This window comes from Streptomyces cyanogenus (genome assembly GCF_017526105.1).
Classification (GTDB): domain Bacteria; phylum Actinomycetota; class Actinomycetes; order Streptomycetales; family Streptomycetaceae; genus Streptomyces; species Streptomyces cyanogenus.
Genome location: NZ_CP071839.1, coordinates 749731 through 805454, shown reverse-complemented (window position 1 = coordinate 805454; position 55724 = coordinate 749731). Strand labels below are relative to the sequence as shown.

The 55724-nt window shown below is 73.0% G+C and carries 52 protein-coding genes and 1 pseudogene (2 of these 53 only partly in view); 35 read left to right on the top strand and 18 right to left on the bottom strand.

The genetic code is table 11. The annotated features are described in order from the left end of the window. Positions 1 to 459 carry the beginning of a phenylacetate--CoA ligase PaaK gene (gene paaK / locus S1361_RS03560; protein WP_208030388.1) on the bottom strand. Its footprint begins 852 nt before the window's first position, so the window shows 459 of its 1311 coding nt (coding positions 1-459); its start codon is at positions 457 to 459; the stop codon falls past the left edge of the window. A gap of 165 nt (positions 460 to 624) precedes the next feature. Between paaK and S1361_RS03555 the strand changes: the two genes are divergently transcribed. Further along, the gene (locus S1361_RS03555; protein ID WP_208030387.1) at positions 625 to 1461 is read left to right on the top strand and encodes an alpha/beta fold hydrolase; all 837 of its coding nucleotides are present in this window, start codon (positions 625 to 627) and stop codon (positions 1459 to 1461) included. A 6-nt stretch (positions 1462 to 1467) separates the two neighbouring features. On the opposite strand, the gene S1361_RS03550 is transcribed toward S1361_RS03555, so the two are convergent. Together S1361_RS03550 and S1361_RS03545 are read right to left on the bottom strand one after the other, a co-directional pair. Next, on the bottom strand, positions 1468 to 3207 hold the full coding sequence (locus S1361_RS03550) for an alkaline phosphatase family protein (RefSeq protein WP_243769058.1): 1740 nt from the start codon (positions 3205 to 3207) through the stop codon (positions 1468 to 1470). Between the two features lie 103 nt (positions 3208 to 3310). Continuing rightward, positions 3311 to 4930, bottom strand: coding sequence for an acyl-CoA synthetase (locus S1361_RS03545; RefSeq protein WP_208030386.1), 1620 nt, complete (start codon positions 4928 to 4930; stop codon positions 3311 to 3313). A 189-nt stretch (positions 4931 to 5119) separates the two neighbouring features. Between S1361_RS03545 and S1361_RS03540 the strand changes: the two genes are divergently transcribed. The 9 genes from S1361_RS03540 to S1361_RS03500 all read left to right on the top strand — a co-directional run bounded on the left by S1361_RS03540 (position 5120) and on the right by S1361_RS03500 (position 14266). Continuing rightward, on the top strand, positions 5120 to 5920 hold the full coding sequence (locus tag S1361_RS03540) for a crotonase/enoyl-CoA hydratase family protein (RefSeq protein ID WP_208030385.1): 801 nt from the start codon (positions 5120 to 5122) through the stop codon (positions 5918 to 5920). Between the two features lie 142 nt (positions 5921 to 6062). Next, positions 6063 to 7013 (top strand): Zn-ribbon domain-containing OB-fold protein, encoded by a 951-nt coding sequence (locus tag S1361_RS03535; RefSeq protein ID WP_208030384.1) that lies wholly within the window; start codon positions 6063 to 6065, stop codon positions 7011 to 7013. Then, positions 7010 to 8080 (top strand): thiolase domain-containing protein, encoded by a 1071-nt coding sequence (locus S1361_RS03530; RefSeq protein ID WP_208030383.1) that lies wholly within the window; start codon positions 7010 to 7012, stop codon positions 8078 to 8080. Before S1361_RS03535 ends, S1361_RS03530 begins: the two co-directional genes overlap by 4 nt. After that, positions 8077 to 9243: a thiolase domain-containing protein gene (locus S1361_RS03525; protein WP_208030382.1), complete on the top strand. Its 1167-nt coding sequence runs from the start codon at positions 8077 to 8079 to the stop codon at positions 9241 to 9243. Before S1361_RS03530 ends, S1361_RS03525 begins: the two co-directional genes overlap by 4 nt. A 118-nt stretch (positions 9244 to 9361) precedes the next feature. Further along, entirely contained in the window at positions 9362 to 9604 is a 243-nt protein-coding gene (locus tag S1361_RS03520) for a DUF397 domain-containing protein (RefSeq protein ID WP_208030381.1), read from the top strand. A 151-nt stretch (positions 9605 to 9755) separates the two neighbouring features. After that, a complete protein-coding gene (locus S1361_RS03515; RefSeq protein ID WP_208030380.1) occupies positions 9756 to 10658 on the top strand; it encodes a universal stress protein in 903 nt (300 codons plus the stop codon). A gap of 197 nt (positions 10659 to 10855) precedes the next feature. After that, a complete protein-coding gene (locus tag S1361_RS03510) occupies positions 10856 to 12106 on the top strand; it encodes an extracellular catalytic domain type 1 short-chain-length polyhydroxyalkanoate depolymerase (protein ID WP_208030379.1) in 1251 nt (416 codons plus the stop codon). Between the two features lie 142 nt (positions 12107 to 12248). Then, positions 12249 to 13718 (top strand): 3-hydroxybutyrate oligomer hydrolase family protein, encoded by a 1470-nt coding sequence (locus S1361_RS03505; RefSeq protein WP_208030378.1) that lies wholly within the window; start codon positions 12249 to 12251, stop codon positions 13716 to 13718. Positions 13719 to 13768: 50 nt separating this feature from the next. Next, positions 13769 to 14266, top strand: coding sequence for a glycosyltransferase family protein (locus S1361_RS03500; RefSeq protein ID WP_030339601.1), 498 nt, complete (start codon positions 13769 to 13771; stop codon positions 14264 to 14266). Positions 14267 to 14291: 25 nt separating this feature from the next. On the opposite strand, the gene S1361_RS03495 is transcribed toward S1361_RS03500, so the two are convergent. Continuing rightward, positions 14292 to 16262 carry an N-acetylmuramoyl-L-alanine amidase gene (locus tag S1361_RS03495; protein WP_208030377.1) on the bottom strand — a complete coding sequence of 657 codons (1971 nt, stop codon included), beginning with the start codon at positions 16260 to 16262 and terminating at the stop codon, positions 14292 to 14294. Between the two features lie 264 nt (positions 16263 to 16526). Continuing rightward, positions 16527 to 17672, bottom strand: a complete 1146-nt coding sequence (locus S1361_RS03490; RefSeq protein ID WP_208030376.1) for an aminoglycoside phosphotransferase family protein — start codon at positions 17670 to 17672, stop codon at positions 16527 to 16529. Between the two features lie 288 nt (positions 17673 to 17960). Between S1361_RS03490 and S1361_RS03485 the strand changes: the two genes are divergently transcribed. Continuing rightward, positions 17961 to 19457: a DNA-binding protein NsdB gene (locus tag S1361_RS03485; protein WP_208030375.1), complete on the top strand. Its 1497-nt coding sequence runs from the start codon at positions 17961 to 17963 to the stop codon at positions 19455 to 19457. Between the two features lie 38 nt (positions 19458 to 19495). Here the strand turns inward: S1361_RS03485 and S1361_RS03480 are convergent, their stop codons facing one another. Further along, positions 19496 to 20926, bottom strand: coding sequence for a PP2C family protein-serine/threonine phosphatase (locus tag S1361_RS03480; RefSeq protein ID WP_208030374.1), 1431 nt, complete (start codon positions 20924 to 20926; stop codon positions 19496 to 19498). Between the two features lie 345 nt (positions 20927 to 21271). Between S1361_RS03480 and S1361_RS03475 the strand changes: the two genes are divergently transcribed. Beyond that, complete coding sequence (locus S1361_RS03475; protein ID WP_208030373.1) at positions 21272 to 21685, top strand: SsgA family sporulation/cell division regulator; 414 nt, start codon at positions 21272 to 21274, stop codon at positions 21683 to 21685. A 91-nt stretch (positions 21686 to 21776) separates the two neighbouring features. Here the strand turns inward: S1361_RS03475 and S1361_RS03470 are convergent, their stop codons facing one another. Together S1361_RS03470 and S1361_RS03465 are read right to left on the bottom strand one after the other, a co-directional pair. Further along, complete coding sequence (locus S1361_RS03470) at positions 21777 to 22796, bottom strand: Gfo/Idh/MocA family protein (protein WP_208030372.1); 1020 nt, start codon at positions 22794 to 22796, stop codon at positions 21777 to 21779. A gap of 121 nt (positions 22797 to 22917) precedes the next feature. Further along, complete coding sequence (locus S1361_RS03465) at positions 22918 to 24012, bottom strand: baeRF3 domain-containing protein (RefSeq protein ID WP_208030371.1); 1095 nt, start codon at positions 24010 to 24012, stop codon at positions 22918 to 22920. Between the two features lie 157 nt (positions 24013 to 24169). Between S1361_RS03465 and S1361_RS03460 the strand changes: the two genes are divergently transcribed. Beyond that, positions 24170 to 24949, top strand: a complete 780-nt coding sequence (locus tag S1361_RS03460) for an alpha/beta fold hydrolase (protein ID WP_208030370.1) — start codon at positions 24170 to 24172, stop codon at positions 24947 to 24949. A 25-nt stretch (positions 24950 to 24974) separates the two neighbouring features. Further along, positions 24975 to 25414 (top strand): annotated as a pseudogene (locus tag S1361_RS03455) (asparagine synthase-related protein); the annotation flags it as partial. Here S1361_RS03455 and S1361_RS03450 read toward each other — a convergent pair. Beyond that, positions 25407 to 25931 (bottom strand): DUF4232 domain-containing protein, encoded by a 525-nt coding sequence (locus tag S1361_RS03450; protein WP_208030369.1) that lies wholly within the window; start codon positions 25929 to 25931, stop codon positions 25407 to 25409. The pseudogene S1361_RS03455 and the gene S1361_RS03450 sit on opposite strands and share 8 nt — an antisense overlap. Positions 25932 to 26079: 148 nt before the next feature. Continuing rightward, on the bottom strand, positions 26080 to 27684 hold the full coding sequence (locus S1361_RS03445; RefSeq protein WP_208030368.1) for an alpha/beta hydrolase: 1605 nt from the start codon (positions 27682 to 27684) through the stop codon (positions 26080 to 26082). Positions 27685 to 27969: 285 nt separating this feature from the next. On the opposite strand from S1361_RS03445, the gene S1361_RS03440 reads away from it, so the two are divergent. From S1361_RS03440 to S1361_RS03430, 3 genes are all read left to right on the top strand, one after another. Beyond that, positions 27970 to 28656: a chaplin family protein gene (locus S1361_RS03440; protein WP_208030367.1), complete on the top strand. Its 687-nt coding sequence runs from the start codon at positions 27970 to 27972 to the stop codon at positions 28654 to 28656. Positions 28657 to 29153: 497 nt separating this feature from the next. After that, positions 29154 to 30008, top strand: a complete 855-nt coding sequence (locus tag S1361_RS03435; RefSeq protein WP_208030366.1) for a GNAT family N-acetyltransferase — start codon at positions 29154 to 29156, stop codon at positions 30006 to 30008. A gap of 241 nt (positions 30009 to 30249) precedes the next feature. Beyond that, complete coding sequence (locus tag S1361_RS03430; RefSeq protein WP_208030365.1) at positions 30250 to 31026, top strand: GNAT family N-acetyltransferase; 777 nt, start codon at positions 30250 to 30252, stop codon at positions 31024 to 31026. Position 31027: 1 nt separating this feature from the next. Here S1361_RS03430 and S1361_RS03425 read toward each other — a convergent pair whose 3' ends face one another. Further along, on the bottom strand, positions 31028 to 31291 hold the full coding sequence (locus S1361_RS03425) for a GlsB/YeaQ/YmgE family stress response membrane protein (protein WP_208030364.1): 264 nt from the start codon (positions 31289 to 31291) through the stop codon (positions 31028 to 31030). Between the two features lie 228 nt (positions 31292 to 31519). On the opposite strand from S1361_RS03425, the gene S1361_RS03420 reads away from it, so the two are divergent. Next, positions 31520 to 32962 carry a motility-associated ABC transporter substrate-binding family protein gene (locus tag S1361_RS03420; protein ID WP_208030363.1) on the top strand — a complete coding sequence of 481 codons (1443 nt, stop codon included), beginning with the start codon at positions 31520 to 31522 and terminating at the stop codon, positions 32960 to 32962. Positions 32963 to 33005: 43 nt separating this feature from the next. On the opposite strand, the gene S1361_RS03415 is transcribed toward S1361_RS03420, so the two are convergent. Both S1361_RS03415 and S1361_RS03410 read right to left on the bottom strand, forming a co-directional pair. Continuing rightward, positions 33006 to 35723, bottom strand: a complete 2718-nt coding sequence (locus S1361_RS03415; RefSeq protein ID WP_208030362.1) for a glycoside hydrolase family 2 protein — start codon at positions 35721 to 35723, stop codon at positions 33006 to 33008. A 106-nt stretch (positions 35724 to 35829) separates the two neighbouring features. Beyond that, positions 35830 to 37014 (bottom strand): ROK family protein, encoded by a 1185-nt coding sequence (locus S1361_RS03410; RefSeq protein ID WP_208030361.1) that lies wholly within the window; start codon positions 37012 to 37014, stop codon positions 35830 to 35832. 117 nt (positions 37015 to 37131) lie between these two features. On the opposite strand from S1361_RS03410, the gene S1361_RS03405 reads away from it, so the two are divergent. Both S1361_RS03405 and S1361_RS03400 read left to right on the top strand, forming a co-directional pair. Beyond that, positions 37132 to 38577, top strand: coding sequence for an APC family permease (locus tag S1361_RS03405; protein WP_208030360.1), 1446 nt, complete (start codon positions 37132 to 37134; stop codon positions 38575 to 38577). 63 nt (positions 38578 to 38640) lie between these two features. Then, positions 38641 to 39153, top strand: a complete 513-nt coding sequence (locus tag S1361_RS03400) for a GNAT family N-acetyltransferase (RefSeq protein WP_208030359.1) — start codon at positions 38641 to 38643, stop codon at positions 39151 to 39153. 159 nt (positions 39154 to 39312) lie between these two features. On the opposite strand, the gene S1361_RS03395 is transcribed toward S1361_RS03400, so the two are convergent. After that, positions 39313 to 39765 carry an SPW repeat protein gene (locus tag S1361_RS03395; protein ID WP_208030358.1) on the bottom strand — a complete coding sequence of 151 codons (453 nt, stop codon included), beginning with the start codon at positions 39763 to 39765 and terminating at the stop codon, positions 39313 to 39315. A gap of 205 nt (positions 39766 to 39970) precedes the next feature. Here S1361_RS03395 and S1361_RS03390 point away from each other — a divergent pair, with 205 nt between their 5' ends. After that, complete coding sequence (locus S1361_RS03390; protein ID WP_208030357.1) at positions 39971 to 40147, top strand: hypothetical protein; 177 nt, start codon at positions 39971 to 39973, stop codon at positions 40145 to 40147. Between the two features lie 222 nt (positions 40148 to 40369). After that, a complete protein-coding gene (locus tag S1361_RS03385; RefSeq protein ID WP_208030356.1) occupies positions 40370 to 40996 on the top strand; it encodes an SMI1/KNR4 family protein in 627 nt (208 codons plus the stop codon). A gap of 326 nt (positions 40997 to 41322) precedes the next feature. On the opposite strand, the gene S1361_RS03380 is transcribed toward S1361_RS03385, so the two are convergent. Beyond that, the gene (locus S1361_RS03380) at positions 41323 to 42396 is read right to left on the bottom strand and encodes an acyl-CoA dehydrogenase family protein (RefSeq protein ID WP_208030355.1); all 1074 of its coding nucleotides are present in this window, start codon (positions 42394 to 42396) and stop codon (positions 41323 to 41325) included. A gap of 129 nt (positions 42397 to 42525) precedes the next feature. On the opposite strand from S1361_RS03380, the gene S1361_RS03375 reads away from it, so the two are divergent. From S1361_RS03375 to S1361_RS03335, 9 genes are all read left to right on the top strand, one after another. Beyond that, the gene (locus S1361_RS03375) at positions 42526 to 42876 is read left to right on the top strand and encodes a YciI family protein (RefSeq protein ID WP_208030354.1); all 351 of its coding nucleotides are present in this window, start codon (positions 42526 to 42528) and stop codon (positions 42874 to 42876) included. Between the two features lie 16 nt (positions 42877 to 42892). Further along, the gene (locus S1361_RS03370; protein WP_208030353.1) at positions 42893 to 44131 is read left to right on the top strand and encodes an RNA polymerase sigma factor; all 1239 of its coding nucleotides are present in this window, start codon (positions 42893 to 42895) and stop codon (positions 44129 to 44131) included. Between the two features lie 89 nt (positions 44132 to 44220). Then, on the top strand, positions 44221 to 45543 hold the full coding sequence (locus S1361_RS03365) for an aldehyde dehydrogenase family protein (RefSeq protein ID WP_208030352.1): 1323 nt from the start codon (positions 44221 to 44223) through the stop codon (positions 45541 to 45543). Positions 45544 to 45766: 223 nt separating this feature from the next. Further along, the gene (locus S1361_RS03360; RefSeq protein WP_208030351.1) at positions 45767 to 46477 is read left to right on the top strand and encodes a chitinase; all 711 of its coding nucleotides are present in this window, start codon (positions 45767 to 45769) and stop codon (positions 46475 to 46477) included. 34 nt (positions 46478 to 46511) lie between these two features. Further along, the gene (locus S1361_RS03355; protein WP_208030350.1) at positions 46512 to 47417 is read left to right on the top strand and encodes an aldo/keto reductase; all 906 of its coding nucleotides are present in this window, start codon (positions 46512 to 46514) and stop codon (positions 47415 to 47417) included. Between the two features lie 291 nt (positions 47418 to 47708). After that, the gene (locus S1361_RS03350; RefSeq protein ID WP_208030349.1) at positions 47709 to 48089 is read left to right on the top strand and encodes a BlaI/MecI/CopY family transcriptional regulator; all 381 of its coding nucleotides are present in this window, start codon (positions 47709 to 47711) and stop codon (positions 48087 to 48089) included. After that, positions 48086 to 49018, top strand: coding sequence for a M48 family metalloprotease (locus S1361_RS03345; RefSeq protein WP_208030348.1), 933 nt, complete (start codon positions 48086 to 48088; stop codon positions 49016 to 49018). Before S1361_RS03350 ends, S1361_RS03345 begins: the two co-directional genes overlap by 4 nt. 451 nt (positions 49019 to 49469) lie before the next feature. Further along, complete coding sequence (locus tag S1361_RS03340; protein WP_208030347.1) at positions 49470 to 49862, top strand: VOC family protein; 393 nt, start codon at positions 49470 to 49472, stop codon at positions 49860 to 49862. 37 nt (positions 49863 to 49899) lie between these two features. Then, complete coding sequence (locus tag S1361_RS03335; protein WP_208030346.1) at positions 49900 to 50979, top strand: adenosine deaminase; 1080 nt, start codon at positions 49900 to 49902, stop codon at positions 50977 to 50979. On the opposite strand, the gene S1361_RS03330 is transcribed toward S1361_RS03335, so the two are convergent. Both S1361_RS03330 and S1361_RS03325 read right to left on the bottom strand, forming a co-directional pair. Next, positions 50961 to 51476, bottom strand: a complete 516-nt coding sequence (locus tag S1361_RS03330) for a mycothiol transferase (protein ID WP_208030345.1) — start codon at positions 51474 to 51476, stop codon at positions 50961 to 50963. The genes S1361_RS03335 and S1361_RS03330 overlap by 19 nt on opposite strands. A 300-nt stretch (positions 51477 to 51776) precedes the next feature. Beyond that, the gene (locus tag S1361_RS03325) at positions 51777 to 52691 is read right to left on the bottom strand and encodes a LysR family transcriptional regulator (protein WP_208030344.1); all 915 of its coding nucleotides are present in this window, start codon (positions 52689 to 52691) and stop codon (positions 51777 to 51779) included. A gap of 111 nt (positions 52692 to 52802) precedes the next feature. Between S1361_RS03325 and mgrA the strand changes: the two genes are divergently transcribed. Continuing rightward, positions 52803 to 53795: an L-glyceraldehyde 3-phosphate reductase gene (mgrA, locus tag S1361_RS03320; RefSeq protein ID WP_208030343.1), complete on the top strand. Its 993-nt coding sequence runs from the start codon at positions 52803 to 52805 to the stop codon at positions 53793 to 53795. A 26-nt stretch (positions 53796 to 53821) separates the two neighbouring features. Here mgrA and S1361_RS03315 read toward each other — a convergent pair whose 3' ends face one another. After that, positions 53822 to 54205, bottom strand: coding sequence for a nuclear transport factor 2 family protein (locus S1361_RS03315; RefSeq protein ID WP_208030342.1), 384 nt, complete (start codon positions 54203 to 54205; stop codon positions 53822 to 53824). A 333-nt stretch (positions 54206 to 54538) separates the two neighbouring features. Between S1361_RS03315 and S1361_RS03310 the strand changes: the two genes are divergently transcribed. The 3 genes from S1361_RS03310 to S1361_RS03300 all read left to right on the top strand — a co-directional run. Beyond that, a complete protein-coding gene (locus tag S1361_RS03310; protein WP_208030341.1) occupies positions 54539 to 54949 on the top strand; it encodes a hypothetical protein in 411 nt (136 codons plus the stop codon). A 154-nt stretch (positions 54950 to 55103) separates the two neighbouring features. After that, a complete protein-coding gene (locus S1361_RS03305) occupies positions 55104 to 55646 on the top strand; it encodes an SH3 domain-containing protein (protein ID WP_208030340.1) in 543 nt (180 codons plus the stop codon). Further along, positions 55646 to 55724, top strand: partial view of a serine/threonine-protein kinase gene (locus S1361_RS03300; RefSeq protein ID WP_208030339.1) — the 5' portion only. It continues 914 nt past the right edge of the window; 79 of the gene's 993 nt are visible here — the first part of the coding sequence; the start codon lies at positions 55646 to 55648; the stop codon falls past the right edge of the window. Before S1361_RS03305 ends, S1361_RS03300 begins: the two co-directional genes overlap by 1 nt.

Here is a 55724-nt window from a genome sequence, read left to right as displayed (position 1 = left end):
TTCGGCACCGTAGTGGGCGCCAAGGCCGCCGGTGAACAGCCCATAGCCGTACGCCACATGCACGACGTCTCCCGGCCGGCCGCCGGCCGCCCTGATGGACCGCGCCACCATGTCCGCCCACATGGAAAGGTCGTTGTCGGTGTAGCCGACCACCGTGGGGCGCCCCGTGGTGCCACTGGAGGCGTGCAGCCGGCGGATCCGCTCCCGGGGCACGGCGAACATGCCGTACGGGTAGTTCTCCCGGAGGTCGGCCTTGGTGGTGAAGGGGAAGCGGGCGAGGTCGTCGAGCGAGCGGCAGTCCTCCGGGCGGACGCCGGCCTTGTCGAAAGACTCGCGGTAGAACGGCACGTGCGCGTACGCGTGCCGCAGGCTGGCGCGCAGCCGCTCCAGTTGCAGCGCCCGCAGTTCCTCGGGCCCGAGCCGTTCACCCACGTCGAGCAGGTCCCTCATCTCGGCCATCGCGACGTCTCCCTCACCAGCCGCACCTGTACCCGACCGATCATTCGGTCGATTCGCTCGGGGTCAGTAACGCAGGCCGCGCGGCGCCAGGCAAGAGGGCCGCGGGGATTTTCCGCGCCGCGAAGGCGTTGCGCGCCGGTGGACCCCGCACCGATGATCACCAGCATGCCCACTTTCACCGCCACCGACGGCACCCGGCTCGCCTACCACCTGCGGGGTGCGGGTGAGCCGCTCGCCGTGCTGCCCGGCGGTCCCATGCGGGCCTCCGCCTATCTCGGGGACCTCGGCGGGCTGACCGCGCACCGGCGGCTCGCCCTGCTCGACCTGCGGGGCACCGGTGACTCGCAGGTGCCGGCGGACCCGGCGACGTACCGCTGTGACCGGATGGTGGAGGACGTGGAAGTGTGGCGCGGCCACATGGGTCTGGAACACATGGATCTGGTCGCCCACTCGGCGGGTGCAGCCCTTGCGATGCTCTACGCGGCCCGCCACCCGCACCGGATACGGCGGCTGCTCCTGATCACCCCCAACCCGTCCGCCCTGGGCCTGCGGGCCACGCCCGAGGACCGGCTGGCCGCGGCCCGGCTGCGCGCGGACGAGCCGTGGTTCGCCCGGGCGTTCCCCGCCTTCCGGGCCTGGCTCGCGGGCGAGGCGGAGTTCGACGACGTGTTCCTGCCGTTCTTCCACGGCCGCTGGGACGACACCGCCCGTGCGCACACGGACGCCGAGCTGCACCAGACCAACGAGGAGGCCGGCGAGCGCTACTTCGCCGACGGAGCCTTCACCCCGGACGCGACCCGGGCCGCCCTCGCGGCCCTGACCGCGCCGGTCCTCGTGTACGCGGGCGGACTCGACGGCGGACCGTGCCCCGCCCTCGCCCGCCGCACCGCCGAGGCCTTCCCGGACGCCGAGTGCAGCGTGCAGCCCGGCGCCGCCCACTACCCCTGGCTGGACGACCCGGAGCGGTTCGTGAGCCGTACGCTCGCCTTCCTCGACCGGTGACGTCCATCAGCCCGGCTGCGGACCGTACGCCGTCAGGAACCGGTCCCGGAACGCGTCCATCCCCCAGACGGGGGCGTCCGCGGCCGGCTTGAGCCCCTCGGTCCAGCCCCAGCGGGAGATCCGCTCCAGCACCTCCGGGTCGTGGGCGACGATCGTCACGGGCACGTCCTTGCGGGGGCTGGCCCCGGTGACCGCCGGGACGGGCTGGTGGTCGCCGAGGAACACCAGGACGGTGTGCTCGTCGCCGTAGCGCCGCAGGAAACCGATGAGGCTGCGCAGCGAGTACGCGATCGCGTCCCGGTACCCGGCGCGCACGCTCTGCGGGTCCTTCCACACCTCCTCGGCGTCCTTGCCGTCCTTCCCGAGGCGGCGGAAGACCGAGCCGTCGCCCAGGCTCCCCCAGTCGGTCATGCGGGGCACCGGCGCCCACGGGTGATGGCTGGAGGTCAAAACGATCTCCGCCATCAGCGGGCCCCGCCCACGCCGGCCGAACTCCAGCCGCCGGAACGCCTCCAGCGTGAACTGGTCCGGCACCTGCGACCAGCCGAAGCCCGGGCCGTGGTAGCCGAGGCCGGCCCGGTCGTGCACGTGGTCCAGGCCGAAGAAGCCGCCCTCCGGCCAGGCGCGGTTCACCCCCGGCACGATGCCGGCCGTCCGCCAGGCGCCGGCGGCGCGGAAGGCGCCGGTGAGGGTGGTCCGGTCGCCGGCGGTGAGGGTGTGGAACCGCTGCTGGTTGCCGATCCACAGCCCGGACAGGAAGGTCGCGTGGGCCAGCCAGCTGCCGCCGCCCGTCACCGGCGAGCGCAGCCAGCCACTGCGCGCCCGGAAGCCGGCCGCCCGCAGGGCGGCGGTGCCCTCGTCCAGGACCGCGCCGATCCGCGGGGCGACGGACGGGTCCTCGAGCGCCGTACGCCCGTAGCTCTCGACGAAGGTGACCAGCACGTCCTTTCCGCGCAGCCCGGTCAGCAGCCGGTCGGGCGGGGTGTGCGCGAAGGGGTCGTGGGCGGCCTGGCGCCGGAAGACCCGCGCGTCCGCGAGGGACGTACGGACCTGCCCGAGACGGTCGCCGACCAGGTCGGCGTCGATCGTGGCGGCGACCGGGACCCCGGCGGAGCGCAGTCCGAACGTGACGCAGGTGGTCCAGGCGACCGCCAGCACCAGGACGACGCGGACGGCGTACCGCCGGTGACGGGCCATCACCGTCGTCACGCGGACCGCCGCCAGTGTGGTCAGCACGGGGACGGCCAGCACGAGAGCGAGGACCCCGGCCGCGGCCTCCAGCGCGCCGGCCCGGCCGGACGTCTCCCGCAGGTAGTCCGCCGCGTTGCCGAGCAGACTCCAGTCCAGCACCGGGTCGAACGGGCGCAGCAGCACCTCCTGGAAGCCCATGTCGACGCCCTTGAGCAGGGCGAGCAGCCCGGTCAGGAAGCCGCCGGCGGCGGCGCCGGCCCGCCTGGCCCGGGGCGGCAGCACGAGCAGCAGCGCGGCGAGCGCGATGCCCTCGGCCGGGAGGCGCAGGAACGCGGACGGGGTGAGGCTGTCGAGCCGGTCGGGCAGCAGCAGCGCACCCAGCAGGAGAGCGGCGGCCGGCACGGTCGCCCCCGCGGCCGCGCAGCGCGCGAGCCGTCCGGACCGGCGGGGCCCGCCCGCCGGCGCCACGCGCGCGGCGGCGCCTCCGGCCGCCGCTCCGCCGCCGTCCGGCGCCGCAGTGTCCTCCGGCAGGTGACCAGGCGTGGGGTGAGACACCCGAGGGTCCTTCCGTGCGGCGGTCACTGTGTGTCGCTGAACGACTCGACTGTGCGCACAGTGTAGTCGCCGGGGTGGGTTCCGGCGGTGCGGGACACCCGGCCTACGGCCGCTGCGCGGCCACCGCCACCTCCCGTGCCCACCGGTAGTCGGCCTTGCCGCTCGGCGACCGCTGGATGGTGTCCGTGACGACGAGCTGGCGGGGGACCTTGTACCCGGCCAGGCGGGTACGGCAGTGGCTCTGGATGTCGGCGAGCGACGGGCGCGGCGCCCCCGGGCGCAGCTGCACCACGGCCGCCACATGGTTGCCCCACCGGGCGTCCGGCACCCCGGCGACCAGCGCGTCGTACACGTCCGGATGCGCCTTGAGCGCCTGCTCGACCTCCTCCGGGTACACCTTCTCGCCGCCCGTGTTGATGCACTGCGAGCCCCGGCCGAGGACGGTGACCACGCCGTCCGCGCCGACCGTCGCCATGTCGCCGAGCAGCACCCAGCGCCGCCCGTCCTTCTCGAAGAACGTCTCGGCGGTCTTCACCGGGTCGTTGTAGTAGCCGAGCGGCACATGGCCGCACTGCGCGACCCGCCCCACCTCGCCGGGTGCCACCGGCTCGTGCGTCACCGGATCCACCACCCGGGTCCGGGAGTTGACCCGGACGCGGAAGCCGCGCTCGGGGCCCGCGTCCTCGGTCGCGGTGCCGTTGAAGCCGGACTCGGAGGAGCCGAAGTTGTTCAGCAGCACCGCGTTCGGAAGCAGCTCGCGGAACTGCCGGCGGACCGTCTCCGACATGATCGCGCCCGACGAGGAGACGCTGAACAGCGCCGAGCAGTCCGTTCCCTTGAGCGGCCCGGCGAGGGCGTCGATCAGCGGCCGGAGCATGGCGTCCCCGACCAGCGACATGCTGGTGACCCGCTCCCGCTCGATGGTCCGCAGCACCTCCTCGGGCACGAACCTGCGGTGCAGCACGACCCGTTGGCCGAAGTTGAAGCCGATGAACGCGGTGAGCGTCGACGTGCCGTGCATCAGCGGGGGAGTGGGGAAGAAGGTGATCCCCGAGCCGCCCGCGGCGACCCGCTCGGCCAGCTCCTGCGGCGCCTTCACCGGCTCCCCGGTCGGCGCCCCGCCGCCCAGCCCCGCGAAGAACAGGTCCTCCTGACGCCACATCACCCCCTTGGGCATGCCCGTCGTACCACCGGTGTAGATGATGAACTGGTCGTCACCGGAACGCGCGGGGAAGCCCCGGCCGGGCGACCCGGCGGCCTCCGCGGCGGGGAACGGCACCGCCCCGGGCACCGACTCCGCGGCCGGTGTGCCCACCCGCAGCAGATGCCGCAGCTTCGGCGCCCGCGGCAGCGCGCCCGCGACCCGGTCCTCGAACTCCGCGTCGAAGACCAGCGCGACCAGGTCCGCGTCCCGATAGAGGTACACCAACTCGTCCTCGACGTACCGATAGTTGACGTTCACCGGGACGATCCGGGCCTTCAGGCAGGCCAGCACCGTCTGCAGGTACTCGACGCCGTTGTACAGGTGGAGCCCGAGGTGCTCGCCGGGCCCTATGCCGCTGTCGATCAGGTGGTGGGCGACGCGGTTGGCGGCGGCGTCCAGTTCGGCGTACGTCAGCCGGCGCTCCGCACCCGTGCCGGGATGGTCGAGGTACACCAGTGCCTCGCGGTCCGCGGCCACGTCGACGACCGACTCGAACAGGTCGGCAAGGTTGTACTCCACCGCTTCCTCCTGACCCCGGGACGTCCTGGCGACGAGAGGCGCATCCGTCGGCCCGCCGGTCATCAGAGCAAAGGGGGCGGCAAGTGGGAAGGCCCCGCACCAGAAAATCTGACTACCTGTCAGAAAACCCTTGAAGTGCCCCCTCCGCTCCTGCAACCTGTTCTCGTTCCGACCGAGGGGAGATGGCCCATGAGTGGGACGGAACACCTCACCGTGCAGCGGGAAGGCGCCACACTGGTGCTCACGCTCAACCGGCCCGACGCCAGGAACGCGCTCTCCCTGGCGATGCTGGTCGGCCTGTACGACGGCTGGCTCCAGGCCGACGCGGACGACTCGGTCCGCTCGATCGTGCTCACCGGGGCCGGCGGCGCGTTCTGCGCCGGCATGGACCTGAAGGCGCTGGCCGGCGACGGCATGCAGGGACAGCAGTACCGCGACCGGCTGAAGGCCGATCCCGACCTGCACTGGAAGGCGATGCTGCGCCACCATCGCCCCCGCAAGCCGGTGATCGCCGCCGTCGAGGGCCACTGCGTCGCGGGCGGCACCGAGATCCTCCAGGGCACCGACATCCGGGTCGCGGGCGAGTCCGCGACCTTCGGCCTGTTCGAGGTCAGGCACGGCCTGTTCCCGATCGGCGGCTCCACCGTCCGCCTCCAGCGCCAGATCCCGCGCACCCACGCCCTGGAGATGCTGCTCACCGGACGCCCCTACAGCGCCCGGGAAGCCGCCGGCATCGGCCTGATCGGGCGTGTCGTCCCCGACGGCACCGCCCTCGCCGGAGCGCTGGAGATCGCCGAACAGATCAACGCCTGCGGCCCGCTCGCCGTCGAGGCCGTCAAGGCGTCCGTGTACGAGACCGCCGAGATGACCGAGACCGACGGCCTCGCCGCCGAACTCGCCCGCGGCTGGCCCGTCTTCGACACCGCCGACGCGAAGGAGGGCGCCCGCGCCTTCGCGGAGAAACGGCCGCCTGTCTACAAGCGCGCGTGACACTCCGCCGGGGGTCGGCAGACGCCGTTCGCAAGCTGCGGACCGTCGTGGGCCGGTCGCGCCCACGCGGCGGAGCCGCACATGTCATCGCCCGCGCCCCTACGGAGCGCCCCTTCACCGCCGACCTCCCAGGAGGCAGCCGATGCCAGAAGTCCTCTCCGCCCCGCTCGTCGTAGAGTTCCCCTTCACCCGCTCCCTCGGCCCCGTCCAGAGCGCCTTCCTCACCGGCCTGCGCGAACGTGTCGTCCTCGGCGTGCGCACCACCGACGGCCGCACCCTCGTCCCGCCGGTCGAGTACGACCCCGTCACCGCCGAGGAGATCCGCGACCTGGTGGAGGTCGCCCCCACCGGCACGGTCACCACCTGGGCCTGGAACCACGCCCCGCGCCGCGGCCAGCCCCTCACCACCCCCTTCGCCTGGGTCCTGGTCCGGCTCGACGGCGCCGACACCGCCCTGCTGCACGCCCTCGACGCCCCCGGCCCCGACGCCGTCCGCACCGGCATGCGGGTGCGCGTCCGCTGGGCCGCGGAACGCACCGGCGCCATCACCGACATCGCCTGCTTCGAGCCGTACGAGGGCGAGGCCGTCGCACCCGGCGGCCACAGCGGCGCGTTCGCCGACCCGCTCACCGGCATCGTCGCCCCCGCCCGCCTCGACTACACCTACTCGCCCGGCCGCGCCCAGTCCGCCTACATCCACGCCCTCTCCGAACGGCGCACCGTCGGCGAACGCTGCCCGTCCTGCCGCAAGGTGTACGTCCCGCCGAGGGGTGCGTGCCCCACATGTGGCGTCGCCACAGCCGAACAGGTCGAAGTGGGTCCCCGCGGCACGGTCACCACCTTCTGCATCGTCAACATCAAGGCCGCACACACGGCGAATCTCGACATCGAGGTGCCGTACGTCTACGCGCACATCGCCCTGGACGGGGCCGACCTCGCCCTGCACGCCCGCATCGGCGGCATCCCCTACGACCAGGTGCGCATGGGCCTGCGCGTGGAGCCGGTGTGGACCGAGGGCGCCCGCTACCCCGACCACTACCGGCCCACCGGCGAACCCGACGCGGACTACGAGACGTACAAGGAGCTGCTGTGACCAGCGAGGAAGCCCCCGGCCCCCGGGACATCGCCGTCGTCGCCTTCGCGCAGACCGACCACCGGCGCTCCACCGCGGAGTCCTCCGAGGTCGAGATGGTCATGCCCGTCCTCCACGACGTCCTGGCACAGACCGGTCTGCGGACCGCCGACATCGGCTTCACCTGCTCCGGCTCCAGCGACTACCTCGCCGGCCGCGCCTTCTCCTTCACCCTCGCCCTCGACGGTGTCGGCGCCTGGCCGCCGATCTCCGAGTCGCACGTCGAGATGGACGGCGCGTGGGCGCTGTACGAGGCCTGGACCAAGCTGCTCACCGGAGACGCCGACACCGCGCTCGTCTACTCCTACGGCAAGTGCTCACCCGGCTTGGTCCGGGATGTCCTCACCCGCCAGCTCGACCCGTACTACGTCGCCCCGCTGTGGCCCGACGCCGTAGCCCTCGCCGCCCTCCAGGCGCAGGCGCTCATGGATGCCGGACTCACCGACGAACGCGCGCTCGCCGCCGTCGGCGCCCGCAGCAGGGCCGACGCCACCGCCAACCCGCACGCCCAGCTCAAGGGCCGCATCCCCCAGGGCGACCACGTGGTGCGGCCGCTGCGTACCGGCGACTGCCCGCCCATCGGCGACGGCGCCGCCGCCGTGATCCTCGCGGCGGGGGAGCGGGCCCGTCGGCTGTGCGCGCGGCCCGCCTGGATCCGGGGCGTCGACCACCGCATCGAGGCCCACGCGCTGGGAGTGCGCGACCTCACCGACTCGCCCTCCACCCGGCTCGCCGCCGAGCGCGCGGGCGCCTTCGAACGGCCCGTCGACACCGCCGAGCTGCACGCGCCGTTCAGCTCCCAGGAGGTGGTCCTGCGCCGGGCCCTCCGCCTGGACGACAGCGTGTGCGTGAACCCGTCGGGCGGAGCCCTCGCCGCCAACCCCGTCATGGCCGCCGGTCTCATCCGCATCGGCGAGGCCGCCGCCCGCATCCACCGCGGCGCCTCCGACCGCGCCCTCGCCCACGCCACCTCCGGCCCCTGCCTGCAGCAGAACCTGGTCGCCGTACTCGAAGGGGATCCACGATGAGCAAGGAACCCGTGGCCGTCGTCGGGATCGGCCAGACCAGGCACGTGGCCGCCCGCCGCGACGTGTCGATCGCCGGGCTCGTCCGCGAGGCCGCCCACCGCGCCCTGCACGACGCCGAGTTGACGTGGTCCGACATCGACGCCGTCGTCATCGGCAAGGCACCCGACTTCTTCGAGGGCGTGATGATGCCCGAGCTGTACCTCGCCGACGCGCTCGGCGCGGTCGGCAAACCCATGCTGCGGGTGCACACCGCGGGCTCCGTCGGCGGCTCCACCGCACTCGTCGCCGCGAACCTGGTCGCCGCCCGCGTCCACGGCACGGTCCTCACGCTCGCCTTCGAAAAACAGTCCGAGTCCAACGCCATGTGGGGCCTGTCCCTGCCCATCCCCTTCCAGCAGCCCCTGCTCGCCGGGGCCGGCGGCTTCTTCGCCCCCCATGTGCGCGCCTACATGCGGCGCAGCGGCGCCCCCGACTCCATCGGCGCCCTCGTCGCCTACAAGGACCGGCGCAACGCCCTGAAGAACCCCTACGCCCACCTCCACGAACACGACATCACCCTGGAGAAGGTGGTGGCGTCACCCATGTTGTGGGACCCCATTCGCTACTCCGAGACCTGCCCGTCCTCCGACGGCGCCTGTGCCATGGTCCTCACCGACCGCGCCGGAGCGGCCCGCGCGCCCCGGCCGCCCGCCTGGGTGCTCGGCGGCGCCATGCGCAGCGAACCCACCCTGTTCGCAGGCAAGGACTTCGTCTCCCCGCAGGCCGGCAAGGACTGCGCCGCCGACGTCTACCGGCAGGCGGGCGTCACCGACCCGCGCCGGGACATCGACGCGGCCGAGATCTACGTGCCGTTCTCCTGGTACGAGCCCATGTGGCTGGAGAACCTGGGCTTCGCCGCGGAGGGCGAGGGCTGGAAGCTCACCGAGTCCGGGGCCACCGCGCTCGACGGCGATCTGCCCGTCAACATGTCGGGCGGGGTGCTGTCCACCAACCCCATCGGCGCCTCCGGCATGATCCGCTTCGCCGAGGCCGCCCTCCAGGTGCGCGGCCAGGCCGGGGAACACCAGGTGGACGGGGCCCGCAGGGTGCTCGGGCACGCCTACGGCGGCGGCTCGCAGTTCTTCTCCATGTGGCTCGTGGGCTCCACGCCGCCCGACTCCTGACCGGCCGGCCGCAGCCGCCCGGCCGGCCGGGCGGAAAGGTCGTCCCCGCGTGCCCTGTCCGCCGTAGCGACCGGTCGCTAGGCTGACCCGCGGACGACGAACCGGGAGGAGCACGGACGTGGCCGAGACCACCACCCAGCAGCACCCGCTCGCGGGCTGGGACAAGCCGGAGCTGGATCTCAGCAAGGCGGAGTGGCAGTCCAGCAGCCGAGGTCTGGGCGATGTCCAGATCGCCTTTGTCGAGGGCTTCATCGCGATGCGCAACAGCGGCCGGCCGGAGAGTCCGTCCCTGATCTTCACCCCGGCCGAGTGGGGTGCCTTCGTCTCCGGCGCGCGGGAGGGCGAGTTCGACCTCACCTGACGCCGCGCCCCGCGGCAGTACCGGATCTCACCTGAACCGGGGGTGTTGCCAACGGATTTCCGGACACGTGACCAGGAGTGCCCTGCCCGGGTCCCGCCTGAGCGAGGCTGGCTCCCGACAAGGGGAAGGTCGTGTTCCGGAGGTGAGGAAGATGAGCGCTGCGCCGGTCGTCGCCGCGGTCGACGGGTCCGCGGACAGCCTGCGTGCCCTGGACTGGGCCGTGGACGCCGCCCGTCGCCGCGCGGCACCGCTGCGGGTGGTGCACGTACGGCAGTACGCCGCCTGGGGCCAGGCCGACGTCCTGGTCGCCGGGCCGCCCGGGGCCGAGGGCGACCCGGTGCTGGACGAGGTGCGCGCCCGGCTCGCGGACCGCGCCGGGCAGCCGGCCGTGGAGTACGTCGCCGTGGAGGGCGTACCGGGTGCCGTTCTGCCCGAACTGGGCAGCGAGGCCCAGCTGTTGGTGCTCGGCTCCCGGGGGCGCGGCGGATTCGCCAGCCTCCTGCTCGGCTCCAACGGTCTCGCCGCCGCCCGGGACGCCGAGTGCCCGGTGGTGGTCGTACCCCGGCCCGGCCGCGAGGTGCACGGGGAGGGGCCCGCCGAGCCCGGGCCCCGGGTGGTCGTCGGCCTGCACGCCGACAGCCCCGACGAGGCCGTCCTCTCCTTCGCCTTCACCGAGGCCGCCCTGCGCGACGCCAGGCTCCAGGTGATCGCCGCCTACCCGTGGCCGGTCCAGACGTGGTCCGCGCCCGGCCAGCTGGTGCCGCCCGTCGTCGACCAGGACGCCGTGGAGAACGAGACCCGTGCCCTGGCCGAGGGCTTCCTCGCCCCGCACCGGGAGCGCCACCCCGAGGTCCGCACCGACGCCGAGGCGCTGCCCGGCGACGCGGCCGGCCTGCTGGTCGCCGCCTCGAAGGACGCCGACCTGGTCGTGGTCGGCCGGCACCGGCGGCGGCTGCTCGCCCCGGCCCGCATGATGGGCTCGGTCACGCAGGCCGTGCTGCTGCACGCGGCGAGCCCGGTCGCGGTGGTACCGCCGGCCCCGCCGGACGAGTGAGATCCGGCAGCCGGGGGGCGTAGCAGACCGAACGGTGCTCCGCAATCCGTCCGGTGCCGACTGAGGCTCCGACGGCTGTGGGGCACGGCGCCATGGTGCCCGGACACACCCGAACCTATGGTTCCGCCACCCCGGTGCTCCAGGCGCCGCCCGCGCGCGGGAGCGGCCGGGACCGTGTGTCCACCCAAGGAGCCGCCATGTCACTGCCCCCGTTCCGCAGGGCACCCGGAGCACGGCCACGTGCCCGCCTGCTACCCCGCCTGACACCGCGCGTCCTGGCCGTACTCGCCGTCGTCATCGGCACCGCACTCGCCGGCCCCGCACCCGAAGCCCGCGCCGCCGTCACGCTCACCAGGGTGACCGGCTTCGGGTCCGACCCGGGCGCCCTCACCATGTACGTGTACCGCCCGACGGCCCTTCCCGCCCACCCGCCGGTGGTCGTGGCCCTGCACGGCTGCACGCAGAGCGCCCAGGTCTACGCCGACAACTCGGGACTCCCGCAACTCGCCGACCAGGACGGCTTCCTGCTCGTGCTCGCCGAGACCGGCACCGCCAACAACCCGAACAAGTGCTTCAACTGGTTCCAGGCCGCCGACAACCGGCGCGGCCAGGGCGAGGCCCTGTCCGTCCGGCAGATGGTGAGCCACGCCGTCACCGCCTACGGCGCCGACCCGCAGCGCGTCTACGTCACCGGCCTGTCCGCCGGCGGCGCCATGACCGCGGTCATGCTCGCCACCTACCCCGACGTGTTCTCGGCGGGCGCGGTCGTCGCCGGCCTGCCCTACGACTGCACCCGGGACAACAGCCCCTACACCTGCATGAGCCCCGGCGTCGACCGCAGCCCGGCCGACTGGGCCCAACGGGTGCGCGACGCCCACCCGGCGTACACCGGGCCGTGGCCGCGCGCGGCCGTCTGGTACGGCGACCAGGACACCACCGTCGTACCGCGCAACGCCGGCGAACTGCGCGACCAGTGGACCGCACTGCACGGCCTGTCCCAGACGCCCACCAGGACCACCACCATCGGGCCGGACGCCACCCGGCAGGACCAGTACCTGGCCGCCGACGGCACGGTCGCCGTCGAGGTCGACCGGGTCCCGGGCATCGGGCACGGCACCCCGGTCGACCCCGGCACCGGCAGCGAACAGTGCGGGAGCACCGGCGCCCCGTACTTCCTCGACTCGGTCTGCTCCAGCCGCTGGATCGCCCGGTTCTTCGGCCTGGACACCACCGGCCCGGGCGACCCGGACCCGGGTGGCGGCAGCACGGCCTGCTGGACGGCGAGCAACTACGCCCAGGTGCAGGCGGGCCGCGCCACCACCAGCGGCGGCTACACCTATGCCAACGGCTCGCACCAGAACATGGGCCTGTACAACACGTTCGTCACCCACACCCTGAAGGAAGCCCCCACGGGTTACTTCACCGTCGCCGACACCGGCTGCCCCTGACCGTGAGCCGGGGGCACCGAACAGGGCCCCCATGGTGGCCGACGCCCCCTAACGGGCCGTCATCATGGCGGCTCCACACATGTCCGGAACCCCCACACCGCCCCTAACCTCCAGCGCGTCCCCAACCCGCCGGAGGAACCGCATGCTTCCGCACCGCACACCACACCGCGCCCGGCGCACCGCGCTGGGCGCGCTCTCGGTCGCCGCCGTCTGCTCGCTCCTGGCCACCCCGGCCACCGCGGCACCCGCCGGCCCGGGGACACCGGACGCCCACTGCGCCGGCCGCGCCCGGCTGCACGTGCCCGGCGCCGCACACCAGCAGGCCGACTGCCTGGACGAGCTGACCACCGCCGGGACCGTGTCCTCCGGCCACACCGACCCGGCCGACTACGCGGGGCTCACCCCCAAGGACCTGCCCACGCCCACGGGCGCCCCCGGCATCCAGATCGACGGCTACTTCCCGGACACCTCGGCCACCAACACCGACCACGGCTGGCACCACGACTCCCAGTTCGTCATCCGGCTGCCCGACCGCTGGAACGGCGGCCTGGTGGTCACCGGCACCCCGGGCAACCGCGAGCAGTACGCGAACGACCGGGCGATCGCCGACTGGGTGCTCGCCCGCGGCTACGCCTACGCCGCCACCGACAAGGGCAACACGGGCACGGCCTTCCACCGCGACGGCCACCGGCCCGGCGACGCCATCGCCGAATGGAACGCCCGCCTCACCCAGCTCACCCGTGCCGCCCGCACGGTCGTCACCCAGCGCTACCACCGGCCCCCCGCCCGCACCCTCGCCACCGGCATGTCCAACGGCGGCTACCTGGTGCGCTGGCAGTTGGAACACCATCCCGAGCTGTACGACGGCGGAGTCGACTGGGAGGGCACCCTCTGGCGCTCGGACGGCCCCAACCTGCTCACCTTCCTGCCGGCCGCCCTGCGCCACTACCCCGCCTACGCCGCCGGCGGATCCGGAGCCGCCGAGGCCGCGGCGGCCCTGCACCGGGCCGGCTTCCCGGCCGGCTCCGAGTTCCTGTGGCCCTACCACCACCAGGTCTACTGGGACCTCACCCAGCGCATCTACCGCGAGGAGGTCGACCCCGGCTACGACGGCGCCACCGAGGCCGGCACCCCGTACTGCGCCTCCGGCACCCCCGCCTGCGACGCCGACTACGACTACGCGGCCCGGCCCGCCGCCGTCCACCGGGCGGTCGACCGCATCGCCCTGACCGGACGCATCGGCAAACCCCTGATCACCCTCCAGGGCACCCTCGACGTGCTGCTGCCGATCGGCCGGGACGCCGACGTCTACGCCCGTATGATCCGCGAGGCCGGCCGCGGCTCCCTGCTGCGCTACTACCGCATCGAGGACGGCACCCACACCGACTCCCTGGCCGACGCCTTCCCCGACCGGCTCCGCCCGATGGTGCCCTGCCACCGTTCGGCCTTCGAGGCCCTGGAACGCTGGATCGCGGGGCACGGCGCCCCACCGCCCGACCGCACGGTCCCGCGCCCGCCCGACGCGGCCCCGGCCACGTTGCTGACCAGCTGCCCCTTGAGCTACGGCCCGGGAACCCGGCGGAACGACCAGCCACAACCGACCCACCGATGATCGCGCACCCCGTCACGGCACTTCCGTCGTAGCCCACGTACCATGGCCGCATGTCGTTCCTCCGCCGCCGCAGCGCGACCCCTGCCGGACCCGACTTCGACGTGCTGGCCATGGACCCGGGCGACTGGCCGGGCAACCTCGGCGCGGGCCTGCTCCCCGCCCCCGACGGCACCTGCCAGGGCGTCTTCCTGCGCTACGACCTGTTCGGCGGACGCGGCCCCGCCATGATCATCGGCAACCTCCCGGAAGGCTCCCCCGCCCGTGAGGTCGCCGAGGGAGAGATCCCGTTCGAGGTGGGCCAGCTGCTCCTGGCACTGGAGAACGACGAGGAGGTCACCGTCGTCGGCGTCGAGGACACCCCGGTGCTCCAGGGCGACAACCTGCTCATCGTGCGCCGGCTGAAGCTCTCCGAGAGCCGGATCTCCTGCGTCCAGTTCGACCGCAGCGACGGCGTCCTGGTGACCATCGCCGCCTGGGACCGCCCCATCACCGACGACCTGTACGCCCTGCTGAAGCCGCTCCCGGCGGAGCTTTTCCAGCAGGGCTGAGGCACCCGAGGCACCTGAGGCCGGGCTAGCGGGCGGCTGCCTCGAGCGTCACGTCCGCGGCCCGGACGAACGCGACCCGGTGGCCGTACTGGATCTCGTAGTACAGGTCCTCGCCCACCACGACCCGGTGCGAGTCGGGGGTGAAGGTGACCGCGTAGTAGTACTCGCCCGGCACCTCGTCACCCACCACGTACTTCTGCCCGGCCGGAATCGTGTAGGGCAGCGGCACCACCGACTGGGCGGGCACGTCCACCGGGTAGGCCTCCTTCTCCGGATAGGCCCGGCCGTACACCGGGACGCTCGCCAGGCCGTCCCGCGGCCTCACCACGAGCCCCTTCGCCGGTACGGCCGCCGGGTCCTTCAGCGGGTTCCGGAACCAGGCCTTCTGGCCCAGGTACCAGATGGCCGTCCAGTCGCCCCAGCGGTCGGCCACCGCGTAGCTCTGGCCGGTGGACACCCGCGAGGACAGATCGTTCACCCCGTCCGTCGGCTCGGTCTTCAGACCGATGTCCCTGACCAGCGGGGCGGTCACGTCGTGGTCCGTGTACAGCCGCACCTCGCTGGAACCGTGCTCCGTGCACGGCTCGCCCCTGGTGGTGCAGCCGGTGTACACGGGCCGGTTCGAGTCGTAGTCCGGCAGGATCGTCACCACGCCCGAGCGCGGTCCCGCCGTGCGCCGCAAAGGCTGCCCCAGCAGCCGGAAGTAGTGCCGCCAGTCCCAGTACGGCCCCGGGTCCGTGTGCATCCCCGGGATGGTGGAGGCGGTCGGCCCGGGCACGTTGTCGTGGCCCAGGATGTGCTGCCGGTCCAGCGGGATGCCGTACGTCCGGGCCAGGTACCGCACCAGCCGCGCCGAGGACCGGTACATCGCCTCCGTGTACCAGGCGTCCGGCGCGGCGAGGAAGCCCTCGTGTTCGATGCCGATCGACTTGGCGTTCACGTACCAGTTACCCGCGTGCCAGGCCACGTCCTTGGCCTTGACGTGCTGGGCGATCAGACCGTCGGTGGACCGAATCGTGTAGTTCCACGACACATAAGTGGGGTCCTGGATCAGCTTCATGACCCCGTCCCAGGCGCCCTCCGTGTCATGGATGACGATGTACCTGATGCTCTGCGAGGCCGGACGGTCGCCGAGGTCGTGGTTGCCGTAGTCGTCACCCCCGAACTCCGCGTAGGGCGCCGGGACCGACTCGCACGACACCGACCTCGGGCACTCGGTGCCGTCCGTCGGCAGCGTGCGCAGACCGGCCCTGCGCAGCTGGGCGGTGTCGGCGGTCAGCCCCGGCTGGGCGGCCAGGGTCACCAGCTGGCCGTCGTCCGTGGTGCGCTCCTCACCCGTGCGCAGCACGTCGTACACGTCGTCGGCGTACGCGGCGGCCGTCGCGTGGTCGTCGGCGCCGGAGAACCGCGCCACCGCCGCGTACCACCGCGCCGGGTCGGCGCTGAACGGCTCGCCCAGCTCCTTCTGCGCGGCGGCGAGCAGAGCGGCACCGCCGGCCACGTTCGCCGCCGGGTCGGTGCGCAGCTCCTCGGCCGGGAGGCCGGTCAGCTCCGCGGCCTTCGGCAGCGTCCTCAGACGGGCCGGGACCGCCGACCCGGCCGGCGCCTCGGCGGCGGGGTGCAGCGCGGCACGGGCGGTGTCCCCGCGGGCGTCCTCCGTTGCGTGCGCGAAGTGCTCCGCGCCGGCGATCGCGGTCCGGGCGTCGGTGAGGTGCATCGGGCCGTAGCCACCGGTCACACTCGGCGCGCCGGCGTGCCGGTCCCAGCGGGACTGGAGGTAGGAGACGGCCAGCAGCACGCTCTGCGGCACGTGGTAGTCGGCCGCCGCCGTGGCGAACGCCTGTTGGAGCCGGTGCGTGGCCGCATCCGTGGCGGTGGGAGCCGGGGCCGCCCCGAGCAGGGGCAGCAGCAGGGCCGCGGAGGCGAGCGGGACGGCGCACCGCCGCAGACGTCTGTGACCGGGTGTGGATGTGGGGTCGGTGGCGGATCCTCGCAATGCGGCCTCCAGTGACGGGCGGAGCGTGGCGGGGCGTGCGGCGCCAGAGCTGGGTCAGTGGTACCGGCTTGCCGACGATCCGTCAATAATGCCGTGAGCCAGACGACTTCCCACGTCACGGAGGGTTTCCGGCGAGTTTCGCGGCGGCGGTGCCCGGGCCTGCGGGGCGTCACTGGCGTACACCAGTGGCCCTCACCGTCCCGGCACACACGAAGGTCCGCGGTGCGCCGCCGCTCAGGGCGCACCGCGGAGCCGTCGTCCCCGTCAGCGAGTGCCGACCGCCGCACGGACGGCCCTGCGGGCCATCTGGCAGTCGTCGTGCAGCCGCCTGAGCAGTAGGCGCTGTTCCTCGCCGGACGGCGCAGCACCCGGGTGGGCCGTACCCGGTGCCGCCGGGGCCACCTCGTGCATCGAACGCTGCACGGCCGTTTCGTACGTACGGATCTCCCGGGTCAGCAGCAGCATCAGGTTGACCAGGAAGGCGTCCCGGGAAGCCGGGCCCGCCGACTGGGCGATCTGGCTGATCTGCCGCCGGGCCACCGGAGCGTCCCCGAGAACCAGCCACAGCGTCGCCAGGTCGTACCCCGGCAGGTACCAGCCCGCGTGCTCCCAGTCCACCAGCACTGGACCGGCCGGGGACAGCAGGAGGTTCGAGAGCAGGGCATCGCCGTGGCAGAACTGGAGCATGCCGTGCCGGCCCACCTCGTGCGCGATGCCGTGCAGCAGCTTCTGCAGGTCGCCGAGGTCCCGGTCGGTGAGTAGGCCCAGTTCGTGGTACCGGGAGATCCGGGCCGCGTAGTCCAGCGGCATGTCGAACGTGCCCGCCGGGGGCCGCCAGGCGTTCACCCGGCAGATCGCGCCGAGCGCGGCCCGGATGTCCGCGCGGGGCGGCGCCTCCACCGGATGCCGCTGCAACGCCGCGGTCCGGCCGGGCATCCGTTCGATCACCAGCGTGCAGTTGTCCGGGTCCGCCGCGATCAGCCTCGGCACCCGGACCGGCGGCCGGTGCCGGACGAACGAGCGGTATGCGGCTATTTCCTGGCGGCTCCGCTCCACCCAGGCGGGCGAGTGGTCCAGGAGACACTTCGCGACGGCCGTGCTGCGCCCCGTCGTCCCCACGAGGAGGACGGACCGTCCGCTGCGCCGCAGGACCTGCACCGGGGCGAACTCCGGACAGATCCGGTGCACCGCGGCGAGCGCGGTGCGCAGCTGCGCTCCCTGGGGGCCGGACAGGTCGAGTCTCCCGCTGAGCGGTTGGGTCCCGGGCTGCCCCGGGATCCGCCGGGGCCGGCCCGCACCCAGCACGGGACTCCCCGGACGCGCCGCCGGATCGAGGTACGGCCCGCCGCCCGCCGGGCGGGGTCGCAGCGGCCGGGGCGGGGCGGACACGGAGGACGATGCTGCGTACATGGGAGATACAGATCCCTTCGTGTGCCTGCAGTGCCTGCCTGTGCGTCTCACGCGCAACCCGGCCCGGCCGCCCGGGCACACCCTGGGGAATGTGCCCGGCATATGCCGTCGAGTGCCGTCACGCGCCCTCGCACGGAGGGCGGCGACCGGGTCGGGGTGGCGCGTTCCTACCTGACACCCGATGGCCAGTGGCACACCATCTGGCGGACCCTGGCGAACCCTGGCGAATAGTCGCCCGGCAACCTCCACCGGGCTACTGTCAACTCAGCCGAGAACCTGGGGGCTTACGTGAGCGGACAACCCAACACCCGACTGGCGGACCTGTTCGGCCTGGCCGGCTGGTCGAAGGGCGAACTCGCGAGACTGGTCAACCGGCAGGCGGCGGCCATGGGCCACCCCCAGCTGTCGACCGACACCTCCCGGGTGCGGCGGTGGATCGACACGGGAGAGATCCCGCGCGATCCGGTACCGCGGGTGCTGGCGGCTCTGTTCACCGAGCGTCTCGGCCGTGTCGTGACCATCGAGGACCTCGGTCTGGTGCGGCACGGGCGTGCGGGAAGACGGCAGGTCGACGGGATCGAGGAACATCCCGAAGGTGTGCCGTGGGCGCCCGAACGGACCGCCGCGGTCCTCACCGAATTCACGGGAATGGACCTCATGCTCAACCGACGCGGCTTGGTGGGCGCGGGTGCCGCGCTCGCCGCGGGATCCACACTCAGCAGCGCCATGTACGAATGGCTGCACACCGACCCGGCCTTGAAGGCCGACGCCCCTGTCCTCGACGACCCCCTGCACGCGGACCCCGCCGGGTTCGACCGCTACGAGGCCGCCCCCATCGGGTCGCAGGAGATCGAGGAACTGGAGCGCTCGGTCGAGGTGTTCCGCGCCTGGGACGCGGCCCGTGGCGGCGGGCTGCAGCGCAAGGCGGTCGTGGGACAGCTCAACGAGGTGGGCGGCATGCTCGCCTACCACCATCCCCCCCATCTCCAGCGGCGCTTGTGGGGCGTCGCCGCCAACCTGGCCGTCCTCGCGGGCTGGATGTCGCACGACGTCGGCCTGGAGCCCACGGCGCAGAAGTACTTCGTCATCGCCGCCCACGCCGCCAGAGAGGGCGGGGACCGCCCGCGCGCCGGTGAGGCGCTGTCCCGGGCGGCCCGGCAGATGGTGCACCTCGGCCGGCCCGACGACGCCCTGGACCTGATGAAGCTCGCCCAGTCCGGCGCCGGCGACCGCCTGCAGCCGCGCACGAAGGCGATGTTCCACACCATCGAGGCCTGGGCGCAGGCCTCGATGGGCAAGGGCCAGGCGATGCGCCGCACGCTCGGGCAGGCGGAGGACCTCTTCGTCTCCGACCGCCAGGACGTGGAACCGCCGGAATGGATGCAGACCTTCAAGGACGAGGACCTGTACGGCATGCAGGCCCTCGCCTACCGCACGCTCGCGGAGTTCGACCCGGGTGCGGCCGCGCACGCGCAGTACTACGCGGAGAAGGCCCTCGCCCTGCGCGTCGACGGCCGGGAGCGGTCGAAGATCTTCGACCATCTCTCCATGGCCTCGGCCTGCTTCATCGCCGACGACCCCGAACAGGCCGACCGCTACGCACGGCTGGCCCTGATGTCGATGGGCTCGAACTCCTCCCGGCGCACCTGGGACCGGCTGCGGCAGATGTACCGGCTGACCGCGGAGTACGCCGGCTACCCGAGGATCCACCAGTTGCGGGAGGAGATCAGGCTCGCCCTGCCCAAGCCGAGGGGCAGGGGAGACGGCAGCAGCGCACAGGCGTAGGGGGCCTGTGCGCCGCCCGACCCGACGGGTCGGTCACGTCATGCGGTGACCTTGGCGACGAGCACGCACGCGTCGTCCTCGCGTCCCGCTCCGCCGAACTCCTCCACGACCGTTCGCACACAGTCCTGCGCGGTGCGCGCCGCGCCGAACCGTGGGGCGAGGTCGAGCAGCCGGTCCGCAACCGCTGTCCTGCTGTGGCCCGACATCAGCCCGTCGGTGTGCAGGAGGAGCACGTCGCCCGGTTCCAGGGTGACGACGGACTGTCCGTAGACGGCGCCTGAGGAGGCGCCGAGGAGGACGCCGTCCGGTGCGTTCAGCAGGCACCCCGTCCCGTCGCGGTACAGCAGCGGGGCGGGGTGTCCGGCCTGCGCCCAGACCAGCGTGCGGGTCTCGGGCCGGTAGCGGCAGCAGACGGCGCTGCCGAGGGCGGGCTGCACGGTGGTGTCGAGTAACTGGTTGAGCAGGGTGAGCAGGGGGCCCGGTTCCGTGCCGGCCAGCGCCATGCCGCGTACGGCGCCGAGCAGCGTCGCCATGCCGGAGGCGACGGACACGCCCTGCCCGGTGAGGTCGCCCACGCTCAGCAGGGTCTGGCCGTCGGACAGTTCCAGCGCGTCGTACCAGTCGCCGCCGATCAGGGTGGGGCTCGCGGCCGGCAGGCGATGGGCCGCCAGGTCCAAGGTCACCGGTCCCTGGTGCGGGAGCCGCAGGGAGCCGCGCCATGGCGGTAGCACGGCTTCCTGCAGCTCTGCCGCGATCCGGTGCTCGGTCTGCTCCCGCCGGCGTTCGCGGTGCAGCGAGTCACGGGTCTCGCGCACCGTCAGCCGGCTGTCGCGCAGTGCGCTGACGTCGCGCAGCACGGCCCACATGGAGGTCGTGCCGCCGTCGGCGCCGAGCACGGGTTCGCCCATCATGTGCACGGTCCGCACGGAGGAGTCGGGCCGTACGACGCGGAACTCGCCGTCGATCGGTTTGGCGTCGACCAGGCAGTCCGTCACCATCGCGGTCAGTTTCGGCCGGTCCTCCTCCAGGACCAGGCTGGGCAGTTCGTCCAGGGTGAGGGCGGGGCGGGCCGGGTCGAGGCCGAGGATCCGGTACAGCTCTCCGGACCAGGTGGCCTCGTCGGTCAGCAGGTTCCACTCGGCGCTGCCGACGCGGCTGAGCAGCGAACCACCCGGGGCGGCGGCCGGGGCGGGCCGGCCGGCGGGCGGCTCGGCGGACTCGGCCGGGGCGGGGGAGGGGCCGTCCCGCAGCTGCGCCAAGTGGGCGTCCAGATCGTCCAGTTGGTGCAGGGCGAGGTCGTACAGGGCCCGCTGCCAGCGTTCCTGGGGGTCCGAGACGTCGCTCCGGGTGTCCCGCCGTACGGCGTCCACGTCACCCTTGAGCCGCCGCGCCTGCGTTATCAGCGCTTCGACCGAGCCGCGGCCGGGCGGGTGGGCGGCTGGGCGGTCCGCGGAGACTGGGGACGGCATGACGCACTCCGATGGGGACGGGACGGCGGGGACGACGGGGGACCGCTACGACTGTGGCACAGCCCGCGACGCGCTGTAAGGGATTTGGCAACACACGATACGGTGGTGCTTCCGGCATATGCCAGAGTCTTGCCGGAGTGATCCGAGGGTACGAAAGACGTACGCGCCCGGGTGCTCAAGTCGTAGGGACCGTACGTGAGTTGACGCAAGCGAGCCCCTCCCGTCCGGCACTCAAGCGCCTGTTCGACGCTTCTTTGTTCCATGGTGCCGTGGAGCGGCCGGTACCTGCCGAACTCTGACCGGAATTGGCGGCATGCGACAGGGGCGCGCCGACTCCTTAAGGGCATGGACATCACCGTCGAACAGCTCGCCGAAGCCCGGCTCATCACCGCCGACGACCGGGAGGTCCGGGTGCCGGCCACCCTGCGCTACACCGCCGACGACCCCCTCGCCGTGTTCGTCGACTTCCCGGCCCACGCCGCGCTGCACGGCGAGGAGGTGACCTGGACCTTCGCGCGGACCCTGCTCGACCAGGGGCTGCGGGCCCCCGCCGGCCACGGGGACGTGCAGATATGGCCGTACGGCCGGACCCGGACGGTCCTGGAGTTCCACTCGCCGCACGGCATGGCACTGCTGCTGTTCCAGGCCTCCGCGCTGCGGAGCTTCCTGGTACGCACGTACGAGGTGGTGGCGAGCGGACAGGAGGACGTGGCGGACGTGGTGGAGCGGGGGCTGAGCGCGCTGTTCGGCGGGGTGTGACGGCGCACCGGGGACGGACCGGCGCAGGCGCGGCAGGCCCGTGCTCTCCCGCGCGACGACCGACTCGGTTTCCCCGGGGTGAGGCTCGGCGTCACCGTCCGGCGTACAGGGCCGGCCGCGGGGCCAGGTCCACGGCCACCCGGCCGCCGGTCTCCAGCGCCCGGACCCCCGCCTCGGCGACCACGGACGCCGCGTAGCCGTCCCAGACGTCCGGGCCGGTGACCTCGCCGCGCCGGGTCGCGTCGACCCAGGCCTGCACCTCGCGGTCGTAGGCGTCGGCGAAGCGGACGAGGTAGTCCCGGGCCACCTCCTCGCGGGCGCCGCCCCGGGTGGTGACCACCATGGTGTGCTCGTCCCCGATCCGGGCGCTGCCCGCCTCGCACACGGCCTCGCAGCGCACCTGGTAGCCGAAGCCGCAGTTCACGAAGACCTCCACGTCGACCAGGGCGCCGCGCTCGGTCTCGAACAGCACGAACTGCGGGTCGAGCAGCCCCTGGGGCGCGCCCGCGGACGGGGCGGGCCGCAGCACGGTGACCGCCGTCAGTTCCTGCCCGAGCAGCCAGCGGGCCGCGTCGATCTCGTGCGAGACCGAGCTGTTGATCAGCATCGCGCTGGTGAAGCCGGCGGGGGAGGAGACGTTGCGGTGCGTGCAGTGCAGCATCAGGGGCCGGCCCAGACCGCCCCCGTCCAGCAGGGCCTTCAGGCGCCGGTACCCGGCGTCGTAGCGGCGCATGAAGCCGATCTGTGCCAGCCGGCGGCCGATGCCCGCCTCGGCCTCCACGACCCGCAGGGCGCCGGTGGAGTCCGGCACCATGGGCTTCTCGCACAGCACCGGAAGCCGGCGGGCGAAGGCGGTGAGCAGCGCCTCCTCGTGCGCGGGGCCGGGTGAGGCGATGAGGACGGCCGCCACGCCGGGTGCGTCGAGCGCGGCCACCGGATCGGTGTGCACGGTGACCCCGTCGAGACCGGCCACGGCCGCCTCGGCCCGTGCGCGGTCGGGGTCGGCCACCGCCGCGACCCTGGCTCCGCTGACCACTTGGTCGAGACGACGTATGTGATCGGCACCCATGTGTCCGGCACCCAGTACCGCCACACCCAGCAGGTCACCCATGCGTGCGCTCCCTTACGCGACGATCACGCCGTAGCGTACGCCGAGGCAAGAGAGCGCTCACCGACGGCCGGCCTGGGGCTTCAGCGGTGCCCTGCCAGTGCCTTTCCCGTGTCCTCTCCGGTCAGTACCGCAGCACTCCGGCGATGCCGTCGGCGTCACCGAGTGTGCCGTCGGGCACGAAGCGGACCTCGGCACCGGTCTCCAGGCACTGCTCGACGATCTCGTCCACGATGTCGTCGCGGGCGTCCCGGTCACCGGGTTCGGCCGGTACCAGGTGCTCGCCCAGATCGCGGACGGTGGCCCGGAAGTTCTCCTCCACGGCCAGCAGCCGCACCCGGCCCTCGCGGGCGCTCTGCCACAGCTCGTCCAGCCCGGCCGCGTAGGTCCGGTGGCCGCGGGCCGAGGTCAGCTCCCGGACCACGGCCGTGGTGTCCTTGCGGGCCTCCGCCTCCAGCACCGGCCGCAGCGCCTGCCAGACGGCCTCGGGACCGGCGTGCGCGAGGCCGCCGTGCGGGACGTGGACGGCGGACTTGGCGACGGTGCCGACCTCGTCCAGCAGGGACAGCGCGGCCTGCTCGCCGGTGACGTACAGCGGCCGGGGCTGCTCGCGCATGACCGTGCTCATGGCGGTGTCCGTCTCGCGCAGGAACTGGCGGGTGCCCTCGTCGCTGAAGGTGCTCGGCAGCCCGCCCGTGCGCATCTGGCGCTCGGGGTCGAAGTTCTCCTGCCGGCGCTCCAGCGGGAAGCCGCCCGAGCGGTCCTGCACGACACGCTCCTCGCCGCCGCTCCAGAGCGTGACGCGGTCGGCGGAGACCGACAGCACCCAGAAGCGCCGCTCGGCGGCCTGCGCGGCCACCAGGTTGCGTGTGAGGAAGGTGTCGGACAGCACCACCCGCTCGGGGACGGTGCGCGCCAGGGACCACACCCGGTGCTCGCCGGGAGCGGCGAAGATGACCAGGCCGTCCTCGGCATGCGTCAGGTCCACTTCCGCCAGAGCCCGGTCGAGCTGCGCGACGACCTCGTTGCGTCGCTCACGGGTGACGGCGGGATCGGCCTCCAGGCGACGACGGGCCTCGGTGACCACGTTGCGCAGCCGGACGGGATCCTGGCCGTTCTCGGGTTCCCGGCGGTGCGTCGGGGTCAGCACGGACACCGCGGGATACGGGCGCGGGCGCCGCAGTTCGGCGAGGGTCGCGGGACTCAGTGCATGCTCCATGACAGCACGATAGGTCCGATTCACAGGTACGGCATTCGGGGTAATCCGGACCGGAGGCCGCCGTGGATCTCCCGGGCGGACAACGGTGACGCGGCGGCCCCGGGCCGGATACCGTACCGGCCGGTAACCGGACCGCATCGCACCCCAGGAGGCATCCATGCCGCAGCTCGAGATCGACGGAGCGGCCCTGACGTACGACGACGAGGGGCCCCGCGACGCGGCGGACGTGCCCGTGGTGTTCGTGCACGGCTGGACCGCCAACCGGCACCGCTGGGACCACCAGACCGCCCACTTCTCCGCACGGCGCCGCGTGATCCGGCTGGACCTGCGCGGGCACGGGGAGAGCACGGGGGCCGGCGTGCCCACCATCGCCCACCTGGCGCGGGACGTCGTGGCACTGCTCGACCACCTCGGGGTGGAGCGGTGCGCGCTGGTGGGCCACTCGATGGGCGGCATGATCGCGCAGACCATCGCCCTCGCCCACCCGGCACGGGTCGAGCGGCTGGTGCTGGTCAACTCCATCGGCCGGATGGCCTACAGCCGCGGCCGGGGCCTGCTGATGGCGGCCTCGACCCTGGTGCCGTTCAAGCTGTTCGTGGCCGCCAACATCCAGCGGGCCTTCGCGCCCGGCTACCCGCGCGAGGAGGTCCGGGCGCACATCCGCGCCTCCGCCGCCACCCCGCGCGAGGTCGTCATGACGCTCTACGGCGCGATGCGGGCCTTCGACGTCCTGGACCGGGCCGGCGAGATCTCCGTACCGACCCTGATGGTGCACGGCTACCACGACGTCCAGCTGCCGGTGCGGCAGATGCTCCGGCTGGCCAAGGCCTACCCCGACGCGGTCGTCCGCATCCTGGACGCGGGACACGAGCTGCCGGTGGAGAAGCCGGCCGAACTGACCGGGGCGCTCGACTCGTTCCTGACCGCGAAGCCGTAACGCGCCGGTTCCTTGAGGAAGTTCTTGGATGCGCATGCTGCTCGGCCGCAAGGACCGGATGAGCAGGGCCGTGGGCCTGGAGGTCCGGGTGCCGTTCTGCGACCACCGGCTGGTCGAGTACGTCTAAAACGCCCCCTGGGTGCTGAAGTCCTTCGACGGCCGGGAGAAGAGCCTGCTGCGGGAGGCGTCGGCGGACGTCCTGCCGCGCTCGGTGTACGAGCGCGTGAAGAGCCCGTACCCGTCCACGCAGGACCCCCGGTACGCCCGCGCCCTCCAGGAGCAGACCAGGGAACTGCTCGCCCGGCCACCCTCCCACCCCGTCTTCGATCTGGTCGACCGGGAACGGGTCCGGGCGGCCGCCGAGCGGGAGGCGCCGGTCGGCGGCCGCCCGGCGCGGTTCTGGAACGCACCCTGGACCCCGCGGGATGGCTGGACCTCTACGCGCCGGAGCTGGTGCTCAGCTGAGCCCGACGGCGCGGTCCGCGGCCGCCGCCGACTTCTGCCACCACGTCGTCACCGGCTCCCAGACCAGGACCCGCCGGCCGGTCCCGAGCTGCCCGGCGGTGAAGGAGCGGCCCCAGTGCGCGGCCGACGCCGCCACGGTGACCGCGTTCACCCGGCGGGCCTCCGGGTCCGCCGGGTCCGCGATGGTCCGTACGTCGGCGTAGGCCGTGCCGCGCGCCCCGAGCCGGTAGGTGCCGGTGCCGCCCTCCGGCACGGGCAGCGCCGCCCCGTCCAGGTCCCCGAAGGTCACCGTGGGCACGCGGTCGACGACGCACGCGCGCGTGCCGTGGTTGGTCACGCTGACCCGCAGCACGGTCGGGTGGCCGGGCACGGCCTTCGCCCGCAGCGTCAGCGACTTCTCGGCGCAGCCGACGGGCCGGCCGTGGCCGGCGGCGGCCTGGCTCTGCGGAGCGGTGAGCAGCACGGCCGCCACGGCGGCGAAGGCGGCGGGTACGGCGATGGTGGCGCGGATGCGCATGACGGTGTCCCCTGTCGCGATGGTGTACGGGATACGGCGGGCCGGAGCGCGCCTTGCCGAGTGGGACGGCCGGGACGGCCGGGAGGTTGCCCCGGTTCGCGGCTGTCACCCGTTTGCGCCGTCTTTGTCACCAGCCGGATGCGTGTTGTCAGCCGGTGCCGCCCGAGGTGACGCTCGCGCGGCCCGCGTCCGCCGGGCAGGAGCTGCCGCTCGCGGGCAGCGAGCCGTACAGCAGGAAGTCGTTGACCTTGCGGTGCACGCACTTGGAGGAGGAGTACCCGGTGTGGCCCTCGCCCCTGTTGTCGAGCACCACGGCCGACGGGCCGAGCCGACGGGCCGTCTCCTCGGTCCACCGGTACGGCGTCGCGGGGTCGCCGCGCGTGCCGATCAGCAGCATCTTCGCCGAGTGCACGTTCCGCACATGGTCCCGGATGAAGTCGGTGCCCCGGGGCCGGCCGTAGCACATCAGCAGCTGGGTCAGCCGGAAGCGGCCGAACACCGGTGAGGCCTGGTCGTAGGCGGCCCGCAGCTCCTTCAGGTCCCTGGTGAGCCGTTCCGCGGTGGGCCGGTCGGGGTCGTCCGCGCAGTTGATCGCCATCAGGGCGGCCGGCAGGTTGTCCACCGGCACGTCCTGCACGTCGACCAGCCCGCCGTCCCCCCTGTGCCGGCCGGCGGACAGGCCGATGCCGCCCGTGGAGAAGGCCAGCACGCGCCGGGTGTCGCCGTCCTCGACCAGGGACGCCAGCGCGCGCTCCAGCGAGGGCCACAGCTCCCTGCTGTACAGCGCCTGCCCGATGGCGCCCACCAGGTCCTGGCCGGAGAACTCCCCGCCGAAGTCGGTGGGCACCGGGTTCTCGTCGAGCGAGCGCACCAGCCGGAGCACTTCGTCGCCGGCCGCGCGCCGGTCCTGCCCGAACGGACAGGCGAGATCCGCCGTACACCAGTCCAGGAAGTCGTCCAGCGCCGTCTGCTGCCCCTCGGCGCCCGCCACGCCCTGCTCGGCCGGCGACTCGGTCAGCGTGTCGACGCCGTCGAGGGCGAGCCGGCCGACCTTGCCCGGGAACTGCGCCGCGTACACCGCGCCGAGCCGGGTGCCGTAGGAGAACCCCAGGTAGTTGAGCTTGTCGTCGCCGAGCGCCTGGCGGATGACGTCCAGGTCACGGGAGGCGTTCACGGTGCCGATGTGGGGGAGCACCGGGCCGGAGTGCCGGGCGCACTGGTCGGCGGCCCGCCGCAACTGCTTGAGCAGGGCCTGCGGACGGCTGAGGTCGGCCTCCTTCTCCATCACGCCCGCGGCCACGTCGCTGCCCTCCCCGCAGCTGACGGGGGAGGACCGGCCGACGCCGCGCGGGTCGAAGGTGACCACGTCGTAGCCGTCCGTCAGGTCCATGAACTGCTTGCCCTCGGTGGCCAGCTGGGGGATGCCGGCGCCGCCCGGGCCGCCGAAGTTCAGCAGCACCGAACCCTGGGACTTCCCGGAGGCGCGGTAGCGGGCCAGCGCCAGGTCGAGGGTGCCGGCGTGCGGGTGCGCGTAGTCGAGCGGGACGGTGACCTTCGCGCACTGGAGGTCCTCCGGCATGTCCGGGCCCTGGCAGGCGGCCCAGACCGGCTTCTGCCGGTAGAACCGGGACAGGTCGGGCTGCGGCCGGTCGGCGGCGGCAGCGGGCAGCCCGGCTCCGAGCAGCGCCAGGGCGAGGGCCGAGGCACCCGCGCAGCGCCGCACGGCGAGCCGTGTGGACAGCTTGGCCAGCATGGTCGCCTCCCGGGGCGCACGCCCGCCACGGACCGGGGGCGATGCCCTCGGATCACCATAATCGGGCCCCGTGCGGCTCGCCTCCCGGCGAGCGGGGTGCTGCCCGCCGGCGTAAACTCCGCGCCCTCCATGACCCCTTGATGATCATTCTGTGGCTTTACATCCCGTTCGATAACAGTGCCGCTCGATGGGGTGAAAGGCCGATAAGCCATAACTCGGATGGTTCACCTGCGTTTTATGTGGTGCGGGTGAGTACCCGCGATGACGTCTGGAAGGCAGGAACCTATGAGACGGGCTACCCGAAACGGTGTGATCGCCGTGGCCGCGGCGTCCGGCGCGATGGCCGTGGCGCTGCCGGTGTCCGCCGCCTTCGCGGCCGGCGGGGCCGAGGCCGACGGCTCGGCGGCCGGCTCGCCGGGACTGGTCTCCGGCAACGGCATCCAGCTGCCGGTGCACGTGCCGGCGAACGTCTGCGGCAACACGGTGAACGTCGTGGGCCTGCTCAACCCCGTCGCGGGCAACGCCTGCGCCAACACCGGCGGCGGGGAGAGCGGCGGCGCGGGCACGGAGGGGACGCCGGCCGCCTCCGGCGGTGCCTCCGCGTACGGCGACACCGCCGACTCGCCGGGTGTGCTCTCGGGCAACGGCATCCAGCTCCCCGTCCACGCGCCGGTGAACGTCACCGGCAACAGCGTCGACGTGGTCGGCATCGGCAATCCGGCCCACGGCAACCAGTCGGTCAACGGCCCGGTCGAGGCTCCCCGCCCGGCCCCGCACACCCCGTCCCCCGAGCCACGGGCCCCCAAGCCCCCGGCCCCCCACCACACCACCCCGCACGCCCCACGGGCGGCCACGTCCACGCTGGCCCACACGGGAGCGGACCTGACGGCCCCGGCCGTCGCCGGCAGCGCCGCGCTCCTGCTCACGGGAGCGATCCTCTACCGCCGCTTCCGTCCCGGCCGCCCCTGCTGACCCGCTCGCGGCCCCACCGGACGCCGGTCCGGTGGGGCCAAGCCCTGCGCCGTCCCGGGGGAGCGGCCCTGGCAGGCGGTGCACCGAGCCGACGACGGCCGGCTCGCCGTCGGGCGGGAACGGGCCGGGATCCGGGCGTGCCCGACGAGCGGTGCCGCACGCACGCGAACGCGCCTTCCGCCGTGCCCGGATGTCGGCCGTCCGGCCGGTCAACGTGCCGATGCCACGCTGTGAGGGCCGTCGCTCACGTGGATCCGCCAACCACGTGCGGTGCGGAGGGGGCGGATCTGCGGCCGCGCGCCGGGTCGGGCGGGGACGCCGCACGTCTGGACCTCGCCGACCCGCGAGCGGGACCGGACGGTACCCGAACCCGCGCACCTCCACATCGGCTGATCTTCCCGTGGCGTGGCCCCCGTTGATCCGGAAGGATGCTGCGGGCGGTGCGGCCGAGACCCGTGCCGTACGGCAGGCGACCCCGATGGATACGGAGCGTACCGATGACCTCTGCGGCCCCCCAGGACCTCGTCGTCACGCAGGCCACCCTCGCCGACTGGCCGGTGATCAGCGGGTGGGCGGCGGCGGAGGGCTGGAATCCCGGGCTGTCCGACGGGCCCGCGTTCTTCGCGCAGGATCCCGGGGGGTTCTTCCTCGGCCGGATCGACGGTGAGCCGGTGTCGGCCATCTCCGTCGTCAACCACGGCCCCGACTTCGCCTTCCTCGGCTGCTACCTGGTCCGCCCCGGCCTGCGCGGCCACGGACACGGGCTCACCACCTGGAAGACGGCCCTGGCGCACGCCGGGAACCGGACCGTCGGCCTGGACGGGGTCGTGGCCCAGCAGGACAACTACCGGCAGTCCGGCTTCCGGCTCGCCCACCGCACCGTCCGGTTCACCGGCACCGCTCCCGGGCGCCCGGCACCCGCCGGTGTGCGTCCCGCCGCCCCCGCCGACCTGGCAGCGCTCACCGCCTACGACAGCGCCTGCCACCCCGCCGACCGCCCCCGCTTCCTCGCCGAGTGGCTCACCGCACCCGGCCACCGTGCCCTCGTCCGCGAGCACGGCGGACGCCTGACCGGCTACGGCGTGATCCGCCCCGGTCACGACACCCTGCGCGTCGGCCCCCTGTTCGCGGACACCGCCGACGACGCCCGGGCCCTGTTCGACGCCCTGACCGCCGACGTGGCCGGCCGCGAGGTCGCGATCGACGTGCCCGAGCCCAACGCGGCCGGCGTCGCCCTCGCCGAAGATGCCGGGCTGCGGCCCTCGTTCGAGACCGCCCGCATGTACACCGGTCCGGTGCGCGCCCACGCCCGGGAGCGGGTGTTCGGCGTGACGACGCTTGAACTCGGCTGATTTCCAGGGGCCTTTGGGGATTGCGGCGGGGCGGCTCCGCACCTCGTCCACCAGGTCCGGCACCGGACCCTCCACGGAGATCGGACGGTCGCCGTCGCCCGCTCCTCTGGCGTCGGACACGCGGCCGCCCAGCGGGCCTCGCCCGCAACCGGGACCGGCTCATCGCCTGTCCGGCGGCGGTACGGCCGTCGCCACGCTTAATTCCCTTGGCCTCCATGGTCGTTCGTGCTGAAGTGAGCCCATGGATCACGCCGCTGTGCTCGCTGCGTACGACCGGGACCTGCGCGAGGACGCCCGGCCCGACGGACCCGGGGCGCGCATCGAGCGGGCCGGCCGGGTGGTGCGTCAGGTCGCGGACCCGCTGGGCTGGAACGGCGTGCTGTGGTCCGGCCTGGACGCGGCGGACGCGGACCGGGCCATCCGCGACCAGATCGACCGCTTCACCGGTCTGGGCCGGGACTTCGAGTGGAAGCTCTACGGCCACGACGGGCCCGCCGACCTCGGTGACCGGCTGCTCGCCGCCGGGTTCCGGGCCGAGCCCACGGAGACGCTGATGGTCGCCGAGGTGACCGGGATCGCCCTGGACACCGCCCCGCCGGCCGGCATCCGCTGCGTCGCGGCCACCGACCCGGCGGGCGTGGACCTCGTCGTGGCGGCGCACGAGCGGTCCTTCGGCACCGACGGCACCGCGCTGCGGCACCGGCTGCTCGCCCGGCTCGCCGCCGACCCCGGCACGGTCGTCGCCGTGGCCGCCCTCGCCGACGGCGAACCCGTCGCCGCCGCCCGGATGGAGCTGGTGCCCGGCACGCCTTTTGCCGGGCTGTGGGGCGGCGGCACCGTCGCGGCCTGGCGGGGGCGTGGCATCTACCGTGCCCTGGTCGCCCACCGTGCCCGTGCCGCCGCCGACCGGGGCTACCGGTACCTGCACGTCGACGCCTCGGCCATGAGCCGCCCGATCCTGGAACGCCTCGGCTTCCACGCCGTGAGCACCACGACGCCCCACCTCTACGGGAACTGACTCAGCGGCGGGCCAGGGCCCGGTCCAGCGCGGCCACGCCCACGGCCGCCAGCGCGATCTGGATGAACCACTCGATCCAGTCGGGCCCCTTGGTGTCGGCGACCCCGAACCCGGCGGCGATCGCCGAGCCCAGCAGCGCGGCCACGATGCCGACGACGATGGTCCACAGGACACCGATGTGCTGCCGTCCCGGGACGACCAGCCGGCCCAGCACGCCGATGACGACGCCGATGACGATGGCGCTGAGGATGCCCGAGATCTCCATGGCCGACCTTCCTTGACGCTTCTGCTCGTCGGATTCGCTGATGTGGCATGTGCCCGCTGCCGGCCGAGCCACTCCGCTCCGCTTGCCACCGGACGCCTCTGTTCACCCGGCCTTCATGCCATGTACCTTTCAACCATTCGACGCGTGTAGAACCCTCAAGCGGGCTCTACGCGCGCAGACTTGGCGCCCGCACCGCCTCTTCCCCACCCTTTCTTGGAGGTTCGACGGATGCTTGGATCCAGGAGATCCCGCCGCAGATGCACCACCGCCCTGGCCGGCCTGGGACTGCTGTTCAGCGGAGCAGCCCTCCAGGTCGGCACCGGTGCCCCCGCCCACGCGGCGACCCCGCATCGCATCCTGTTCGACAACGCCCACGCCGAGACGGCCGGCAACGCCGACTGGATCGTCTCCACCAGCCAGCCCGACCCGCTCGGCCAGGACTCCTCCCCGTCCGCCGAGACGGACTGGACCGGCGCCCTGTCCTCCTGGGGCGTCGCGCTCCAGAAGACCGGCAACTACAGCCTGAAGACACTGCCGTCCGGCTCCGGCCTCAGCTACGGCGGCACCTCCGCGACCGACCTGTCGAACTTCGACACGCTGGTCCTGCCGGAACCCAACACGCCGTTCACCAGCGCCGAGAAGACGGCGATCATGAACTTCGTGAAGAACGGCGGCGGGCTGTTCATGATCTCCGACCACACCGGAGCCGACCGCAACAACGACGGCTACGACGCGGTCGAGATCTTCAACGACCTGATGACGAACAACGGCGTCGACCCCACCGACCCGTTCGGCTTCGCCATCGACTCGCTCAGTATCGGCTCCGACCACCCGTCCGCGATCGGCGACAGCACCGACCCGGTGCTGCACGGCTCGTTCGGCACCGTCACCAAGAGCCTGATCGCCAGCGGGACCACCGCCACCCTCAAGCCCGCCGACAACTCCGGCGTCAAGGGCCTGCTCTACCGCACCGGTTACTCCGGCAACACCGGCGCCTTCTTCGCCACCAGCACCTTCGGCAGCGGCCGGGTCGCCTTCTGGGGCGACAGCTCACCCGTCGACGACGGCACCGGCCAGTCCGGCAACACGCTGTACGACGGCTGGAACGACACCAGCGCCACCAACGCGGCCCTCGCCCTCAACGCCACCGAGTGGCTGGCCGGGGCGAGCGGCAGCAGCGGGGGCGGCGGCTCGACGTCCTGCACCGCCGCCCAGCTCCTCGGCAACAGCGGCTTCGAGTCAGGCAACGGCACCTGGAGCGCCACGAGCGGGGTCATCACCAACTCCACCAGCGAACCGGCCCGCTCCGGCTCGTACTACGCCTGGCTCGACGGCAACGGCACCGCCACCACCGACACGCTCGCCCAGTCGGTGGCCATCCCGTCCGGCTGCTCGGCCAGGCTCGGCTTCTACCTGCACGTGGACACCGCCGAGACGTCCACCAGCACCGCCTACGACACCCTCAAGGTCCAGGTGCTCAACAGCTCCGGCACGGTCCTCGGCACCCTGGCGACGTACTCCAACCTCAACGCCGGCTCCGGCTACACCCAGCGCAGCTTCGATCTGAGCGGCTACGCCGGGCAGACCGTGACCCTGAAGTTCACCGGCACCGAGGGCTCCAAGTACCAGACGTCGTTCGTGGTGGACGACACCGCGCTCAATGTGAGTTGAGCCGGGGCAGGGGGTGGGCCGCCGTCGCCCGCCCCCTGCGGGCTCAGGAGGCCGGCACCGTCCGCTCCGGCGTGTTCCACCCGGACACCCGCACGCCCGGTGCCGAGCCGTGCAGGTCGGCGGTCCGGTAGGTGGCGGTCAGCGTCACCGACTCACCCGGCCACAGGCTCACCTCGTTGTCCGACCAGCGCACCGGCAGCACCGGCTTGCCCTGCGCGTCCACGAGATGGACGTCCGTGAGCAGCGCCGGTGTCGTACCGTTCCCGCTGTGCCGCAGGGTCACCGCCGTGGTCGACGTGGCGTCCGACGACGTCGTGGCCGCCGTCGCCGCCACCGGTACCTGGTCCATCGAGGCGAGCCCCTTGAGGTCGGCGTAGCCGGTCGTCGGCGTGTAGTACCAGGTGGTGCCGTTCCAGTCGAGGGTGTCGGCCCGGGTGGAGAGCCAGTACACGTTACGGCTCACCTCCGCTCCGTCCGCGTCCGTCAGCACCAGCCGGAGCAGGTACGTCCGCGCCAGACCGGTCACCGAGGACGGCAGGGTGAGCGGTGAGCCGTGCGCCCCGCCCCCGTCGACCGCCACACCCGTGACGGCCCTGTCGTACTTCTGTGTGCCGTCGGGGTTGAACAGCGTGGCCCGGGCGGTGAGGTTCCGGGCGGGAGTGGACCGGTTGTTCACGACCACGACCGAGCGGTTGTCGTACGAGTACTGGATGTGCAGCGGCTCGTTCGCCTTCTTGGCACCGAAGTAGGAGCCGTTCTGGTCGAGGTAGCGGTCCGTGAGCTGCCAGTGCAGGGAGGTCCAGCCGCTGTTGAACATCCAGTGGATCACCCCCGTGGCGGGCCGGTCCGGGTCGCCCGCGTTGCGGCCGTAGGCCTCGAACTGGGCGCGGACGTTCTCGTACTGGGCGAGCTGGGCCTTGCGCACGTAGTCGGTGAGGCTCGTGGGGGCGCCGTAGCGGCCGGCGAGGGCGTCGTCGTAGATCCTGAGTGTGCCGAAGACGGTGGACGGCGAGCGGTGGTACTGCCGGGCGTCCGGGTCCTTCCACAGGGTGTCGAGTTCGGCGGGCGTCATCATCCGGCGCAGGGTGTCGAGGGTGGGGATGCTCGGGCCCGCGCTGGTCTCGGAGTTGAATCCGCTGGCCCCGCCCTCGCGCTTGTCGTACCAGTAGCCGGGCGGCACCCAGTCGTAGGGGCCGGTCATCTTCATGCCCGAAGCGCCCAGCTTCGGGGAAGGCCGCTCGGAGGCGGCGGGGACCACGGGCGTGGGCCAGTCCGCGGCGCTCAGCGCGTCCAGGTAGTTCTTCTCGATGGTCGCGTCGGGGGCGAAGTCGCTGCCGATCAGGAAGGACAGCACGCTCGGGTGGCCGCGCAGCCGGGCGGCCTCGGCGGCCATGGACGCCTTGGCGACCGGATAGTCCGCGTCGCCCCAGCGCTCGCCCTTCTCGCTGCCGTTGACCTCGCCCTCCCACTTGCCGCAGCACTCCCAGCCCGGCAGGACCAGCAGGCCGAGGCGGTCGGCCTGGTCGAAGAACTCGTCCGGCTCCAGGTGGCCTTCCAGGCGGAGGGTGTTCAGGCCCAGGTCGAGGGCGTACTTCAGGCGGTCCTCGGAGTAGCGGGGATCCCAGCGCAGGAACGCGTCCGGGGACCAGCCGCCGCCCTTGATCAGCAGTGGGCGGCCGTTGATCCGGTACTGCCGGGCGCCGTCCGCGTTCAGCGGGGCCCGGACGTCCCGGATGCCGAAGGTCTCGTGCGCGGTGTCCGACACCGAACCGGCCACGGTGGCCGTGAGGTCGAGGTCGTACAGCGGCCGGCCGCCCATCCCGGCCGGCCACCACACCTTCGGGTCGGTCAGGTGCAGGCCGGGGGTGTCGGCGGGGGAGAAGGTCACGGTCTTCGTCTCGTGCGCGGCGAGCGGCACGATCCTGCTGAACTCCGTACCGCCGATGCTGCCGCGGATCTCCGCCGTGACCGCCGAGCCCGTGTCGTTGCGGGCCTGGGCCTTGACCGTCAGGTCGGCCGTGGCGAGCGACGGCACGGCCAGTGCGGTGACCACGTGCGCGTCGCGCAGCGCGACCGGGCCGCCCCTGCGCACCACCACGTCCCGGACGAGGCCCATGTTCCGGTCCGGCGGCGGCTGGATCCAGTCGAGCCAGCCGATGGTCAGGTCCTTGTACGGGTCGTTGGGCCGGATCCGGAAGGCGACCGTGTTGGTGCCGGACCTGACCAGCGAGGTGATGTCCAGCTCATGGTGGGTGTAGGTGCCGGTGACGTCCGCGGCCGTGGCCACCTGCCGGCCGTTGACGTAGACGTCGGCCGCCGAGACGACCCCGCTGAAGTCGAGGGAGGTGCGCCGGGCCGTGTCGTCGACGGTGAAGTCGGAGCGGTACCACCAGGGCACGTCGAAGTCGGCCCGCGGGATCCTCTGCTGGTTCGTGGAGTGGAACGGGTCGGCGTACACGCCGTCGGCCAGGAGTGCGGCCAGCACCGTGGAGCGGGAACCCGCCGGGTACCAGCCCTTGGCCGGATACCCGGGGGAGGACACGGCCGCCGCGGAGTCGCTCACCTTCGCGGTGGACTGGACGGCGTAGCCGGACAGCGGGGTGCCGGTACCGGCGGCCGAGGGGACGTGGGTGATCCGCGCGGGTCGGTGGGGCTCGGCCGTGCCCCGGGGGCCGGCGGCCCAGGCGCCGGTGGTGAGGGAACCGGCGAGGGCGAGGAGCGCGGCGGTGGTGGGGAGCCGGCGGGCGGCGCGAGGGAACACGGCGGTCTCCAGCCTCGTAAAGTTAGGAAACTTTACAAATCGGGGTCACGCTAGGGGCCGCCACGGGCCGTGTCAACGACCCCCGCCGCCGTGGCTTCCGCCCCGGTCAGGTTCCGGCCGTCCGGCGCTCGAACACCAGGTTCCGGGCCGTGTCCAGGGCCGTGGCCACCGCGCCCAGCAGGACGGCGTCCGCGCCGAGCCGGCTCGGCGCGATCCGGGGGCGCAGCGGGGTGAGGGCGCGCAACCGCTCCTGCACGGGCCGCAGCAGCAGGTCGACGCTGTGGCCGACACCACCGCCGAGCACCACCAGATCCGGGTCGAGCACAGCGGCCGCCGCCGCCACGGTGTGCGCGATCCGCTCGCCCTCCAGCTCCACCGCCCGCAGGGCGGCCGGATGACCCTGCCGGGCCGCGTCGAACACGGCCTTCGCCGTGAGCTGCCCGCGCATCCCGAACTGCCGGGCGGCCTCCACCACCGCCACGCCCGACACCGCGTCCTCCAGCCGCTCCGGCTGCTGCCGGCCGTGCCACGGCAGGAACCCGATCTCCCCGGCCAGCCCGTGGGCGCCCGTGAACAGCCGCCCCTCGCCGACCACCCCCATCCCGAGACCGGTGCCTATCAGGATGTAGGCGAAGAGCCGGCTGCCCGCGCCGACGCCGTACGTGTACTCGCCGAGCGCCGCCAGGTTGGCGTCGTTGTGCACCTCCAGCGGGACGCCGAGCTCCGACCGGATCCGGTCCACGAGCCCGGCCCGCCCCCAGCCCGGCAGATGCATCGCGTACCGGACCCGCCGCTGCTTCTCGTCGTACACCCCGGGCGTGCCGACCACCCCGTGCACCACCTCCGCCGGGTCCACGCCCGAGTTGCCGATCACCTGGCGGGCGGTGGTCACCACCAGGTCGGTCAGGGCGGCGGAGGCGCGGGCCCGGTTGCGCACGTCCGCCCGGGCGACGAGCGTGCCGTCCAGGTCGGCCACCGCCACCCGCAGCCAGCCCCGGCCGATGTCCACGCCGAGGGCGTACCCAGCGGCCGGATCGGGGGAGTAGAGCACCGCGGTGCGGCCGCGCTCCGGGGCCTGGGTGCCGACCTCGTGCACCAGGCCGGCCGCCGCCAGCGAGGCGAGCGCGCTGGAGACCGTCGGCTTGGACAGGCCCGTCTCGCGGGCCAGTTGGGCGCGCGAGGCGGCACCGAGCGTGCGCAGCCGGTCCAGGAGCAGCCGCTCGTTGGTGCTGCGCAGGCGCCGGCGGCTCCAGGGTTGTTCCTGCTGCTCTACGACGTCACTGGCGGGCATCGCACCATTCTCGTGCATCCGTGTCGCACACTTGACGCCTCTAGTAAGGCTCCTTAACTTTATCGGCCTGTCCGCCTCCGCCGGGTGCGTCGTGTGCCCGCCGCGTCAGGAGTGCCCATGTCCGGTAGCCCGCCGCCTCCGGGTGGTTTCGTCCGCCGAGTCGGTCTGTTCCAGGCCACGGCGATCAACATGAGCCAGATGTGCGGGATCGGCCCGTTCGTCACGATCCCGCTGATGGTCGCCGCGTTCGGCGGGCCGCAGGCGGTCATCGGGTTCGTCGCGGGCGCGGTGCTCGCCCTGTGCGACGGGCTCGTCTGGGCCGAGCTGGGGGCCTCGCTGCCCGGCTCCGGCGGCAGCTACGTCTATCTGCGCCAGGCCTTCCGGTACCGCACCGGCCGTCTGATGCCGTTCCTGTTCGTGTGGACGGCGATGCTGTTCATCCCGCTGATCATGTCCACCGGCGTGGTGGGCTTCGTCCAGTACCTGGGCTATCTCGCCCCCGGCCTCGGACGGACGGCAGGCGATCTGACCGGGCTCGGCGTCATCGCGCTGGTGGTGCTCCTGCTCTGGCGCGGCATCGAGCACATCGCCCGCATCACCGCCGTGATGTGGGCCGTGATGATCGCCTCGGTGCTGCTGGTGATCGTCGCCGCCGCCACTCACTTCAGCCCACACATGGCCTTCACCTATCCGGCCGGGGCTTTCAATGTGATGAGCAACCACTATTGGCTGGGCTTCGCCGCGGGCCTGACCATCGGCATCTACGACTACCTCGGCTACAACACGACCGCGTACATGGGCGCCGAGATCAAGGATCCCGGCCGTACGCTGCCGCGCTCCATCCTCTTCTCGATCCTCGGCATCATGGCGATCTACCTGCTGCTGCAGATCGGCACCCTCGGCGTCGTCGACTGGCACCGGATGACCGACCCGCACGACATCGCCTCCACGTCGGTGGCCTCCGCGGTGCTGGAGGAGACCTGGGGCAAGGGCGCGGCCGACACGGTGACCGTGCTGATCCTGGTCACCGCCTTCGCCTCCGTCTTCGCCGGCCTGCTCGGCGGCTCCCGGGTGCCCTACGACGCCGCTCGCGACCGGGTCTTCTTCCGCCCGTACGAGAAGCTGCACCCGAAGCACCGGTTCCCCGTGCTCGGCCTGGCCACCATGGGCGTGATCACCGCGGTCGGCTTCCTGATCGGCCGCCACACCGACCTGGCGACCCTGATCCAGCTGCTCACCACGGTGATGGTCATCGTGCAGGCACTGGCCCAGATCGTCGCGCTGACGGTGCTGCGCAGGCGCCGGCCCGACCTGCCCCGCCCGTACCGGATGTGGCTCTACCCCGTGCCGAGCGTCGTGGCCTTCGCCGGCTGGTGCGTGATCTACGGGTACGCGGACAAGAACTCGCCGGGCCGCCACCCCGTCGAATGGTCCCTGGCCTGGCTCGCCCTCGGCTGCGTGGCCTTCCTGGTCTGGGCGCGGCTGGAGAGGGTCTGGCCCTTCGGCCCGAAGGAGACGGGCGAGGAGGTCGGCGAGGTGCGCAACGCCCTGGAGATGAGCTAGCGTTACGGCCGTCGAAACGATCCTCCCCGGCCGGACCGCAGTCCGCCGGGGAGGCTTTCGTTCATGACCGACATCATGACCGCGGACGTCGCCGTCCGCCGCGCGACCCCCGAGGACCGGCCCGCCGTGGAGCGGCTGTGGCAGATGTTCCGCCACGATCTGTCCGAGTTCGGCGGTGCCCTGCCCGCCGCCGACGGCACCTTCCGCAGGGAGCGCGTGGGATACGCCTTCTTGGCGCCCGGCTGGGCGCCGTACCTGCTGACCTGCGGCGACCACGCCGCCGGGTTCGCCTTCGTGCGTGGGCTCGACGGACCGGTGCGCGTACTCAACAGCTTCTTCGTGGTGCGCGGGGCCCGGCGCCGGGGCGTGGGGCTGCGGGCCGTGCGCGAGGTGCTCGCCCGGCACCCCGGCCCCTGGGAGATCGCCTACCAGCAGGACAACCCGGCCGCGGTGGGCTTCTGGCAGCGGGTCGCCGGGGAACTCGCCGGTGACGCCTGGACCCGCGAGCCGCGGCCGGTACCGGGCCGGCCGGAGCAGGCCCCGGACATGTGGATCTCCTTCACCGTGACCGGGTGACCCGGCGCCTCCGGCCCGCCGGCGTGATCGGCCGGGGGTTGAACCGCCGGGAACCGGCCGGCCCGGCCCGGGAGCGCTGAGCGGTCGCGGGCACGCGCAGGCCGGCCCGCCTGGGCGGACCGGCCTCGCTGTTTTCCTTCCTTTCCTCGGTCTTCTCTTTTACGGCTCGCGGGGTGTGTAGGGCCTGGGGGCGCTCTTCGCCGCCGTACCGGCGCATATCAGTCCGAGGGCGAGGGCCAGGGCTCCGATGACGATGTTGTTGACGATGACGCCCGCGTCGGGGCCGCTGCCCACGATCCACGGAGCGATGATCATCCAGATGCCCATGGCGCACATTGCCCAGCTCAGGCCGTACATGCGCTCGGGGGCCCGACTGAATCCCAGGGCCAGCAGGCCTATCGCGACGCCCATGATCAGGTTGTGGGCCACGAGGGCGGGCTGGCTTGCCGTGTAGTGCAGGATCCACGGTGACGCGGCGCAGTACAGGCCGAGCAGGAACGCCGGCCCGTCGACGAGCGCCACATCCCGGCCACCGAGCATGCGGGCGTAGCGTTCCCGCATTTCGGAGACATCGGGGTGGCTCGATATGTCACCCCTGTGCAAGTTGGCCATGAGTCGTCTCCTTTGACTTCGGGCCAGACCGCGTCTGGTGCGGTGTGCGGTAAGCGCCGCATGTTCCAGTTTGCTCTTATTTCGTCCTTATGTGTAGAGGTGGACGCCTTCTGTGAGGGTGGCATGTCCTCATCGATCGCGGGCAGCAGGTCGGTACAAGCTGTACATTCCGTTCGGGTCCGAGCTGCAGGAGGTGGCCGCCGTCATGAGTGCGAAGGTGTTGGAGCGTTTTCCCGCCGGGGCTCCGCGCGGATCGTGGCCCGCGGAGGAGTACGCGGCCGCCCGACGCGCCGAGGGGGAGCCGGCGACCGTGGTGATGGACCTGAAGTCGGACGCGTTCCTCGTGGTGGTCGAGCGGCGGGAGAACGACGGCCGCGCCTGAAGTCCACGCCAGCCGGGGCCCGGCCTTCGGATCACACCGGGCGCACGGCGGCACCGCCTCCGCGCGCCCGGCGCTGGAGCATCAGCAGCAGCCGGGTGGTCGCAGCGTTCAGTGGTCACAGTCCTGGCTTGTTGGCAGGTTTCTGGGCACCTGGCCACCCAGGGCGACGGTGTCAGCCCGCACAACTAAGGTTGCTGGCCACTGACCTCAAGGGGCTCCACCATGAGTATTCATCCCGACGTCGCCGTACTGCTCGATCTCGTGCCGGCGGACTTCGCGGGCGGCGAGCAGATCGACTGGGCTGCGGCCGAAGTCGCGCTAGGCACCAAGTTGCCGAGTGACTACAAGACTCTGCTGGACACGTACGGCGTGGGCGATATCGGAGAGCTCGTCATTCTGCCCCCACTCCCAAGTGGCGTACCCGGGTGGGAAGGGTGTCACATCCAAGGCATGACGGACGGCCTGCGCAGGCTCTGGGAGGAGGACGCAGGAGTCCCAGACGTGATGCTGGGTGCCGATGCCGTCCTGCCGTGGGGTTCTGGAATGAACGCCAACGAGATGGCCTGGCTCATGAACGACCCAGATCCGGACAGGTGGCCTGTCATAGCCTGGAGTCGGCACCACGCGTGGGGCGAGTCGCCGTGGGCCCTGTTCGACTGCAGCATGGTCCAGTTCATCACCCGCATGATGCTGGGCCAGTTCGACGCGTGCCCACTCGGCGATGAGTCACTCTGGAAGCGAACCGACACTTTCGTCAGCTGGCGAGAGCAGCATCGACGGCTCAGGGCCGGTCTGGATCCGTTTACAGGTGAGCCGGATCCGTACCCCGTCGCCGAGGACTGGCCCTGATCAGGACCGGACCCAGCGATCTCTGCCGCAGGCAGCCCACGACCAGCACGAGTACCCCGGAACAGCGTCACTGAGCCGGGATCGGCTGGGTGGGGTTCACCGGGTTGCCGTCGGGGTCCTGGATCCGCGGTTCCGCCCCGGTCCCCGGAAGGTCTCCTCGGCGCCGAACGAGTTCGACGATCCACACCCCGGACTGCCGCCCGTGACCAGTACGAGCAGCCCGAAACGGGGTCACACCACCCAGGGCGATGCCCCGCCGCGCAGTGTTACGGCGGGGGTGGCTGCCGCCCGCAGCCCTACGGCCGGGATGACTGCCGCCCGCAGCCCTACGGCCGGGGCGGCTGCCGTCGCTCTTCCGGTGTGCACGTCCCGCCGAGTGCCCGGAGATGTGCCGCGCGTGACTGCGCCGTCTGTCCCTGCACCAGGAGGAACAGGCCCTCCCGGGCCAGGCGTTGGGCGCGGCTCGTCAGGGACAGCGCGCGCCCGCCGCCGGCCACTACCGCCGCCGTGGTGGCCGCTCGCAGCACCTCGTAGGCCGCCGCCCGCACCGCCAGCCGCTCCTCGGTCTGCTCTTCCTGTGCCGGAAGGTCGGCCAAGGTGTAGGCCCGGTGGCGGACGGCGGCGAGGCGGGCGCGCAGCGGGGCGGCCGTCCCGTCGTCCACGAGGGACAGGGCGGCCTCCGCCACGCCGAAGACCGCGGGGCTGGCGTGCAGGGTCCTGATCCGGTCCCCGGCGGCCCACGCGTCGTACGGCGTGTGCAGCGCGACCGCGTCGGCGGGCAGCCACAGGCCGTCCAGCTCCAGCGAGACCGTGCGCGCGGCCGTGAGGGCCGCCAGCCGCATCGGCGGCGAGGCCCGCAGCCCCGGCTGTTCGCGGGCCTCGGCGAAGGCGAACAGCACCTCGCCGTCGCCGGTCGCCCCGGCCAGCAGCATCACGTCGTTCAGACCCCACCCGGTGTACCAGGGAACGGTCCCGTCGAAGCGCCAGCCGTCGCCCTGCCGGCGGACCCGTACCGGGCGGCGCGGGTACGACCGCAGGTGCGCGTACGCCACCCCGGACAGCAACTCCCCGCGGGACAGCGGGCCCAGCAGCCGCTCGCGGACGGGCAGTGCGCTGCGCGCCAGGGTCTGCACCGGCGTGTGATGCTGGGTCTGCACGAACCAGGTCGCGCAGCACGCCCCGGCGAGGATCTCCGCGGTCTCCCGCAGCACGGCGGGCGGCGCGCCCGAGCCGCCGTACTCGGCCGGCGCGGCCACCCCGAGCAGTCCGGACCGCTTCACCGCCTCGATGTGACTCGCGGGCACCCATTCCTGGTCGACCCGCTCGGCCTCGGGAAGCAGCAGGTCCGTGGCGAGCCGGCGGGCGCGTTCGACGAGCGGATGCGGGGTGAGGACGTCCATGCGGAAGATTCTTCCGGTCCTCCGGGGATTTTTTCCGCGACCGCGGCGCGCGGTGTCGATCCGGGGCACGGCCGTTCGTGTAGGAGCTGACAGTGAGCCCGAGCAGGGCCCGACGCCATGGAGGACGTCATGAAGCACTACCTGCTGAGCGTGGTCCAGCCGGCCGGCGGCACCCCGCCCGCCCCCGAAGCACTCGCCGAGATCATGCGCGACGTCGAGGCCTTCAACGACGAGCTGCGCGCGGCCGGCGCCTGGGTCTTCGCGGGGGGCCTGCACGGCCCGGAGACCGCGACCGTGCTCCGCCCGAAGGACGGTGACGTGCTCGTCACCGACGGCCCCTACGCCGAAGGCAAGGAGTACCTCGGCGGACTGTGTCTCATCCGAGCCGCGGACCTGGACGAGGCCCTGGAGTGGGGCCGCAAGGCCGCCCTGGCCACCACCCTGCCCATCGAGGTGCGGCCCTTCGTGGACCAGCACTGACGGCGGAGCGGCACCGATGGCCGGGCGCCCCGACATCGAGGCCGTCTTCCGCGCCGAGTACGGGCGCGCGGTCGCCGTCCTCGTCCGCTTCCTCGGTGACATCGACCTGGCCGAGGAAGCGGTCCAGGACGCCTTCGCAACGGCCCTGACCAGGTGGCCCCAGAGCGGTGTGCCGCCCAGTCCGGCCGGCTGGATCATCACCACCGCGCGCAACCGCGCCGTCGACCGGCTGCGCCGGGAGTCCTCCCGCAACGCCCGGCACGCCGAGGCGGTCCGGCTGTACGCCCCCGACGCACCGCCCGAGGAGGGCCCCGTGCGTGACGACCGGCTCCGGCTGATCTTCACCTGCTGCCACCCCGCGCTCGCCCCGCAGGCCCGGGTCGCCCTCACCCTGCGCCTGCTCGGCGGCCTGAGCACCGCGCAGATCGCCCGCGCGTTCCTGGTGCCGGAACCGACCCTGGCGCAGCGCCTGGTGCGCGCCAAGGCGAAGATCCGGGACGCGGGTATCCCGTACCGCGTGCCGCGGGCCGCCGACCTGCCCGACCGGCTCTCCGCAGTCCTCGCCGTCGTCTACCTGATCTTCAACGAGGGCTACTCCAGCGACGCCGCCCTGTGCGTGGAGGCGGTGCGCCTCGGCCGGCTGCTCGCCGAGCTGATGCCGGACGAACCCGAGGTCACCGGCCTGCTCGCGCTGATGCTGCTGGTGGAGGCCCGGCGGCCGGCCCGGCACGACGCGGACGGTGTCCTCGTACCGCTGCCCGAGCAGGACCGCTCCCGGTGGGACCGCGCGCTGATCACCGAGGGACAGGAGCTGGTCCGCCGCTGTCTGCGCCGGGGCCGGCCGGGCCCGTACCAGATCCAGGCCGCGATCAACGCGGTGCACAGCGACGCGCCCACTGCCGCCGCCACCGACTGGCGGCAGATCCTCGCCCTGTACGACCAGCTGATGGCTGTGGCGCCGTCCCCGGTGGTCGCCCTGAACCGCGCCGTCGCGCTCGCGGAGACCGAGGGACCGGCGGCGGCCCTGGACCTGGTCGACGCGCTCGGCCTCGGCTCGTACCACGTGCTGCACGCCGTCCGCGCCGATCTGCTGCGCCGGCTGGGGCGGAGGGCCGAGGCGGTGGTCGAGTACGGCCGTGCCGCCGAGCTGGCCCCGAGCGAGGCCGAGCGGGCGTTCCTGGAGCGACGGCGCACCGGCGACGGCGGCGGCCGCCCGCACGGTGACCCTTGTCACCCCGCGGGTTCACCGGAATGAACTTGAGGACCTGAAAGGTTGGTGTTTACATCTGACCTGTCCGTCCCAGGCCCGGGCCCCCTCGGCCCGCGCACCCCAGCGAGGCACCCGTGACCCACACCAAGCCCGAGCAGCCCTCCGAACTCGTGACCCGGCTGCGCGCCACCTTCGCCGGCGGCCGCACCAAGTCCGTCGAGTGGCGCACCGGCCAGCTGCGCCGGCTCCGTGCGCTGCTCACGGAGCGCGGTGCCGACCTCGCCGCCGCCCTCCGTGCCGACCTCGGCAAGAGCAGCACAGAGGCCTACCGCACCGAGATCGACTTCACCGTCCGCGAGATCGACCACACCCTGGAGCACCTGGCCGACTGGCTGCGCCCCGAGCCCGCGCCGGTCCCGGCCCACCTCGGCGCCGACGCCACGGCCTGGACGCAGTACGACCCGCTGGGCGTCGTCCTGGTCATCGCGCCCTGGAACTACCCGGCGCAGCTCCTGCTCGCCCCCATGGTCGGCGCGCTGGCCTCCGGCAACGCGGTCGTCGCCAAGCCGAGCGAGCTGGCCCCCGCCACCTCGGCCGCACTGGCCGAGCTGATACCGGCCTACCTGGACACGGACGCGGTCGCGGTCGTCGAGGGCGGCGTCCCGGAGACGACGGCCCTGCTGGCCGAGCGCTTCGACCACATCTTCTACACCGGCAACGGCACCGTCGGCCGCATCGTCATGCGGGCCGCCGCCGAGCACCTCACCCCGGTCACACTGGAACTCGGCGGCAAGTCCCCGGTGTTCGTGGACCGCGGGACCGACCTGGACGTGGTCGCGGACCGGCTCGCCCGGGGCAAGTTCCTCAACGCCGGCCAGACCTGTGTCGCCCCCGACTACGTGCTGACCGACCCGCAGACCGCGCCCGCCCTGGAGGCCGCGCTGGTCCGCGCGGTCGAGGGCCTGTTCGGCAGCGACCCGGCGGTCGCGCCGGAGTACGGCCGGATCGTCAACGAGCGCCACTTCGACCGGCTCTTCGCGCTGCTCGGCTCGGGCCGCGTCGCCGTCGGCGGTGTCGGCGACCGGGCGACCCGGTACCTCGCCCCCACCGTCCTCGCGGACGTCGACCCGAAGTCGCCCGTCATGCAGGAGGAGATCTTCGGTCCGATCCTGCCGATCGTCACCGTGGCCGGCCTGGACGAGGCGATCGCCTTCATCAACGACCGGGACAAGCCGCTCGCCCTGTACGTCTTCAGCGAGTCGGACGAGACCCGTGAGCGCATCGCCGCCGAGACCTCCTCGGGCGGTCTCGGGCACGGCCTGCCCCTCGCCCATCTCACCGTCTCCGACCTGCCGTTCGGCGGGGTGGGGGAGAGCGGCATGGGCAACTACCACGGCCGCTACTCGATCGAGACGTTCAGCCACCGCAAGGCGGTCCTGGCGAAGCCGCTGAGCTGACCTCCCCGCAGCCCGGGCCCGGCCGCAGACGCGGCCGGGCCCGCTCGCTTCTGCCTGCCCAAGTCCCTTGGGTCCCCGCCAGGTTCACCGAAGCAACCGGCGAGTGTTTGACTGGTCTACACCCTTGACTGGTACAGACCAAGGCGGTTGAGTGTGGCCAACCCCCCATCACGGCCGTTCCCGGCTCCCCGGGTGCGGCCGTGCTGCGCAAAGGAGTTGGTCCATGTCGAGGCGCCGCATCGCCGCACTTCTGACCTCGCTCGCCCTGGGAGTCTCCGCCCTGGTGCTCCAGGCGGCCCCCACGGCCTCCGCCGCCGGCTTCGTGGTCAGCGAGTCCCAGTTCAACCAGATGTTCCCGAACCGGAATTCGTTCTACACCTACAGTGGTCTGACCGCCGCCCTGAGTGCCTACCCCGCGTTCGCGAACACCGGCAGCGACACCGTGAAGAAGCAGGAGGCCGCCGCCTTCCTCGCCAACGTCAGCCACGAGACCGGCGGTCTGGTGTACGTCGTCGAGCAGAACACCGCCAACTACCCGCACTACTGCGACTGGAGCCGGCCGTACGGCTGTCCGGCGGGGCAGGCGGCGTACTACGGGCGCGGACCCATCCAGCTCTCCTGGAACTTCAACTACAAGACCGCGGGCGACGCGCTCGGCATCGACCTGCTCAACAACCCGAACCTGGTGCAGAACAACGCGTCCGTCGCGTGGAAGACCGGCCTGTGGTACTGGAACACCCAGACCGGGCCCGGCACCATGACCGGTCACAACGCCATGGTCGGCGGCGCCGGCTTCGGCCAGACCATACGCAGCATCAACGGCTCGCTGGAGTGCGACGGCAAGAACCCCGCGCAGGTGCAGAGCCGGGTCTCCGCCTACCAGCGCTTCACCCAGATCCTCGGGGTCTCACCGGGCGCCAACCTGTACTGCTGAGCCCCGCCCGGGTGCCGTGTGCGAAACTCCGCCGATGACAGCCGAACCGATCACCGCGGCCTCCTCCGGCACCTGGAAACTCGGCGACCTGCCCGTCCACCGCATCGGCCTCGGCGCGATGCGGCTGACGGGCAGCGCCGCCTTCCACCTCGGCACCCCGAGCGACCGCGAACGGTCACTCGCCGTCCTGCGCCGGGCCGTCGAACTGGGCGTGAACCACATCGACACGGCGGCCTTCTACTTCTCCGCGCTGCGTTCCGCCAACGAACTCATCAACAGCGCGCTCTCCCCGTACCCCGACGGCCTGGTCATCGCCACCAAGGTCGGCCCCTACCGGGACTACCACGGCGAGTGGGGCACCTCGGCCCGGCCCGAGCAGCTGCGCGGCCACGTCGAGGAGAACCTGCGCCAACTCGGGCGGGACCATCTCGACGTCGTGTACCTCCGCCGGATGCGCCAGGACTCCATCGCCGAACACTTCGGTGCGCTCGCCGAGTTGCGGGAGGCGGGGCTGATCCGGCACCTCGGGATCTCCGACGCCGAACCCCGGCACCTCGCCGAGGCGCTGGCGATCGCGCCGGTGGTGAGCGTGCAGAACCGGTACGCGGTGGACCGTCCCGACCCCGTCGGCGACGAGGTCCTGCGGCTGTGCGGGGAGCACGGCATCGCCTTCGTCCCCTTCTACGCCGTGGCCGGGGCGGGCGGGGAACGTGGTGCGACGGCCGCTCACGACGACGCGTTGCTCTCCGTCGCCCGGGCCCACGGCGTGAGCCCCGCGCAGATCCGCATCGCCTGGACCCTGCACCAGGGCCCGCACGTCCTCGCCATCCCCGGCACGGGCGATCCCGGCCACCTGGTCGAGAACGTCGCCGCGGGTTCGCTGCGGCTCACCGAAGCGGAACTGACGCGGCTCGGCGAGGCTCGTGGTCGGCGGGAGTGACGGAGGTGGGCCGGGGAGGGTCCGCGGGGTGTCCGGCAGGGACCGCAGAGACCGCAGAGACCGGAAGGCGTCCTCGGTGGGACTGACGGAGGGCGTCCCGCAGAAACCGGCCGGCCGTCGTCGGCGGGACTGACGGAGGGCGACCGGGGAGGGCCCGCGGAGGCGTCCGGCAGGGACCGGCAGGTCGTCCCCGGGCTCTCTCCCGGTCGGCGGCCGTGGAGCGGATCGCCGCGACTACCATCGTGTAGACGGAGCCGGACGCCGGACGAAGACGGGGTGAGGAACCTTCCCATGACCGACGCCAAGGACGAACGTCGGCCGGCCGGCGAACTCGAAGCGAGCGTCATGGCCGTCCTCTGGGCCGCCGACGCGCCCCGGACACCCGGACAGGTCCAGCAGAGCCTGGGCGTGGACCTCGCCCGTACGACGGTGACGACGATCCTCACCCGGCTGCACGACAAGGGGGTCGTCGACCGCCGGCGCCAGGGCCGCGGCTACGCCTACGCTCCCGCGCGGGACGTCCCGGACGCCCACGGTCTCACCGCCCGCCGGATGCACAGCGAGCTGGACCGGGACAGCGACCGGGAGACCGTCCTCGCCCGCTTCGTCGCCCAGCTCAGCCCGGACGACGAACGTGTCCTGCGGGACCTGCTCGAAGCCGACGGCCGATGACCGCACTGCTGCTGCTCCCCCTGCTGCTGCCGTGTGCCCTGCCGGTCCTGGCCCGCCGGGCGCTGAGCCGGCTGGCCCCGGCCGTCGCCCTGTGGGCCGTCACCGGCTGCGCCGTGCTCCTCGCCGGCTGCTCGCTGGCAGCGCTCGGCGCGCTGGTCCTCATCGGGCTGCTCGAACTGCCGCTCTTCGCCGCGCTCGGTGAGCTGGTCCACCCACTGCACACCGCCTCCGCCGTCTTCGTCGTCCCGGCCGCCGTCGCCTCGGCCGGCGCCCTCGCCCGCTCCGGCTGGGCCCTGATCCGCTCGGCGGTGCGCCAGGTCCGGGCCTACCGGGCGGCCCGGGCCGAGACCGCGCACCGGCCCGCCGCCGGCGACCTGTGCGTGGTGGACTCGCCCCGGCCCGACGCGTACGCACTGCCCGGCCGCCCGCACCGGATCGTCGTCACCACGGCGATGCTGCGCAGCCTCGACGGCCCCGAGCGGGAGGCGCTGCTCGCGCACGAGCGGGCGCACAACGCGGGCGGCCACCACGCCGCCCTCGCCGCCGCGGAGCTCGTGGCGCACTGCCATCCAGCGCTGCGCCGGGTCCGTGACACGATCCGGCTCGCCGCCGAACGGGCCGCCGACGAGGCCGCCGCCGCCTCGGTCGGCGACCGGCGCCTGACCGCCCGGGCCATCGCCCGCGCGGCCCTCGCCGGCCACGCCGCCCGGTCCGCCCGGCCCGGCTTCATGCCCGGAGCCGCCACCGGGCCCGTCCCGCGACGCGTCCAGGCCCTGCTGGCCGCCCCCCGGCCCCCGCGCCCCCGGGCGGGCCGCACGATCGCCACGCTCCTCGCCGCCTGCGCCGCCCTGTCCTGCGGGGCCTCGGCCACCGCGACGGCCGACGTCCACCACCGCGTGGAGGTAGCACAAGGGGAGGAAGCCCCCTGAGGGGGACGCCCTGAGCACCGCTCGGCCACGGCCGCGCAACCCTGCGCCGGCTCGCCACAGGGCCCTGCGCCGGCTAGCCGCGGAACCCTGCGCCGGCTCGTCGCGGAACCCTGGGCCGGCTCGTCGCGGAACCCTGGGCCGGCTCGTCGCGGAACCCTGGGCCGGCTCGTCGCGGAACCCTGGGCCGGCTCGTCGTGGAACCCTGGGCCGGCTCGCCACAGAGCCCCGCGCCGGCTTCCCGCCGAGCCCTGGGCCGGCTCCTCGCAGAGCCCCGCGTCGGCTCTTCGCAGAGCCCCGCATGGGCTCCCCGCATAGCCCCGCGCCGGCTCGCCACATAGCCCCGCACCAACTCCAAGAGGCCCCTTGCGTGACGCGCGTAGAACCAGCACTGGCGTGCGGTAGGTTTTACGTATAACCTCGTCCGCTAACCAGCCCCGTCCGGAAGGTCAGCATGCGCCGCCTCGCCCTGGTCACCCTCGTCGTGCACGACTACGACGAGGCTATCCGCTTCTACACGGAGGCCCTGGGGTTCCATCTCGTCGAGGACGCCCCGCGCCCCGACGGCTCCCGCTGGGTCGTCGTCGAGCCCGGTGACGGCCTGGGCACCGGTCTGCTGCTGGCCCGCGGCAAGGACGCCGGCCAGCGGGCCCGGGTCGGGGACCAGACCGGCGGGCGCGTCGGCTTCTTCCTGCACACCGACGACTTCGCCCGCGACCACGCCCGGATGACCGCGGCCGGCGTGACCTTCCTGGAAGAGCCGCGCCACGAGCCGTACGGCACGGTCGCCGTCTTCCAGGACCTGTACGGCAACCGCTGGGACCTGCTCCAGCCCGCCGGACACTGACCCACCACCGCACCACCTGCCGAGGAACGAAACGACCATGACCGCGTCCCGCATCGACTCCGAGACCCTCCGCCGGCTCCCCAAGGCCGTCCTGCACGACCACCTCGACGGCGGCCTGCGCCCCGCCACCGTCGTCGAACTCGCGGACGCGGTCGGCCACACCCTGCCCACCACCGACCCCGACGAGCTGGCCGCCTGGTACTTCGAGGCCGCCAACTCCGGCGACCTGGTCCGCTACATCGCCACCTTCGAGCACACCCTCGCCGTCATGCAGACCCGCGAGGGCCTGCTGCGCACCGCCGAGGAGTACGTCCTCGACCTCGCCGCCGACGGTGTCGTCTACGCCGAGGTGCGTTACGCGCCCGAGCTGAACACCAACGGCGGGCTGACGATGAGCGAGGTCGTGGAGACCGTCCAGGAGGGCCTCGCCGCCGGCATGGCGAAGGCCGCGGCGGCCGGCACCCCGGTCCGGGTCGGCACCCTGCTGTGCGGCATGCGGATGTTCGACCGCGTCCGTGAGGCCGCCGACCTGGCCGTCGCCTACCGGGACGCCGGTGTCGTCGGCTTCGACATCGCCGGCGCCGAGGACGGTTTCCCGCCCGCCGACCACCTCGCCGCCTTCGAGCACCTGCGCCGCGAGAACGTGCCCTTCACCATCCACGCCGGCGAGGCGCACGGTCTGCCCAGCATCCACCAGGCCCTCCAGGTGTGCGGCGCCCAGCGCATCGGCCATGGCGTCCGCCTCACCGAGGACATCCCCGACCTCGCGTCCGGCAAGCTCGGCCGGCTCGCCTCCTGGGTGCGCGACCGCCGTATCGCCCTGGAGATGTGCCCCACCTCCAACCTGCAGACGGGCTGCGCCACCTCGATCGCCGAGCACCCGATCACCGCCCTGAAGGACCTGGGCTTCCGGGTCACCCTGAACACCGACAACCGTCTGGTGTCGGGTACGACGATGACGCGCGAGATGTCCCTGCTGGTGGAGCAGGCGGGCTGGACCGTCGAGGACCTGCGCACGGTCACCGTGAACGCCCTCAAGAGCGCGTTCATCCCGTTCGACGAGCGCAAGGCCCTCATCGAGGACGTGGTTCTGCCGGGTTACGCGGCCGCGCTCTGAAGCAGCCCCCTGAGGTAGGCGGCCTGTCCGACGTGCTGGAGGTCGTCGGACAGGACGCTCACCAGGCGGACCCCCAGCGACACCGGGGGATCCCAGCGCTCGTCCACGATGCGTTCCAGGTCCTTGGCGGCCAGCGAGCGCAGGGCGCCGAGGGTCTGCTCGTGGACGGCGTCGTAGTACCCGGTCAGCAGGTCCGCCGACTCGACCCGCACCTTCGCGACTTTGGCGGGGGTGTGCCCGTAACCGGTGTCGTGCCGGGGCAGACCGAGGCCGAACCGCTTCTCCCAGCCCTGGGAGAGCCACACCTGGTCGAGCTCGAACGCGTCGGCGACGTGGTCGTCCTGTACCCGGGTGAGGTGCCAGACCAGCCAGGCGATGGAGTTGGCGCCGGGGGCCGGACGGTGCTGCAGTTCGTCCGGGCCGAGGCCGTCGAGGGCGGCATGGACTTCTTCCTGGATACGGCCGTAGCCGTCGATGAGGATGTCCTTTGCATGCATACCGTCCACCATCGCAAACCGCCGCCGCTCACGCGTCCGGAACCCAGCTTCCGCGGAAGCCCGGCGGGTGCCCCAGGGGAAGTCGTCCGGCGGCCCTGTGCTGGGCCCGTTGTGCAGCAAGCGACCGTTCGGCTCGCGCGGTACACGGCCGGCAGTAGGCCGTCGGTTCCTCGGTGACCTGTGCGAACTCCCCCTTGGGGAGCGCAAGGTGACGGGGTGTCGGTGTGGCCGTCCCCCGGGCCGCCGCCGGTCGGCCGGACGTACCGGTGAGCGTGCCCGCCGCCGTGCGTCCGGCCGGCATCAGGAGGGCTGGGCCCCCTCCGGGGGTGGTGTCAGGCCCTCTGTTTCGAGCAGGGTGACGAGCGCCCGGGCGGCCGGACTCGTGGCCCGGTCCGGCGGCAGCAGGGCGACCGTCTCGTACTCCGCCTCGATCGGGCCCTTCAGCGGGAGCGCCGCGAGCGTCGGCCGCTTGTGCCGGAAATGCCGGGGTACGACGGCGATCCCCAGATTCTCGTCCACCAGGTCCAGCAGACTGTGCACGTCGTTGACCTCCAGCGCGACCGTGCGCCGGATGCCGGCCGCGGCGAACGCCGCGTCGGTGGTGCGGCGCGGACCCCAGTCGGGGTGGAAGTCCACGAACACCTCCCCGGCGAGGTCGTCCGGGCCGAGCACGGCCGGGGCCGCGGCCAGCCGGTGGCTCGGGTGGCACAGCACGGTCATCGGCTCGCTGGTCAGTGCCACCGAGCGCAGCTGGTCGGTGTCTGCCTGGGTGCGGTAGGCGAACGCCAGGTCGAGCCGCCCGGCCGCGACCTCCTCGGCCAGCGCACCCGAGCCGGCCTGCCGCAGCCGGATCTCCACATCGGGGTGCCGGCCCCGGAAGGCCGCCAGCAGCCGGGCCACGTGCACCCCTGCGATGCACTGCTCGGTGCCGAGCGCCAGCGTGCCCCGCAGCACGCCCTGCACCGCGGCCACCGCCTCGTGCGCGGAGCGCACCTGCGCCAGGATCCGCTCGGCCTCCACCAGCAGCGCCCGCCCCGCCTCGGTGAGCGTCACCCTCCGGGTGGTCCGCACGAACAGCGGGGCCCGCAGCTCCCGCTCAAGGGCCCGGATGGACGCGGACAGGCCCGACTGGGACACCATCAGGCGCTCGGCGGCCCGGGTGAAGTGCTGGTCCTCGGCGACCGCGACGAAGTGCTGGAGGTGGCGCAGTTCCATGATTGAGAAGCCTATCCGCTGAATCTCATCGGATTCTCCTGTTGGACCGCTGTCCACCGTGCGGGGAAGAGTGGAACCGGTAGATCGTGTGCCCACCCCTCTGGAGTCCCGTTGTACACCGCACACCCCGACCGCTACGCCGACATGCCCTACCGGCGGACCGGACGCAGCGGCCTGAAACTCCCCGCCCTGTCGCTCGGCCTGTGGCACAACTTCGGTCCCGACCGGCCCGTCGAGACCCAGCGGGCCGTCCTGCGCCGCGCCTTCGACCTCGGCGTGACCCACTTCGACCTGGCGAACAACTACGGGCCGCCGCCCGGCGCCGCCGAGTCCGCCTTCGGCGAGGCGCTGAAGGCGGACTTCGCCCGCCACCGGGACGAGCTGGTGATCTCCACCAAGGCCGGTTATCTGATGTGGCCCGGCCCGTACGGCGAATGGGGCTCGCGCAAGTACCTGTTGTCCTCGCTCGACCAGAGCCTGAAGCGGATGGGCCTGGACTACGTCGACATCTTCTACTCGCACCGCTTCGACCCGGACACTCCCCTGGAGGAGACGATGGGCGCCCTGCACACGGCGGTGCAGCAGGGCAAGGCCCTCTACGTCGGCGTGTCCAACTACTCCGCCGAGCAGACCCGCGAGGCCGCCCGCATCCTCGGCGAACTGGGCACCCCGCTCCTCATCCACCAGCCGCGCTACTCGATGCTCGACCGGCGCCCCGAGGACGAGGGCCTGCTCGACGCCCTGGACGAGCTCCAGGTCGGCTCCATCGCGTACTCCCCGCTGGAGCAGGGCCTGCTCACCGGCCGCTACCTCGACGGCATCCCCGAGGACTCCCGGGCCGCGAGCGACAGCCCGTTCCTGAACTCGGACGCGGTCACCGAGGACCTGGTCGCCCGGCTGCGCGCGCTGGACGAGATCGCGAAGTCGCGCGGCCAGACCCTGGCCCAGCTCGCCCTTGCCTGGGTGCTGCGCGGCGGCCGGGTGACCTCCGCCCTGGTCGGCGCGAGCAGCGCGCGGCAGCTGGAGGACAGCGTCGCGGCCATCCGCGCCCTGGACTTCGACGCCGACGAGCTGGCGCGGATCGACGCGATCGTCCGGCCGTAGCGCCGGACGATCGGGGGAGGGCCGGGTCAGGCGCCCGCCGGCACCCGGTCCAGGAACCCCAGCACCTGCCGGATGCGCCCCTCGCCGTCCAGCGTGACCACGTCGAACCCGGCCACCGGCGCCGAGCCGTCGGACGGGTTCACCAGCTCCCAGCCGAAGCGCGCGGTGTCGTGGTGCCCGTCGACCGCGCCCAGCGGACGGAACACGAAGCCCGGGAACTGCTCGTGGACGCCCGCGATCACGGCCGCGATCCCGTCGTGGCCGCGGACGTCCGCGAGGGGGTCGGTGTAGCCGCCGTCCGCGGTCCACGCCGCGGCGACGGCCTTCTCGACGGCCTCCTGCCCGGTGGCGTTCCAGGCCTCGAAGTAACGGGCTGCGGCGTTCTCGTAACGGTCGGTGTGCACGGCCATGGCGAAGCATCCTCCATCGAGGTCGTCTCTGCTGGTCAGGGTTGGGATCGCGGGTTCGCCGATCCGGTGTGACCACCATGCGGGAGGAACGGCCGCCGGGTCGATTACCTCCGGGGTCATGTCCGGACGGCCGTACGGCCGCCATATTTCCGGCCAGAGCGGGCGCGGAATATGCCAAGAGACTGGCTGGAAAGGCATGGTGACAGTGATTCAGCAGTGAACATACTCGTCTGTGAGGACTTCACTTCCAGCGAGGTTCCGCTCACGCACCGCACATGAGCCGCACCGAAAGCGAGTCCCGCCGGCAGGCGAAGACGCGACGGGGGAGTGTGCATGCACGACGAGTTCCTGTGCCATGTCACCGCGTACGGCACCTGCGGCGGCCGGCGCATCGGAGTGCCCCTGGGGACCTACCGGGCGCCCACCCTGGCCCTCGCCCTGTGGTGGCTGCGCGACCGCGCGAACTGGATCGCCGACCGGCTCGACCCGCAGCCCGAGGCGGAGCAGTTCCCGGCCGGCTCGCTCGTCCCGGTCGCCGGCACCGTGCCCGACGTGCCGGCCGTGCTGCGCGCCTGGTGCGGCGACCCGGACCAGCAGGAGCTGGTCGCCGACGAGTTGGCCGCGGGCAGGCTGGTGCGGATCGCGACCGGCGACGACACCACCGAGTACGAGCTGCTGGCGGAGTCCGTCGACGCGCTGCGCATGCAGCGGACCGTCCCGGTCCTCGTCGTACCCGTCGCCTGACCGGCCGTCCGCGGTCGCCGTGCGGGGCGCCCGAGTCGACGAATCGGTAGAATTCCGGCATGCGTGCTGGTGGTGCCGTCCGTGTTCCCGGGGTGCGTGGCCGCCCGGCCGCCGCGCCGGTGCGAGCCGGTCCCGAGCCTGAGGCGGGCGGGCGATGAGCGCCCCCGGATTCCGGCCCACGCACGTCGTCCCGCCGCACGGCCTGCCCGCCTGGGAGGCCCCGGACCCGGCGCGGCCCACCGTGCCCCTGGACCCGTTGCTGCCGGTTCAGCTCGTGGAGCGGCGCGGCGACTGGGGGTACATCCGCTGCGCCAACGGCTGGGCCGCCTGGGTCGACGGCCGCCTCCTCGTCGCCGTACCCGACGACCCGCCCGCCGGCGGCGAACCCCACGGCACCGCCGATCCGCGCCCCCTGCTCGCCCGCGCCGAGCAGGCGCTGGCCGACTACCGGGCCGCGGTGGAGGACCTGGCGGCCGGGAGCCTGGACGGCGAGGCCTTCGAGACCCGCACCCGGGGGCTGCGGATCGGGCTGGTGGTCGACGGCGTGTCCATGTGGCTGTACGACCCGCAGGAGGAGCGGTGGCTGTACGGCGACGGACGGCGGCTGAGCACCTACGCCGCCGACCGGTCGGTGGACGGGGCGGACGACACCGGCCACGCCCCCACCCGGCTCGTCGCGCCCGAGGGTGAGCGCTGATGGCCGGCGAGACCAGCCTGTTCGCGGGCCGCCCCTCGGGGGAGCTGGTCGGCCGGCGGGTGGCGGGCTACGCGATCG

Excerpts from the sequence above, each read along its gene's own strand:
- S1361_RS03555 (WP_208030387.1), top strand. The coding sequence starts at position 625 with ATGCCCACTTTCACCGCCACCGACGGCACCCGGCTCGCCTACCACCTG.
- S1361_RS03540 (WP_208030385.1), top strand. The coding sequence starts at position 5,120 with ATGAGTGGGACGGAACACCTCACCGTGCAGCGGGAAGGCGCCACACTG.
- S1361_RS03535 (WP_208030384.1), top strand. The coding sequence starts at position 6,063 with ATGCCAGAAGTCCTCTCCGCCCCGCTCGTCGTAGAGTTCCCCTTCACC.
- S1361_RS03525 (WP_208030382.1), top strand. The coding sequence starts at position 8,077 with ATGAGCAAGGAACCCGTGGCCGTCGTCGGGATCGGCCAGACCAGGCAC.
- S1361_RS03515 (WP_208030380.1), top strand. The coding sequence starts at position 9,756 with ATGAGCGCTGCGCCGGTCGTCGCCGCGGTCGACGGGTCCGCGGACAGC.
- S1361_RS03510 (WP_208030379.1), top strand. The coding sequence starts at position 10,856 with ATGTCACTGCCCCCGTTCCGCAGGGCACCCGGAGCACGGCCACGTGCC.
- S1361_RS03505 (WP_208030378.1), top strand. The coding sequence starts at position 12,249 with ATGCTTCCGCACCGCACACCACACCGCGCCCGGCGCACCGCGCTGGGC.
- S1361_RS03500 (WP_030339601.1), top strand. The coding sequence starts at position 13,769 with ATGTCGTTCCTCCGCCGCCGCAGCGCGACCCCTGCCGGACCCGACTTC.
- S1361_RS03490 (WP_208030376.1), bottom strand. The coding sequence starts at position 17,672 with ATGTACGCAGCATCGTCCTCCGTGTCCGCCCCGCCCCGGCCGCTGCGA.
- S1361_RS03480 (WP_208030374.1), bottom strand. The coding sequence starts at position 20,926 with ATGCCGTCCCCAGTCTCCGCGGACCGCCCAGCCGCCCACCCGCCCGGC.
- S1361_RS03475 (WP_208030373.1), top strand. The coding sequence starts at position 21,272 with ATGGACATCACCGTCGAACAGCTCGCCGAAGCCCGGCTCATCACCGCC.
- S1361_RS03470 (WP_208030372.1), bottom strand. The coding sequence starts at position 22,796 with ATGGGTGACCTGCTGGGTGTGGCGGTACTGGGTGCCGGACACATGGGT.
- S1361_RS03465 (WP_208030371.1), bottom strand. The coding sequence starts at position 24,012 with ATGGAGCATGCACTGAGTCCCGCGACCCTCGCCGAACTGCGGCGCCCG.
- S1361_RS03460 (WP_208030370.1), top strand. The coding sequence starts at position 24,170 with ATGCCGCAGCTCGAGATCGACGGAGCGGCCCTGACGTACGACGACGAG.
- S1361_RS03450 (WP_208030369.1), bottom strand. The coding sequence starts at position 25,931 with ATGCGCATCCGCGCCACCATCGCCGTACCCGCCGCCTTCGCCGCCGTG.
- S1361_RS03445 (WP_208030368.1), bottom strand. The coding sequence starts at position 27,684 with ATGCTGGCCAAGCTGTCCACACGGCTCGCCGTGCGGCGCTGCGCGGGT.
- S1361_RS03440 (WP_208030367.1), top strand. The coding sequence starts at position 27,970 with ATGAGACGGGCTACCCGAAACGGTGTGATCGCCGTGGCCGCGGCGTCC.
- S1361_RS03435 (WP_208030366.1), top strand. The coding sequence starts at position 29,154 with ATGACCTCTGCGGCCCCCCAGGACCTCGTCGTCACGCAGGCCACCCTC.
- S1361_RS03430 (WP_208030365.1), top strand. The coding sequence starts at position 30,250 with ATGGATCACGCCGCTGTGCTCGCTGCGTACGACCGGGACCTGCGCGAG.
- S1361_RS03425 (WP_208030364.1), bottom strand. The coding sequence starts at position 31,291 with ATGGAGATCTCGGGCATCCTCAGCGCCATCGTCATCGGCGTCGTCATC.
- S1361_RS03420 (WP_208030363.1), top strand. The coding sequence starts at position 31,520 with ATGCTTGGATCCAGGAGATCCCGCCGCAGATGCACCACCGCCCTGGCC.
- S1361_RS03410 (WP_208030361.1), bottom strand. The coding sequence starts at position 37,014 with ATGCCCGCCAGTGACGTCGTAGAGCAGCAGGAACAACCCTGGAGCCGC.
- S1361_RS03405 (WP_208030360.1), top strand. The coding sequence starts at position 37,132 with ATGTCCGGTAGCCCGCCGCCTCCGGGTGGTTTCGTCCGCCGAGTCGGT.
- S1361_RS03400 (WP_208030359.1), top strand. The coding sequence starts at position 38,641 with ATGACCGACATCATGACCGCGGACGTCGCCGTCCGCCGCGCGACCCCC.
- S1361_RS03395 (WP_208030358.1), bottom strand. The coding sequence starts at position 39,765 with ATGGCCAACTTGCACAGGGGTGACATATCGAGCCACCCCGATGTCTCC.
- S1361_RS03390 (WP_208030357.1), top strand. The coding sequence starts at position 39,971 with ATGAGTGCGAAGGTGTTGGAGCGTTTTCCCGCCGGGGCTCCGCGCGGA.
- S1361_RS03385 (WP_208030356.1), top strand. The coding sequence starts at position 40,370 with ATGAGTATTCATCCCGACGTCGCCGTACTGCTCGATCTCGTGCCGGCG.
- S1361_RS03380 (WP_208030355.1), bottom strand. The coding sequence starts at position 42,396 with ATGGACGTCCTCACCCCGCATCCGCTCGTCGAACGCGCCCGCCGGCTC.
- S1361_RS03375 (WP_208030354.1), top strand. The coding sequence starts at position 42,526 with ATGAAGCACTACCTGCTGAGCGTGGTCCAGCCGGCCGGCGGCACCCCG.
- S1361_RS03370 (WP_208030353.1), top strand. The coding sequence starts at position 42,893 with ATGGCCGGGCGCCCCGACATCGAGGCCGTCTTCCGCGCCGAGTACGGG.
- S1361_RS03360 (WP_208030351.1), top strand. The coding sequence starts at position 45,767 with ATGTCGAGGCGCCGCATCGCCGCACTTCTGACCTCGCTCGCCCTGGGA.
- S1361_RS03355 (WP_208030350.1), top strand. The coding sequence starts at position 46,512 with ATGACAGCCGAACCGATCACCGCGGCCTCCTCCGGCACCTGGAAACTC.
- S1361_RS03350 (WP_208030349.1), top strand. The coding sequence starts at position 47,709 with ATGACCGACGCCAAGGACGAACGTCGGCCGGCCGGCGAACTCGAAGCG.
- S1361_RS03345 (WP_208030348.1), top strand. The coding sequence starts at position 48,086 with ATGACCGCACTGCTGCTGCTCCCCCTGCTGCTGCCGTGTGCCCTGCCG.
- S1361_RS03340 (WP_208030347.1), top strand. The coding sequence starts at position 49,470 with ATGCGCCGCCTCGCCCTGGTCACCCTCGTCGTGCACGACTACGACGAG.
- S1361_RS03335 (WP_208030346.1), top strand. The coding sequence starts at position 49,900 with ATGACCGCGTCCCGCATCGACTCCGAGACCCTCCGCCGGCTCCCCAAG.
- S1361_RS03330 (WP_208030345.1), bottom strand. The coding sequence starts at position 51,476 with ATGCATGCAAAGGACATCCTCATCGACGGCTACGGCCGTATCCAGGAA.
- S1361_RS03325 (WP_208030344.1), bottom strand. The coding sequence starts at position 52,691 with ATGGAACTGCGCCACCTCCAGCACTTCGTCGCGGTCGCCGAGGACCAG.
- S1361_RS03315 (WP_208030342.1), bottom strand. The coding sequence starts at position 54,205 with ATGGCCGTGCACACCGACCGTTACGAGAACGCCGCAGCCCGTTACTTC.
- S1361_RS03310 (WP_208030341.1), top strand. The coding sequence starts at position 54,539 with ATGCACGACGAGTTCCTGTGCCATGTCACCGCGTACGGCACCTGCGGC.
- S1361_RS03305 (WP_208030340.1), top strand. The coding sequence starts at position 55,104 with ATGAGCGCCCCCGGATTCCGGCCCACGCACGTCGTCCCGCCGCACGGC.